Origin of the sequence: Pseudoxanthomonas sp., from assembly GCF_036845285.1 — a bacterium.
Taxonomy (GTDB): Bacteria; Pseudomonadota; Gammaproteobacteria; order Xanthomonadales; family Xanthomonadaceae; genus Pseudoxanthomonas_A.
This window is the reverse complement of record NZ_DAIUEE010000014.1, coordinates 1-57,671: the sequence shown is the minus strand read 5'-3', so window position 1 is coordinate 57,671 and position 57,671 is coordinate 1. Positions and strand designations below refer to the sequence as shown.

Annotated in this window: 45 protein-coding genes and 1 tRNA gene (1 of these 46 running past the window's edge); 30 read left to right on the top strand and 16 right to left on the bottom strand. The window is 64.0% G+C overall.

Annotated elements, in window-relative coordinates:
- Nucleotides 1–6,543 carry the 5' portion of an ESPR-type extended signal peptide-containing protein gene (locus V7060_RS15530; RefSeq protein WP_334180150.1) on the bottom strand. It extends 243 nt beyond the left edge of the window, so the window shows 6,543 of its 6,786 coding nt (coding positions 1–6,543); it begins with the start codon at nucleotides 6,541–6,543; its stop codon lies beyond the left edge, outside the window.
- 598 nt (nucleotides 6,544–7,141) lie between these two features.
- Between V7060_RS15530 and V7060_RS15525 the strand changes: the two genes are divergently transcribed.
- The 13 genes from V7060_RS15525 (at nucleotide 7,142) to V7060_RS15465 (ending at nucleotide 19,668) form a co-directional block, all read left to right on the top strand.
- Nucleotides 7,142–8,941, top strand: a complete 1,800-nt coding sequence (locus V7060_RS15525; RefSeq protein ID WP_334180149.1) for a S8 family peptidase — start codon at nucleotides 7,142–7,144, stop codon at nucleotides 8,939–8,941.
- A 133-nt stretch (nucleotides 8,942–9,074) separates the two neighbouring features.
- A complete protein-coding gene (locus V7060_RS15520; RefSeq protein ID WP_334180148.1) occupies nucleotides 9,075–10,289 on the top strand; it encodes a type II secretion system F family protein in 1,215 nt (404 codons plus the stop codon).
- 31 nt (nucleotides 10,290–10,320) lie between these two features.
- Nucleotides 10,321–10,746, top strand: coding sequence for a type II secretion system major pseudopilin GspG (gene gspG / locus V7060_RS15515; RefSeq protein ID WP_334180207.1), 426 nt, complete (start codon nucleotides 10,321–10,323; stop codon nucleotides 10,744–10,746).
- A gap of 110 nt (nucleotides 10,747–10,856) precedes the next feature.
- Entirely contained in the window at nucleotides 10,857–11,267 is a 411-nt protein-coding gene (locus tag V7060_RS15510; RefSeq protein WP_334180206.1) for a GspH/FimT family pseudopilin, read from the top strand.
- The gene (locus V7060_RS15505; RefSeq protein WP_334180147.1) at nucleotides 11,264–11,695 is read left to right on the top strand and encodes a prepilin-type N-terminal cleavage/methylation domain-containing protein; all 432 of its coding nucleotides are present in this window, start codon (nucleotides 11,264–11,266) and stop codon (nucleotides 11,693–11,695) included. The genes V7060_RS15510 and V7060_RS15505 overlap by 4 nt, the downstream gene beginning before the upstream one ends.
- Nucleotides 11,695–12,357 carry a prepilin-type N-terminal cleavage/methylation domain-containing protein gene (locus tag V7060_RS15500; protein WP_334180205.1) on the top strand — a complete coding sequence of 221 codons (663 nt, stop codon included), beginning with the start codon at nucleotides 11,695–11,697 and terminating at the stop codon, nucleotides 12,355–12,357. The genes V7060_RS15505 and V7060_RS15500 overlap by 1 nt, the downstream gene beginning before the upstream one ends.
- Nucleotides 12,354–13,205, top strand: coding sequence for a type II secretion system minor pseudopilin GspK (locus V7060_RS15495; RefSeq protein WP_334180146.1), 852 nt, complete (start codon nucleotides 12,354–12,356; stop codon nucleotides 13,203–13,205). The genes V7060_RS15500 and V7060_RS15495 overlap by 4 nt, the downstream gene beginning before the upstream one ends.
- A complete protein-coding gene (locus V7060_RS15490) occupies nucleotides 13,202–14,341 on the top strand; it encodes a PilN domain-containing protein (RefSeq protein WP_334180145.1) in 1,140 nt (379 codons plus the stop codon). Before V7060_RS15495 ends, V7060_RS15490 begins: the two co-directional genes overlap by 4 nt.
- On the top strand, nucleotides 14,322–14,942 hold the full coding sequence (gene gspM, locus V7060_RS15485; RefSeq protein ID WP_334180144.1) for a type II secretion system protein GspM: 621 nt from the start codon (nucleotides 14,322–14,324) through the stop codon (nucleotides 14,940–14,942). Before V7060_RS15490 ends, gspM begins: the two co-directional genes overlap by 20 nt.
- The gene (locus tag V7060_RS15480) at nucleotides 14,932–15,759 is read left to right on the top strand and encodes a hypothetical protein (protein ID WP_334180143.1); all 828 of its coding nucleotides are present in this window, start codon (nucleotides 14,932–14,934) and stop codon (nucleotides 15,757–15,759) included. The genes gspM and V7060_RS15480 overlap by 11 nt, the downstream gene beginning before the upstream one ends.
- 9 nt (nucleotides 15,760–15,768) lie before the next feature.
- Nucleotides 15,769–17,982 carry a type II secretion system secretin GspD gene (gene gspD, locus V7060_RS15475; protein WP_334180142.1) on the top strand — a complete coding sequence of 738 codons (2,214 nt, stop codon included), beginning with the start codon at nucleotides 15,769–15,771 and terminating at the stop codon, nucleotides 17,980–17,982.
- Nucleotides 17,979–18,827, top strand: coding sequence for a glycosyltransferase (locus V7060_RS15470; RefSeq protein WP_334180141.1), 849 nt, complete (start codon nucleotides 17,979–17,981; stop codon nucleotides 18,825–18,827). The genes gspD and V7060_RS15470 overlap by 4 nt, the downstream gene beginning before the upstream one ends.
- 1 nt (nucleotide 18,828) lies before the next feature.
- Nucleotides 18,829–19,668 (top strand): glycosyltransferase family 2 protein, encoded by an 840-nt coding sequence (locus V7060_RS15465; RefSeq protein ID WP_334180204.1) that lies wholly within the window; start codon nucleotides 18,829–18,831, stop codon nucleotides 19,666–19,668.
- Nucleotides 19,669–19,674: 6 nt separating this feature from the next.
- On the opposite strand, the gene V7060_RS15460 is transcribed toward V7060_RS15465, so the two are convergent.
- The 5 genes from V7060_RS15460 to thiS all read right to left on the bottom strand — a co-directional run bounded on the left by V7060_RS15460 (nucleotide 19,675) and on the right by thiS (nucleotide 23,879).
- Nucleotides 19,675–20,067 carry an ACT domain-containing protein gene (locus V7060_RS15460; protein WP_334180140.1) on the bottom strand — a complete coding sequence of 131 codons (393 nt, stop codon included), beginning with the start codon at nucleotides 20,065–20,067 and terminating at the stop codon, nucleotides 19,675–19,677.
- Complete coding sequence (locus V7060_RS15455; RefSeq protein ID WP_334180139.1) at nucleotides 20,064–21,932, bottom strand: SLC13 family permease; 1,869 nt, start codon at nucleotides 21,930–21,932, stop codon at nucleotides 20,064–20,066. The genes V7060_RS15460 and V7060_RS15455 overlap by 4 nt, the downstream gene beginning before the upstream one ends.
- Before the next feature lie 161 nt (nucleotides 21,933–22,093).
- Nucleotides 22,094–22,828, bottom strand: a complete 735-nt coding sequence (gene trmB, locus V7060_RS15450; RefSeq protein WP_334180138.1) for a tRNA (guanosine(46)-N7)-methyltransferase TrmB — start codon at nucleotides 22,826–22,828, stop codon at nucleotides 22,094–22,096.
- On the bottom strand, nucleotides 22,828–23,622 hold the full coding sequence (locus tag V7060_RS15445; RefSeq protein WP_334180137.1) for a thiazole synthase: 795 nt from the start codon (nucleotides 23,620–23,622) through the stop codon (nucleotides 22,828–22,830). The genes trmB and V7060_RS15445 overlap by 1 nt, the downstream gene beginning before the upstream one ends.
- Nucleotides 23,623–23,678: 56 nt before the next feature.
- A complete protein-coding gene (thiS, locus tag V7060_RS15440) occupies nucleotides 23,679–23,879 on the bottom strand; it encodes a sulfur carrier protein ThiS (RefSeq protein ID WP_334180136.1) in 201 nt (66 codons plus the stop codon).
- A 173-nt stretch (nucleotides 23,880–24,052) separates the two neighbouring features.
- Here thiS and V7060_RS15435 point away from each other — a divergent pair, with 173 nt between their 5' ends.
- The 7 genes from V7060_RS15435 to qatD all read left to right on the top strand — a co-directional run bounded on the left by V7060_RS15435 (nucleotide 24,053) and on the right by qatD (nucleotide 32,678).
- Entirely contained in the window at nucleotides 24,053–25,852 is a 1,800-nt protein-coding gene (locus tag V7060_RS15435) for an autotransporter domain-containing protein (protein WP_334180203.1), read from the top strand.
- Between the two features lie 79 nt (nucleotides 25,853–25,931).
- Nucleotides 25,932–26,005 (top strand) — tRNA-Gly (locus V7060_RS15430).
- A gap of 104 nt (nucleotides 26,006–26,109) precedes the next feature.
- Entirely contained in the window at nucleotides 26,110–27,651 is a 1,542-nt protein-coding gene (locus tag V7060_RS15425) for a site-specific integrase (protein ID WP_334180135.1), read from the top strand.
- Nucleotides 27,652–28,109: 458 nt separating this feature from the next.
- Nucleotides 28,110–29,879: a P-loop NTPase fold protein gene (locus V7060_RS15420; RefSeq protein WP_334180134.1), complete on the top strand. Its 1,770-nt coding sequence runs from the start codon at nucleotides 28,110–28,112 to the stop codon at nucleotides 29,877–29,879.
- Between the two features lie 260 nt (nucleotides 29,880–30,139).
- Nucleotides 30,140–30,631 (top strand): hypothetical protein, encoded by a 492-nt coding sequence (locus tag V7060_RS15415; protein WP_334180133.1) that lies wholly within the window; start codon nucleotides 30,140–30,142, stop codon nucleotides 30,629–30,631.
- The gene (gene qatC, locus V7060_RS15410) at nucleotides 30,631–31,938 is read left to right on the top strand and encodes a Qat anti-phage system QueC-like protein QatC (protein ID WP_334180132.1); all 1,308 of its coding nucleotides are present in this window, start codon (nucleotides 30,631–30,633) and stop codon (nucleotides 31,936–31,938) included. The genes V7060_RS15415 and qatC overlap by 1 nt, the downstream gene beginning before the upstream one ends.
- 20 nt (nucleotides 31,939–31,958) lie before the next feature.
- On the top strand, nucleotides 31,959–32,678 hold the full coding sequence (gene qatD, locus V7060_RS15405) for a Qat anti-phage system TatD family nuclease QatD (protein ID WP_334180131.1): 720 nt from the start codon (nucleotides 31,959–31,961) through the stop codon (nucleotides 32,676–32,678).
- A 44-nt stretch (nucleotides 32,679–32,722) separates the two neighbouring features.
- Here qatD and V7060_RS15400 read toward each other — a convergent pair whose 3' ends face one another.
- Both V7060_RS15400 and V7060_RS15395 read right to left on the bottom strand, forming a co-directional pair.
- Nucleotides 32,723–33,193 carry a hypothetical protein gene (locus V7060_RS15400; protein ID WP_334180130.1) on the bottom strand — a complete coding sequence of 157 codons (471 nt, stop codon included), beginning with the start codon at nucleotides 33,191–33,193 and terminating at the stop codon, nucleotides 32,723–32,725.
- A 1-nt stretch (nucleotide 33,194) separates the two neighbouring features.
- On the bottom strand, nucleotides 33,195–33,554 hold the full coding sequence (locus V7060_RS15395; RefSeq protein WP_334180129.1) for a hypothetical protein: 360 nt from the start codon (nucleotides 33,552–33,554) through the stop codon (nucleotides 33,195–33,197).
- A 116-nt stretch (nucleotides 33,555–33,670) separates the two neighbouring features.
- On the opposite strand from V7060_RS15395, the gene V7060_RS15390 reads away from it, so the two are divergent.
- The 4 genes from V7060_RS15390 (at nucleotide 33,671) to V7060_RS15375 (ending at nucleotide 44,457) form a co-directional block, all read left to right on the top strand.
- A complete protein-coding gene (locus tag V7060_RS15390; RefSeq protein ID WP_334180128.1) occupies nucleotides 33,671–34,081 on the top strand; it encodes a helix-turn-helix transcriptional regulator in 411 nt (136 codons plus the stop codon).
- A 488-nt stretch (nucleotides 34,082–34,569) separates the two neighbouring features.
- Complete coding sequence (locus tag V7060_RS15385; RefSeq protein WP_334180127.1) at nucleotides 34,570–42,012, top strand: FG-GAP-like repeat-containing protein; 7,443 nt, start codon at nucleotides 34,570–34,572, stop codon at nucleotides 42,010–42,012.
- A 1-nt stretch (nucleotide 42,013) separates the two neighbouring features.
- The gene (locus V7060_RS15380; RefSeq protein WP_334180126.1) at nucleotides 42,014–42,601 is read left to right on the top strand and encodes a hypothetical protein; all 588 of its coding nucleotides are present in this window, start codon (nucleotides 42,014–42,016) and stop codon (nucleotides 42,599–42,601) included.
- Nucleotides 42,602–43,059: 458 nt separating this feature from the next.
- Entirely contained in the window at nucleotides 43,060–44,457 is a 1,398-nt protein-coding gene (locus V7060_RS15375) for a site-specific integrase (RefSeq protein WP_334180125.1), read from the top strand.
- Nucleotides 44,458–44,581: 124 nt separating this feature from the next.
- Here the strand turns inward: V7060_RS15375 and V7060_RS15370 are convergent, their stop codons facing one another.
- Entirely contained in the window at nucleotides 44,582–44,893 is a 312-nt protein-coding gene (locus V7060_RS15370; RefSeq protein ID WP_334180124.1) for a hypothetical protein, read from the bottom strand.
- A 202-nt stretch (nucleotides 44,894–45,095) separates the two neighbouring features.
- Between V7060_RS15370 and V7060_RS15365 the strand changes: the two genes are divergently transcribed.
- A complete protein-coding gene (locus V7060_RS15365) occupies nucleotides 45,096–46,808 on the top strand; it encodes a MobA/MobL family protein (protein ID WP_334180123.1) in 1,713 nt (570 codons plus the stop codon).
- Between the two features lie 46 nt (nucleotides 46,809–46,854).
- Here V7060_RS15365 and V7060_RS15360 read toward each other — a convergent pair whose 3' ends face one another.
- From V7060_RS15360 to V7060_RS15345, 4 genes are read right to left on the bottom strand one after another with little or no spacing between them, the layout of a single operon-like run.
- Complete coding sequence (locus V7060_RS15360; protein ID WP_334180122.1) at nucleotides 46,855–47,397, bottom strand: hypothetical protein; 543 nt, start codon at nucleotides 47,395–47,397, stop codon at nucleotides 46,855–46,857.
- Nucleotides 47,394–48,584 (bottom strand): ImmA/IrrE family metallo-endopeptidase, encoded by a 1,191-nt coding sequence (locus V7060_RS15355; protein ID WP_334180121.1) that lies wholly within the window; start codon nucleotides 48,582–48,584, stop codon nucleotides 47,394–47,396. The genes V7060_RS15360 and V7060_RS15355 overlap by 4 nt, the downstream gene beginning before the upstream one ends.
- A 33-nt stretch (nucleotides 48,585–48,617) precedes the next feature.
- On the bottom strand, nucleotides 48,618–49,940 hold the full coding sequence (locus tag V7060_RS15350; protein ID WP_334180120.1) for a 7-cyano-7-deazaguanine synthase: 1,323 nt from the start codon (nucleotides 49,938–49,940) through the stop codon (nucleotides 48,618–48,620).
- Nucleotides 49,930–50,529 (bottom strand): hypothetical protein, encoded by a 600-nt coding sequence (locus V7060_RS15345; RefSeq protein WP_334180119.1) that lies wholly within the window; start codon nucleotides 50,527–50,529, stop codon nucleotides 49,930–49,932. The genes V7060_RS15350 and V7060_RS15345 overlap by 11 nt, the downstream gene beginning before the upstream one ends.
- Nucleotides 50,530–50,859: 330 nt before the next feature.
- Here V7060_RS15345 and rimK point away from each other — a divergent pair, with 330 nt between their 5' ends.
- The 4 genes from rimK (at nucleotide 50,860) to V7060_RS15325 (ending at nucleotide 54,557) form a co-directional block, all read left to right on the top strand.
- Nucleotides 50,860–51,735, top strand: a complete 876-nt coding sequence (rimK, locus tag V7060_RS15340; protein WP_334180118.1) for a 30S ribosomal protein S6--L-glutamate ligase — start codon at nucleotides 50,860–50,862, stop codon at nucleotides 51,733–51,735.
- Between the two features lie 290 nt (nucleotides 51,736–52,025).
- The gene (locus V7060_RS15335) at nucleotides 52,026–52,505 is read left to right on the top strand and encodes a hypothetical protein (protein ID WP_334180117.1); all 480 of its coding nucleotides are present in this window, start codon (nucleotides 52,026–52,028) and stop codon (nucleotides 52,503–52,505) included.
- A gap of 5 nt (nucleotides 52,506–52,510) precedes the next feature.
- Nucleotides 52,511–53,194 (top strand): response regulator transcription factor, encoded by a 684-nt coding sequence (locus tag V7060_RS15330; protein ID WP_055936695.1) that lies wholly within the window; start codon nucleotides 52,511–52,513, stop codon nucleotides 53,192–53,194.
- Nucleotides 53,181–54,557: a HAMP domain-containing sensor histidine kinase gene (locus V7060_RS15325; RefSeq protein WP_334180116.1), complete on the top strand. Its 1,377-nt coding sequence runs from the start codon at nucleotides 53,181–53,183 to the stop codon at nucleotides 54,555–54,557. The genes V7060_RS15330 and V7060_RS15325 overlap by 14 nt, the downstream gene beginning before the upstream one ends.
- Nucleotides 54,558–54,571: 14 nt before the next feature.
- Here V7060_RS15325 and V7060_RS15320 read toward each other — a convergent pair whose 3' ends face one another.
- Together V7060_RS15320 and metF are read right to left on the bottom strand one after the other, a co-directional pair.
- Entirely contained in the window at nucleotides 54,572–55,165 is a 594-nt protein-coding gene (locus tag V7060_RS15320; RefSeq protein ID WP_334180115.1) for a hypothetical protein, read from the bottom strand.
- A gap of 95 nt (nucleotides 55,166–55,260) precedes the next feature.
- On the bottom strand, nucleotides 55,261–56,094 hold the full coding sequence (gene metF / locus V7060_RS15315) for a methylenetetrahydrofolate reductase [NAD(P)H] (protein WP_334180114.1): 834 nt from the start codon (nucleotides 56,092–56,094) through the stop codon (nucleotides 55,261–55,263).
- Nucleotides 56,095–56,245: 151 nt separating this feature from the next.
- Between metF and V7060_RS15310 the strand changes: the two genes are divergently transcribed.
- A complete protein-coding gene (locus tag V7060_RS15310; protein ID WP_334180113.1) occupies nucleotides 56,246–56,803 on the top strand; it encodes a DUF3228 family protein in 558 nt (185 codons plus the stop codon).
- 172 nt (nucleotides 56,804–56,975) lie between these two features.
- Here V7060_RS15310 and V7060_RS15305 read toward each other — a convergent pair.
- Nucleotides 56,976–57,671, bottom strand: a 696-nt coding sequence (locus V7060_RS15305; protein WP_334180112.1) for an adenosylhomocysteinase, incomplete at its 5' end; no start/stop codon positions are given.

The window sequence follows — 57,671 nt, the reverse complement described above, 5'->3', positions numbered from 1 at the left end:
CTCGGAGAAGCGGCGGTCCACGTCGCCCCGGAAGGCGTTGAAGTCGTCCTCCAGTGCCTTGACCTGGAAGTCGGCATAGGCCTTGGCGCTGGACAGCGTGCTTGCCGAGGATTGGTCGGTGTAGGACTGCGCGCTGCTGAGCGTGTTGGCGTCGCCCGCATCGGCGTAGGACGCGGCCGTGGCGGGCACGTCGGTTGCCGCGGTGGCATCGGCCGGTGTCGCGACCGCCGGTTGGCCACTGGCGACGGCGCCGCCGCCGGAGGCATCCGTGGTCGTCGCCGTGCCGCGTGCAGGCGACGATGCGCCGCCGCCGTTGCCCGGCGCGGACGCCGTCTCGCCCGCCACGTGGCCCTGGCTCGCCTGCGTGGGCGGTGCGGTGCCGGCAGAAGCCGTCGACGTCGTCGTGCCGCTGCCCGATCCGTTGTACATGCCGTACAACTCGTTGAGCTTGGCATCGACGGCGGTGAACGCCGCGCCCACGTTGTTGTACGACGTGCCCTGGATCGTGTAGCTCGGCGCGATGAACACGCCGCCCGAGAAGCCGGCACCCCCGCCCAGCGCGCTGGCCACGAAGCTCAGCTGCGACAGGTTCACCGCATCGGTGGCCTGGGTGCCGGCCGCGACGTTGGTGACCTGCCGTTCGCCGCCGACCCTGCCGACGGACACGGTGTCCTCGCGATCCGCCACCGAGTCGCCGCCGATCGCCACGCTGTTGTCGGCTTCGGCGGTGGCCAGGTTGCCCAGCGCGACGGCATTGACACCGGGGGTGTAGGCACCGCCACCGACGGCGACCGAGTAGTCACCGGAGGCTTCGGTCGGGAGGAAGCCGGAGAACGCACCACCGACAGCGACGCTGTTGTCGCCACTGGCGACAGCGTTGGAACCCAGCGCGGTGCTGTCGTAGTTGCTCGCCACCGCGCCGAAGCCCAATGCGGTCGCGCTTTCCTGCGACGCTTGCGCACCGTAGCCGAAGGCCGATGCGGCGAAGGCGGATGCGCTGCTGTAGCTGCCGATGGCGGCCGAGCCGTCACCCGAGGCATCGCTGCGGAAGCCGTTCGCGGTGGCCTGGAGGCCCGACGCCGCGCTTTCCGCACCGGTCGCCGTGGCGTAGGCGCCCGACGCCGTGGCGCCCGCACCGGTCGCGGTCGCGCCGGTGTCGCTGGCCACGGCACCTGCACCCACTGCCGTCGCATCATCCGCGGTCGCTTCGGTGCTGGCGTAGACGGGATTGCCGTCGGCATCCAGGATCGGATCGCCGTTTTCGTCGAACAGTTGGCGTTGTCCGCCGATCGCGACGGAACCCGCGCCTGCCGCTTGCGCACCGGCACCGTTGGCGACGCTGTTCGCACCGGTGGCGGTGGCATTGAAGCCGGTGGCGGTCGCGCCATCGGCCAATGCGAACGCACCGGAACCGCTCGCCGTCGCGCCGAAGCCATCGGCCAGCGCCGCGGAGCCGGACGCCGTGGCGTAGTCGCCGTTGGCCGTGGCGTCGTCGCTGCCGTCGCCCGCACCGTTCGCCTTGAAGTAGCGGGTGGCGTTTTCCGAGGCGTTGGCGATGGCGTTCAACTGGTCCAGGTTCACCGCGTCGGTGCCTTCCGTGCCGGCCGCGACGTTGGTGATCTGCCGTTCCGCACCGACATCGCCGACCGAGACGGTGTCGTCGCGGTCGTTCCACGAATTGGCGCCGATCGCGACGCTGTTCGTCGCCTCTGCCACCGAATTCACGCCCAAGGCCACGCTGTCGTCGCCATCGGCGTAACTGTTGTGGCCGAGCGCGGTGCTGTACTCGCCGGTGGCCCAGGCGCCGTTGCCGAACGCCGAACTGCCGGTGCCGCTGGCACGCGTATTGATCAGGCCGAAGAACGTGGTGCCGCCGACGGCGGTGCTTTCATCGCCGCCCGCACTCGCGCTTTCGCCCACGGCGGTCGCGCCGCTGCCGCCCGCGGCCGCGCCGTAACCGAATGCCGAGGCGAAATCGCCGCCCGCGCTGCTGTAGCCGCCGACCGTGGTGGAGGCCAGGCCATCCGCACTGCTGCGGAAGCCGACGGCCGTGGACTGTGTTGCCGATGCCGAGGCTTCGGTACCCAACGCGGTGGCGTAGGCGCCGGACGCGTCCGCGCCCGCACCGACGGCACTCGCGCCGACCTCGCCGGCGAGGGCGCCGGCACCGATCGCCGTCGCATCGTCTGCGGTGGCTCCAGTGCTCGCGTAGACCGGATTGCCATCGGCGTCCAGGATGGGATCGCCGTTTTCGTCGAACAACTGGCGTTGTCCGCCGAGCGCCACGGAACCCGCGCCGATGGCTTGCGCACCGGCACCGTTGGCGACGCTGTTCGCACCGGTGGCGGTGGCGTTGAAGCCGGTCGCCGTGGCGCCGTCGGCCAGCGCGAACGCACCGGACCCGGTCGCCGTCGCACCGATGCCATCGGCCAGCGCCGCCGAGCCGGAGGCCGTGGCGTAGTCGCCATTGGCGGTGGCGTCATCGCTTCCATCACCGGTGCCGTTCGCCTTGAAGTAGCGCGTGGCGTTCTCCGAGGCATCGGCTACGGCGTTCAACTGGTCCAGGTTCACTGCGTCGGTGCCTTCCGTGCCGGCCGCGACGTTGGTGATCTGGCGTTCGCTGCCCGCACTGCCGACCGACACCGTGTCCTCACGGTCAGCGACCGAATCGCCACCGATGGCGACGCTGTTGTCGGCTTCGGCGGTTGCCAGGTTGCCCAGCGCCACCGAATTGAAGCCTGGCGTATACGCACCGCCACCCACGGCAACGGAGTAGTTGCCCGAGGCTTCCGTCGGGATGAAGCCGAAGAACGCGCCACCGACCGCCACGCTGTTGTTGCCGCTGGCAATCGCGTTCGAACCCAGCGCGGTGCTGTCCAAGTTGCTGGCGACCGCACCGAAGCCGAGCGCCGTGGCGCTGTTTCCGCTGGCGTCGGCGCCATAGCCGAAGGCCGACGCGCCGAAGCTGGAGGCGCTGCTGTAGCCACCGATGGCGGTGGCGGCATCGTCGGACGCATCGCTGCGGAAGCCGATGGCCGTCGCCTGCGTGCCCGAGGCGCCGGCCTCGGTACCGACGGCAGAGGCGTAGGCGCCGGACGCATTCGCGCCCGCACCTGTCGCGGTAGCGCCGATCTCGCTGGCGACCGCGCCTGCGCCAAGGGCCGTTGCATCGTCTGCCGTTGCCTCCGTGCTGGCGTAGACCGGATTGCCATCGGCATCCAGGATCGGATTGCCGTTCCCGTCGAGCAGTTGCCGCTGTCCGCCGACCGCAACCGCGCCAGCTCCCGATGCTTGTGCACCCGCACCGTTGGCCACGCTGTTGCTGCCCGTCGCCGTGGCGTTGAAGCCGGTCGCGGTCGCACCGTTGGCCAGTGCGAACGCACCGGAACCGGTCGCCGTCGCGCCGACGCCGTCGGCCAATGCCGCGGAACCTGACGCGGTGGCGTAATCGCCATTCGCCACGGCATCGTCCGTGCCGTCGTTCGCGCCATTCGCCTTGAAGTAGCGGGTCGCGCCCGCGGAGGCCTCAGCGACCGCATTGAGCTGGTCCAGGTTCACCGCATCGGTGCCTTCGGTGCCCGCAGCGACGTTGGTGATCTGGCGCTCTGTACCCACGTCGCCGACCGACACCGTGTTGTCGCGGTCGGCGGTCGAGTTCGCGCCGAGCGCCACGCTGTTGTCGCCCAGCGCCGTGCTGTAGAAGCCGACCGCCGTGCTGTTGTCGCCGCTGGCCCAGGATTCCGCACCCAGTGCGGTGGCGTAGTCGCCCGGCGCGTAGGAGAAGAAGCCGGCGGCAGTGCTTTCGATGCCCGATGCTTCCGACAGGCTGCCGGCCGCGAGGCTGTAGTCGCCCGCCGCGATCGCGCCGGCACCGAATGCCGCCGCGCTGAATCCGCTGGCCTGCGTGTAGACGAGCAGGCCGAAGCCGGGGATCAGGTCGGCCGGTCCACCGACCGCCACGCTGTAGTCGCCGGTGGCGCCGCTGGCATGGCCGAAGCTCGATGCGTACGACCCGGTGGCCGTGCTGCCGTAGCCGAATGCGGAACTCGCTTCACCGCTGGCCTCGCTGAGTACGCCGAAGGACGAACTGCCAAGGCCTGACGCCAGGCTGCCGGAACCGACCGCCGTGGCACCGAGGCCGGAGGCGACGGTGTTGACGGTGATCGGATTGCCATTCGCATCGAAGGCATCCACCGAGCCGCCGATGGCGATGCTGGAGTCGCCACTGGCCTCCGCACTGCTGCCGTTGGCGACGCTGTTCGCGCCGGTAGCGGTGGCGTTGAAGCCGGTTGCCGTGGCGCCGTCGGCCAGGGCGAAGGCGCCGGAACCGGTGGCGGTGGCGCCGACGCCATCGGCGAAGGCCGCGGAGCCGGATGCGGTCGCATAGTCGCCGTTCGCCACGGCATCATCGGTGCCGTCTTCTTCGCCATTGGCCTTGAAGTAGCGTGTCGCGTTTTCCGACGCTTCCGCCACTTCGTTCAACTGGGCCAGGTTCACCGCATCGGTATCCTCGGTGCCCGCCGCGACGTTGGTGATCTGCCGCTCACTGCCCGCACTGCCGACGGAGACAGTGTCTTCGCGATCGGCAACGGAATCACCGCCGATGGCGACGCTGTTGTCGGCTTCGGCGGTTGCCAGGTTGCCGAGGGCGACCGAGTTGAAGCCCGGCGTATACGCGCCACCACCGACGGCGACGGAGTAGTTGCCCGACGCTTCGGTCGGAATGAAGCCGAAGAACGCACCACCGACGGCGACGCTGTTGTTGCCGCTGGCGATGGCGTTGGAGCCGAGCGCGGTGCTGTCGGAGTTGCTGGCGACCGCGCCGAAGCCTAACGCCGTGGCGCTGTTGCCGCTGGCCTCGGCACCGTAGCCGAAGGCCGAGGCGCCGAAGTTCGATGCGCTGCTGTAGCCACCGATGGCGGTGGCTGCATCATCCGACGCATCGCTGCGGAAGCCGACCGCCGTGGCCTGGATGCCGGACGCCGCAGCCTCGGTACCCACCGCCGACGAATAAGCGCCGGATGCATTCGCACCTGCGCCTACCGCGCTTGCGCCGGTATCGCTGGCAACCGCGCCAGCACCCACCGCAGTGGCATCGTCTGCCGTCGCCTCCGTACTCGCGTAGACCGGATTGCCATCGGCATCGAGGATCGGGTCACCATTCTCGTCGAGCAGCTGGCGCTGACCGCCGACCGCAACCGCGCCTGCGCCCGATGCCTGTGCGCCGGCACCATTGGCGACGCTGTTCGCACCGGTCGCCGTCGCGTTGAAGCCGGAGGCGGTCGCACCGTTGGCGAGCGCGAACGCACCGGAACCAGTGGCCGTCGCACCGACGCCATCTGCAAGCGCCGCAGAACCGGAGGCCGTGGCGTAGTCGCCATTGGCGACCGCGTCATCCGTGCCGTCGTTGGCACCATTTGCCTTGAAGTAACGCGTGGCATTACCCGAGGCTTCGGCGACCGCGTTGAGCTGGTCGAGGTTCACCGCGTCCGTTCCCTCAGTGCCCGCGGCCACGTTGGTGATCTGCCGTTCGCTGCCGGCGCGACCGACGGAGACACTGTCCTCCCGGTCGGCGACCGAGTCGCCGCCGAGCGCGACGCTGTTGTCGGCGCTGGCCGACGCGAGGTTGCCGATCGCCGTGGCATTGGTGCCCGGCGCCCAGGCGCCGCCACCTACCGCCGTCGAAAAATCACCGGAGGCTTCGGTCGGCAGGAAGCCGAGCAGCGAACCGCCCACGGCGACGCTGTTGTAGCCCGTCGCGAGGGAGCCGGAACCCAGTGCCGTGCTGTCGCCGCCACTGGCATCCGCGCCGTAGCCGACGGCCGTGTCGAAGCTGCCCGACGCGTTGGCGAATCCACCGAGCGCAACGGTGGCGACGCCGGTCGCCGTGCTCGTGTGGCCGGCGGCCAATGCCTGCGTGCCCGAGGCGGTGGACGAACTGCCGAACGCACCGGCGTACGCGCCCGTGGCGCGGCTGCCCGTGCCCACCGCACTCGCACCGGCGCCCGTCGCGTTCGCCAGCGTGCCGACCGCGGTCGCATTCGCGCCGGTCGCATTGCTCTGGCTACCCAGCGCCGTCGCGCCCTGCGCGGTCGCGCTGCTGTCGTAGCCCACGGCCGTGGCATTCACGCCCTTGGCTTCCGCATAGCCGCCGATGGCCGTGGCGCCCGCCTTGTTGGCGATGCTCTTGTAGCCGACCGCGACGGCATGGCGACCGGACGCGTCGACGTCGTCGCCGCAGGACACGGCGTTCTCGCCAGGGCGTCCGTCGATGATGGGCTTGCCACGCGCATCCACGCAGAAGGCAGGACCCGTCCCGATCTGCGGCTTGTCGTTCTGCGGCTGGCCTTTCTGTTTGTCATGGGCCAATGCCGCGCCGAACGGCGCACCGGCAAGCAGGGCCGAGACCAGCAGCGTCACGCCAAGCCGCGCGCGCACCCGCGCGCCGGACGACATCACGCCGTGCGCGCGACGCGCGAACTCCGAGGCCACCACCAGCATGCCAAGGGAAGGGTTCCACACCTTGCTGTAAATCCTGTTCATGGATCACGTCCTTCATTCTGTGTTTTCGGGGGAATACGACAGCGCCCGGACCATGCGGCACGGGAATCGAGGCGGACTGCGTCAGGCAAACAGACAGCGCGGCATGCGACAGGGGAGACGCATGGCCGGGTCGCACGAAGCAACGGAAACGGAGACGGAAGTGCAGGGATCGTGCGGAAGACGCGTGACGGGTCGCCGCTGGCGTGCGCAACGCGACGCGGAGGCGTCACGAAAAAACAGGCGTGCACATGGATCTTCGAAACGAAATGCCGCGTCGAAAAACGATTCCCTCATTCCCCATCCCCTCATCCCGAGATGATGCAAAACAACTCCGTGTGATCGAACACTACATCCGCGTTGTGCAATTTGCGAGAGATTTGCTACGTTCGGCGCAACGCGAGAAAACTGCTTGAAACAAGGCGTTAACGTCGTGTGTAGAGCGCGTGCAAAGCATGTAGTCATCGCGTGAAGAGTGCCGTGGCAGGTAAACAGGGGTACATGCACGGTCCGCTTGAAAAGGAAGTCGCAAGTCGTTGAGTAAGCACGTCGTAAACGGGTTACCCAGTTCGTTCATCCTTGTAGACATGGAGCAGGTCAAGTGAATTCATATCCCTCTTTCCACAGTTCGCGTCGTCGTCCTCTCGTTGCTGCGCTCGCCGCAATCGTCACATTCGGAGCCTTCGCGGCGTCCGCCTCGGCGGGCGATGTCAGCACCGCCGGTCTGCGCGACGGCGAAACCTACGACCGGTTCATCGTGAAGTACCGCGATGGCAGCACGGCGCGCACCAGCAGCGCCACGCTGCAGCGTTCGCTGCTTGGCGCGGTGACGCGCTCGGCGCTGGGCGCATCGAACGGCAAGGCCGTCAGCGCATCGAAGCTGCGCAGCCTCGGTATCGGCGCAGAACTCGTGCGGACGTCGCGCAAGCTGGATCGCGTGGAGGCCGAAAGCCTGCTGCGCCAGTTGGCGGCCGACGCCGACGTGGAGTTCGTCGAAGTGGATGCGCGGCGTTACGCGCGCCTGGTACCCAACGACACCTACTACAACCAGTACCAGTGGCATTTCAAGGATCCGGTCGGCGGCATCAACCTGCCGGCCGCGTGGGACAACGCGACCGGTGCGGGCGTCGTCGTCGCGGTGCTGGACACCGGCATCACCGCGCACAGCGACATGGATGCCAACATCCTGCCGGGCTACGACTTCATCAGCGACACGTTCGTCTCGCGCGACGGTGACGGGCGAGACGCGAATCCGCGCGACGAGGGCGACTGGAATCCCGTCGCGGGCGAGTGCTACGCAGGCTCGCCGGTGCAGGACAGCAGCTGGCACGGCACGCATGTCGCCGGCACCGTCGCCGAAGTGAGCAACAACGCGAAGGGCATGGCCGGCGGCGCGTTCAATGCGAAGGTGGTCCCGGCACGTGTGCTCGGCCGCTGCGGCGGTTACACCTCCGACATCTCCGATGCGGTGATCTGGGCATCCGGCGGCACCGTCGCCGGCGTGCCGGCCAATGCCAATCCCGCGGAGGTGATCAACCTCAGCCTCGGTGGTTCTGGCGCCTGCAGTGCGGTCGAACAGAACGCGTTCAACATCGCCATCGCCAACGGCAGCACGGTGGTGGTGGCGGCCGGCAACGATGCGAGCAACGTCAACGGGTTTTCGCCCGGCAACTGCGCCGGCGTGATCACCGTCGGCGCGACGCGCATCACCGGCGGCATCGCGTCCTATTCCAACTTCGGAACGCGCATCGACATCTCCGCGCCCGGTGGTGGCGGCAGCGTGGACGGCAATCCGGGCGGCTACGTCTGGTCGGCCGGCAACGCTGGCACCACGGTCCCCACCACCGAGACCTACTTCGGCATGGGCGGCACGTCGATGGCGGCGCCGCACGTGGCGGCCGTCGTCGCGCTGATGCAGAGCGTGGCGGAAACGCCGCTGACGCCGGCGCAGGTGCTGGCGGTCCTCAAGTCCACCGCACGACCGTTCCCGGTGGCGCCGCCGGCGAACCGTCCGATCGGGGCGGGCATCGTCGATGCCGCCGCTGCCGTGCAGGCGGTGATGGGCGGCGGCGAGCCGCCGACCGCCACGCCGCTGGTCAACAACGTCGCCGTCGGTGGCAACGCCGGCACCAAGGATGCGGTGGTGCAGTACGCACTGGTCGTGCCGGCGGGGGCCAAGAACCTGTCGTTCATCAGCTTCGGTGGCAGCGGCAATGCCGATGTCTACGTGAAGTTCGGCAGTGCGGCCACGGCGACGGCCTACGACCTGCGTTCGGTGCGGCCGGGCAACAACGAGGTGATCAACATCGCGAATCCGCAGGCGGGCACCTACTACGTGTCGCTGGTGGGCAAGACGGCGTTCGCCAACGTCAGCGTGCGCGGTACGTTCACCGCGCCCTGAACCACGCGGGTGATGCCGCAGCACGATGGCCCCGGGAGACCGGGGCCGTCGTGTCGTGTGGTGCGTGACGGCCGCGCATGACGGTGGACGGGGGAATACGGTAAGTTGGCGCATTCCCCCATCCGCTGCCGGCATGCCGCTCTACCGCTACAAGGCCCTCAACGCGCACGGTGAAATGCTGGACGGCCAGATGGAAGCCGCCAGCGATGCCGATGTCGTCGCACGCCTGCAGGAGCAGGGGCATCTGCCGGTCGAGGCGGCCTTGGCCGTGGCCGGCAGCGGCGGCAGTTGGCGGCAGCTGTGGCGGCCGAATGCCTTCGCCGGGGACCGGCTGGTGCAGTTCACCCAGCAATTGGCCACGCTGCTCGGCGCGGGCCAGCCGCTGGACCGTGCGCTCGGCATCCTGCTGGAGTTGCCGGAAGACGAGAAGGCGCGTCGCGTCATCACCGACATCCGTGACGCGGTGCGTGGCGGCGCACCGCTGTCGACGGCGCTGGACCGGCAGCACGGCCTGTTTTCGCGGCTGTACATCAACATGGTGCGTGCCGGCGAAGCCGGCGGCAGCCTGCACGACACCCTGCAGCGCTTGGGCGATTACCTGGAGCGCAGTCGCGCGCTGAAGGGGCGCGTCGTCAACGCGCTGGTGTATCCCGCCATCCTGCTGGTCGTGGTGGGTTTCGCGCTGCTGTTCCTGCTGGGCTACGTGGTGCCGCAGTTCGCGGTGATGTACGAAAGCCTGGACGTGGCGCTGCCGTGGTTCACGCGCGGCGTATTGTGGGTGGGTGCCTTCGTGCGTGATTTCTGGTACGTGCTGATCGCGGTGCCAGCCGTCGCACTGCTGTGGTTCGGCCGCCGCCTCCGCGACGTCGCATTCCGCAACCGGCTGGATGCCTGGCTGCTCGGTCGTCCGCTGGTCGGCCCCTTGCTGGCGCGCCTGGAAACCGCCCGGCTGGCGCGCACGCTGGGTACGCTGCTGAAGAACGGCGTGCCATTGCTCACCGCGTTGGGGATCGCCCGCAACGTGCTCGGCAACCGTGCACTGGTGGCCGACGTGGAGGCCGCCGCCGAGGACGTCAAGAACGGCCATGGACTGTCCGCATCGCTGGGCAAGGGCAAACGGTTTCCGCGGCTGGCGCTGCAGATGATCCAGGTGGGCGAGGAGTCGGGCGCCCTCGACGGCATGCTGCTGAAGACGGCGGAAACCTTCGAGCAGGAAACCGCTCAGGTGCTGGACCGTATGCTGGCCGCCCTCGTTCCCGCCATCACGCTGGTCCTGGCCGCGGTGGTCGGCGTGGTCATCATCGCCGTGCTGGTCCCGCTGTACGATCTGACCGGCGCCATCAACTGAGCATCACTGGAGAGTCCGTCCCATGTCCCGCATGCGTCCGATCAATGCGTTCCGCTCCCCGCGCTCCCAGCAGGGTTTCAGCCTGCTCGAGATCATCATCGTGCTGGTGCTGATCGGCGGCATCCTGGTGCTGGTCGGCAGCCGCGTGATGGGTGGTGCGGACAGCGGCAAGGTGAAGCTGGCGCAATCCCAGTTGCAGACCCTCGCCGGCAAGGTCGAAACCTACCAGCTGGACACGGGCCGTTACCCGACGCAGCTCACCGACCTGGTGACCAATCCGGGCAATGCCACCGGTTGGCTGGGGCCGTATGCGAAGGAAAGCGAATTGCAGGATCCCTGGAAGAATCCGATCGGATACCGCATCCCCGGTGAAGCGCAGCGCTTCGACCTGATCAGCCTCGGCGCCGACGGCAAGGTCGGTGGCGACAGCGTCAACGCGGACATCAAGAACGAGTAAGCACGGCGTCCACTGCCGTGGCATTCCGCGCCGCCCCCGTACACGTGCTCCCTTCCGGGGCGGTCGCCGCGCGCGCCGGCGGTTTCACGCTGCTGGAAACGCTGCTGGTCATGACGCTGATGGCGGCGGCGGCGATCCTCGCGGCGATGGTGTTCACCGGTGGCATGGAGGGCATGCGGCTGCGTTCGGAGTCGAAGGAAGTCGCCGCGCAGCTGCGCTACACACGGGCGCGGGCCATCGCGACGGGACAGCCGCAGGTCTTCCGGATCGATCCGCGCGCGCATGCCTGGGAAGCCGCCGGCGATCGTCGAGGCCACATCGATGCATCGCTGTCCGTCGTCTTCACCGGCGCTCGCCAGGCGCAGGTGCGGGCCGGCGAGGGCGCGATCCTGTTTTTCCCGGATGGCGGCTCCACGGGTGGTCGGGTCACGCTGTCCGCCGGGACGGCGGCCTGGAGCGCGGACGTGGCCTGGCTGACCGGCGAGACGCGATTGCTGCGCGACGAGGTGCGGGCGCCATGACGCCGCCAACGCGCCGCCGGCAGCACGGCTTCAGCCTGCTCGAAGTGATCGTCGCCTTCGCCCTGCTCGCGCTGGCGTTGACCTTGCTGCTCGGGTCGCTGTCCAGCGCAAGCCGGCAGGTGCGCGACTCGGCGGACAGCAGTCGCGCCACCCTGCATGCGCAGTCGCTGCTGGCGCAGCTGGGTGCGGGCGAGGTGCTGCAGCCAGGCCGGCAGGAAGGCACGTTCGAAGGCGACCGCTACCACTGGCAGCTCGACGTCGTACCGTTCGCCGATCCGCTCGCGGCGCGCGCCCAGCTCGATCCGGGCGGCCCGCAATTGCTCGACGTGCGGCTGGCGGTGCGCTGGGGCAGCGAGCGTGGACAGGCGATGCAGTGGCGCACGCTGCGGTTGGCGCCGCGCGACATCAACCAGGCGGTGTCGCCGTGATGCGCGCGCGCGGCTTCACGCTGCTCGAAGTGCTGGTGGCGCTGGTGCTGTTGGCCGCCGGGCTGGCGCTGGCGTTCGCAACGCTGCGTTCGTCCATCGCCGTGGTCGCGCGCGGCGAGGACATGGCACAGGCCAGCGAGCGCATGCGCGCGGTGCATGGTTACCTGCGCGCGCGGCTGGCATCGGCGCAACCCATCGTGTTCGCCACCGACCGCGGCACGCTGCGGCAGGCGCGCTTCCTGGGGACGCCGCAGCGCATGCGCTTCGTGTCGGACCTGCCGGACTATCTGGGCTACGGCGGCCCTTACCTGCACGAACTGGTCGCGGACGACGACGGTCGCCTGCAGGTCGCGTTCTCCGTCGCGCGACCGGATGCGTCGCTGGAGGAGGTCGATCTCGCGATGCGTGGACAGCGCGCGGAGCGACTCGCCGACGGCCTGCGCGTGGTGCGCTTCCGCTATCGCGGCCTGGATGCCGAAAACCGGCTCGGGCCATGGCAGGACCGCTGGGAAACGTCGGAGATGCTGCCGCTGCAGGTGAAGGTGGAAGTGGAGGCCGTGCAGGGCGGACGCTGGCCGGACCTGGTGGTCACGCTGGCGCGCAGCGAAGGCGGCGCGGGTGGTGGCCTGTTGCCGGGCGGCGCGAATCCGGTGCTGCCATGAACCACGCGCGCGGTGCGGCCCTGTTGCTCGTGCTGTGGCTGGTGGCATTGCTCACCGCGCTGGTCGGCGCCTATGCGCTGACCGCACGGATGGAGGCCCTGCAGGGACGGGTCGGCAGCCGCGGTGCGCTGGCGCAGGAGATCGCGCGTGCCGGCATGGAGTACGCCCTGGTACGCGTGGCCGACCGCAATCCGGACACGCACTGGCAGCCCAATGGCCGGGCGTATGCGTGGCGCTTCGACGGCCAGGAGGTGCAGGTGCGCATCGTCGACGAGACCGGCAAGGTCGATATCAACCAGGCCGATATCGCGTTGCTGTCCCGCCTGATGCAGGCGCTCGGGCAGCCGCCGGAGGTCAGCGACGCATTGGCGGGCGCGATCGTCGACTGGCGCGATGCCGACAACCTCAGCCAGCCGGTGGGTGGCGCGGAGGACGGCGACTACGCAGCGGCGGGGCGTGACTACGGCGCGAAGGACGCGCCGTTCGAGACCATTGCGGAAATCGAGCAGGTGCTCGGCATGACGCCGGACCTGTACGCGCGGATGGCGCCGTTCCTGACGCTGTACTCGGGTCGGGGACAACCCGATGCGACCTATGCGCAGGGACCGGTGCTGGAAGCGATGGGCATGGATGCGACGGCATGGCTGGCGCAGCGCAATGCCGTGGGCGCCGCCGGCAATCCGCAACTCGTCGGCACCGGCAGTGGCACGTATAGTATCGAGAGCCGTGCGCGGCTGGCCGATGGTCGCGAAGCGACGCTGCGGACAGTGGTGCGTGCGAGTGCCAACGCGATACCGGGTTCGGCCTATACGTTGTTGCGCTGGGAGGAGGGCGCGTCACCACAATGAGCGGCGTACGCGACACCTTGCAGCGATTCCGGGCACGCCTCGGACCCGGACCCCGCAGTTTCCTGGCGTGGTGGGGACAGGCGCTGGCGACCTGGTTGCCAGCGCGCTGGCGGGTGCTGCTCGGCCTGACCGGCGACCGCCTGCTGTTCCAGCGGCAGGACGAGGAAATCGAGATGTCGTGGCTGGAGGGAGCACAGCGGCATCCGCTCGCGCGACTGCCGGCCACGGTGACGTCCGACGCGTTGCGCGCCCTGCTCGGCAGCCGGCTGGCCGACCTGCCGCGCTGGTGGCTGATGCCACACGGCATGGCGCTGCGCCGTCGCCTGCTGCTGCCTGCGGCTGCGGCGGACCGGCTGCATGACGTACTGAGGTTCGAACTCGACCGGCAGACCCCTTTCGCTGCCAACGAGGCCTGCTTCGATGCCCGCGTACTCGGCGTGCGCGAAGACGGCCAGCTGGATGTCGAACTGGCGGTGGTGCCGACGGCGGCGTTCGCCACGGGCCTGGCGCGGCTGGGAGATCTGGCCGGCGGCATGGCGGGTGCGGATGTGGAAGATGCCGACGGCATGCCGCTCGGCGTGAACCTGCTGCCCGAACCGGCGCGGGCGACGCGGCAGGCGCCGCGCCGTGGCCTGCACCTGGTGCTGGTGGCGGTGGCGGTGATCGCGCTCGCCTTCGCGGCCTGGGCGGTGCTGGACAACCGGCGGGCCGCGGCCGACGCGTTTGCCGCGCAGGTCGACAGCCGCGCCGATGCGGCGCGCGAGGTGGCGGCGCAACGGCAGCAGCTCGTCGACCTGGTCGCAGGAACCACCACCTTGAACCAGACCAGTGCGCGGCGTCCGACCGCGCTGGAAGTGATGGACGACGTGACCCGCCGGCTGCCCGACAACACCTATCTGGAAAAATTCGCCATCGAAGGCGACCGCCTGACCCTGATCGGTTTCAGTCCCGAAGCCTCCGGGCTGGTGGCGCGGCTGCAGGGATCGCCGCTGTGGCGGAACCCTGCCCTGAGCGGCGCCCTGCAACCGGATCCACGCACCCGGATGGACCGCTTCACCCTGACCGCCGAACTGCTGGGCAAGCAGGATCCGGCCGCCGCCGCCCCGGGAGGCGCCAATGCCGCTGGCCGTGACTGACCGCGACCGCTGGCTGGCGTTGGTGCTGCTGCTGGCGGCGCTGCTGCTGGGCTATTTCGTGCTGGTGCACCCCTGGTGGACCGTGCCGATGCAGGAGGTGGGCGCCCGCGTGGACGAATTGCGCGAACGCGAGCTGCGCATCCGGACCCAGTTGCAGCAGGCGCCGCAGGTAAGGCGGGAGCTGGACGCCGCACTGGCGCAGCAGGCACAGCGCCCGGGCTTCCTGCCGGAAGCGACGGTGGAACTGGCCACCGCCGGCCTCGTGCAGAAGCTCGAAGCCGTGGTCAAGCAGGCCAGTCCAGGCAACCGCAGCTGCGCCATCGCCAACCAGTCGCCACTGGCGGTCGCCGGTCGCGAGGTCTATCCGCGCGTGGTCGTGCAGGTGCGGCTGCGCTGCGGCGCGCCCGAACTGGCGTCGGTACTGCACCAGATCGAATCCGGCAGCCCGCGGCTGTTCGTCGAGAACCTCAACATCCTCGCGCAGCGTTATGCCTTCCAGGCCAATGAAAGCGGTGCCGGCGGCCTGGACGTGAATTTCGACCTGTACGGATACCTGAAGCCGTCGCCGTCCGTGAGCCAGGAGTCCGCCGGTGCGCGCTGACGCCTGGAGCCTGCGTACCTGGCTGCTCGCCGTCGTGGCGGGCTGGGCGGTGTTGCTGGCATTGCTGGCGCTGTTCGGACTGGGCAGCCGCATCACGCCGCTGCCGGCCGATCCCGGCCTGGTGCAGGCCTTGCCGCGCCTGCCGCCCAGCCCGCCCGAGCGGCTGGGCGAGCTGAGCCGGTACGCGGACGTGGGCGCGCGACCACTGTTTTCCGAGGACCGTCGGCCGAAGCCGTTTTTCCTTTCCGGCCAGGAAGCGGCGGCGCCCGCCTTCGACCTGGTGCTGACCAGCGTGCTGATCACGCCATCGCTGGAACTGGCGATCATGCAGCCCACCCAGGGCGGCGAGGGCTTGCGGGTGAAGGTGGGAGAGTCGCCGGCCGGCTTTCCGGGCTGGCAGCTGACCGAACTGGGCGCGCGCCGGGCGGTATTCGACGGACCCGACGGCCGTCGGGAGCTGGAACTGCGCGTCTTCGACGGCGCGGGCGGACAGCCGCCGACGCAGGTGATCGGCAATCCGCCGACGGTGCCGCCCGCGGCTGCGGTCATGCCGCCCGCCGCGCCGGGAGCGCGCACCACGGCGGGCAACAGTGCCCCCATCGCCATGCCGACCGTGGCGACGCCTCCCTCACCCGGACAGGTCAACTCGCCGGCCGCCATGCCCTCATCGCAGGCCGGTTCCCCGTCGACGCCCACCGCGACCACCGACGACCAGATGGAAGCGATCCGCCAGCGCATCGAGCAGCGCCGCGCGCAGCTGCGACAGCAGCAGGCGCAACCCACCACGCCGCCGGCAACGCCCGGCAAGACACAGTAGAGTGCCGGCATGACGTTACGTGTGATCCTGTTTTCCCTCTGCCTGGGCCTGCTGGCCGGGTGCGCCAGCGCGCCGTTGCCCGACGTGCGCCGCACGGCAGGAGGCTCGTCCGGCGACGTGGCGTCCGGCAGTGTGCAGACCACGCCGCTGAAGGACGGCGAGTCGCCCGTGGCCGGTCCGCAGGCGCAGATCCGCCGCGGCAACGGGCAGATGATCAACCGCAGTGCCGCTGCCGCGCCGCTGCCGTCGTTGGGTGGCGCCAGCAGCGGGTCGGCCACCTTCAACTTCGAAGGCGAGTCCGTCCACGCCGTGGTCAAGGCCATCCTCGGCGACATGCTGGGACAGAACTACGTCATCGCGCCCGGCGTGCAGGGCACGGTCACGCTGGGCACGCCGAAGCCGGTATCGCCGGCCGAGGCCCTCAACCTGCTGGAAATGGTGCTGGGCTGGAACAACGCGCGACTGGTCTACAGCGGTGGTCGCTACAACATCATCGCCGCCGACCAGGCGTTGGCCGGCAGTGTCGCCCCGCGTACCGGGCCGGCATCCAGTGCGCGCGGCTACGAAGTGCGCGTGGTGCCCCTGCGCTTCATCTCCGCCAGCGAGATGAAGAAGGTGCTGGAACCGTATGCGCGGCCCAACGCCATCGTCAACGTCGACGGCACCCGCAACGTCATCACGCTGGCCGGTACGCGCACCGAACTGGAGAACTACCTGCGCACCGTCGAGATCTTCGACGTCGACTGGCTGTCCGGCATGTCGGTGGGCGTGTTCCCGCTGCAGTCCGGCCGCGCCACGCGCGTGGTGGCCGACCTGGAGAAGGTGTTCGGCAACGACAGCAAGACGCCCAGCGCCGGCATGTTCCGCTTCATGCCGCTGGAGGGTGCAAACGCGGTGCTGGTGATCACGCCGCAGGCCGCGTACCTGGACCAGATCCAGCAGTGGCTGGAACGCATCGATGGCGCAGGCGAGGGCAGCCGGCTGTTCTCGTACGAACTGAAGTACGTCAAGGCGCGCGAACTGGCGCAGCGGCTCGCGGAAGTGTTCGGCTCGTCCGGCGGCAGTTCCGGCAGCGACGGCCGTTCCACCGGTGGCGCGGGCAACGTCTCGCTGATGCCGGGAACCGATCCCGTGCAGATCAACGACGGCGGCATGAACGGCAGCGGCGGCAGCGTCGACTTCGGCAGCAGTGGTGGCTCGGGCGGTGGCGGCCTGGGCAGCGGGACGCTCTCGCTGAACCAGCGCGATGGCGGCAACGGCGCGGTGACGCTGGAAGTCGATGGCAATCGCGTCGGCGTGGCCGCAGTGGAGGAGACGAATACCCTGCTGGTGCGCGCCAGCCCCAGCGCCTGGCAGTCGATCCGCGAAGTGGTCGACAAGCTCGACGTGATGCCGATGCAGGTGCACATCGAGGCGCAGGTAGCCGAGGTTTCGCTGACCGGGGAACTGAGCTACGGCGTCAGCTGGTTCCTCGAGCGCGCGATGAGCGACAACGGCCTGGGTCCCTTCAACCCGCCGGGTGGCGCGCCCGGCGTGGGCGGACCCAGCAAGTGGAGCACGCTTGCCGGCAGCATCGGTGGCGTGGGCGGTGCGGGCGCGGTCTGGACGCTGGTCAAGAACGATGCCGCCGCCGTCATTACCGCGCTGGATGAAGTCAGCGACGTACGCCTGCTGCAGACGCCGTCGATCTTCGTGCGCAACAACGCCGAGGCCACGCTCAACGTGGGCAGCCGCATCCCGATCTCGTCGGTGACGGTCAATCCGGGCCTGGGCGGCGACAGCACTTTCAGCCAGGTGCAGTACCTGGATACCGGCATCATCCTCAAGGTGCGTCCGCGCGTGACCAAGGACGGCATCGTGTTCATGGAGATCGTGCAGGAAGTCAGCACGCCCGGCGACGTGCCGGACGAAAACGGCAACGTGCGCATCAACAACCGCCGCTTCAAGACCGAGGCCGCCGTGCAGGCGGGCAATACGGTCATGCTGGCCGGCCTCATCAGCGACACCGCGACCAACGGGTCGGCCGGCATTCCCGGGCTGAGCCGCATTCCGATCATCGGCGGCCTGTTCGGCAAGAAGACCACCAGCTCCGAGCGCAGCGAGGTGATCGTGCTGCTGACGCCGACGATCGTCCGCAATCCGCAGGAGGCGAACGACCTGACGGACGAGTACGGCAAACGCTTCCGCGCGCTGGAGCCGTTGCAGGCACCGCGTTCCAAGTGACGCCACCGGCCGCATCGCCGCTGCCCATCGTCCTGTTGCCGATCGGCAGCGACGACGACGCACTCGATGCCTGCCTGGGCGCACTCGATGCGGGTACGCCCGCCGGCACGCGCCTGTGGCTGGCCGACGACGCGCAGGCCGGTCCGCGCGGACTGGCCATCATCGAACGCTGGCTGGCGCGGACGCCGCTGCAGGCCGATTACACGCGGCGTCCGCGCATGCTGGGCGAAGTCGCGCACATGGACCAGATGCTCGCCGCCTGCGGCGATGCCGACGTGGTGGTGCTGGCGCCCGACGCACGGCCGCTGCCGGGCTGGCTGCAACAACTGGCGGCCTGCTTCGCGCGCGACGCCGCCATCGCCACCGCCACGCCCTGGTGCAACGCCGGTGAGGCCGCGGCGTGGCCGCGCCTGGGCGAAGTGAGTCCGCCGCCTTTCGACATGGAGCGCACCGCGCATGCCTGTGCGGCGATGTCGCCGCTGCATCCGGAACTGCCGGCTGCGGTCGCGCATGCCGTGGCACTGCGGGGCAATGCGCGCAAACGCGTCGGTGGCCTGGACGCGGCGAGCTATGGTTCGTGGTACGCCGCGCTCGTCGACCTGTCGCTTCGCCTTGCGGGGCTGGGTTGGCGCAACGTGCTGTGCGAAACCGCCTTCGTCGCACGCGGCGGCGAGGGCGGTCCCGCCGATGGCGACATGGATGCCTTGAATGCGCGCTGGCCGACCTTTACGCCGCGGCTGGCGACCTTCCTGATGGAAGACCCGCTGCGCCTGCCACGCGAATGGTTGCATGCGTTGTATGCCGACGCGGGATCGCCGGAGCGCCAGCGTGACCTCTTCGGTTGAGATGTCCGGCATCGCGGCGGTGGTGGTGACGCACGAGAGCGCGTCCAGCATCGACGATTGCCTGATGCGCCTGCGCGTGGCGCATGGCGTGCACGAGATCCGCGTGGTCGACAACGCGTCGGCCGACGACACCATGGAGATCGTGCAGCGGCACGCGCTGCAGGATGCGCGCGTGCGTTTCATCGCCAATCCCGACAATCCCGGCTTCGCCGTAGGCTGCAACCAGGGCGCGCGCGACACGCAGGCGCCGTGGCTGGCCTTCGTCAATCCCGACCTGATGGTCGAGGCCGACACGCTGTCCCGGCTGCGCGCACACGCGTTCGGTGTCGCGGGCAACGTGCTGCTCGGCGTCGATCTGGTGGATGAAGAGGGGGCACGAGACGCCGCCGCGAGGCGACGCGAGCCGGTGTTCGCCGCGATGCTGCACGCGCCTGGCGCGGCGTCGAAGCTGGGCGTGCCGATCGACGACAGCCTGGCACTGCAGCCGGTGGACGTCATCTCGGGCGCATTGATGCTGCTGTCCCGCGCGTTGTTCGACGGCATCGGGGGGTTCGACGAGAAGTACCGCCTGCATGCCGAGGACATGGACCTGTGCCGCCGCGCCCGCGACGCCGGTGCGCTGGTCGTCGTCGCCAACGACATCCGCGTGCTGCATATCCGGGGCGTGTCCAGCCGCGCGCGTCCGGTATTCGTGGAGTGGCACAAGCACCGCGGCCTGTGGCGCTATTTCCGCAAGTTCGAGGCGGCGCAGCGCGGCGTGCTCACGCAGCTGGGCGTGTTCGGCGCGATCTGGCTGCATTTCGGCGCGGTGCTGGCGCGGGTCGTGCTCCGTCGCGCCTGATCCGGATCAATCGCCCGCCACGCGGTGGCCATGTCCGCGCAACGCACGCAGGGCCGGGACCAGCTGGGGTTCCTGCACCAGCACGTAGTCGGTATCGAAGGTGGAGATCGCGAAGATACCGACGCCGGCCGCCGCCAGCGGATCCAGTACCGCCTTCAGGATGCCCGTCAGCGCGAAATCGAACGGCCCCTGCAGCTTGAACATGCGCCAGCCGCGCTGGCAGCGCACATCGTCGGGTACGTGCGTCTCTTCGCAGACCAGCGACAGCTCATCGTCGGTCCAGCCAGCATGGCGCATGCCAGTGGCCGGCCACCACGCCGGGAGCGGCGACGTGGTCGCGAGTTGGGCGACGGCATAGCGCTCGGGCAGCAGCGCGAGCGCCAGCGAGGGCGTCGTCATCCTGCGCGCCCGTTCCACCAGAACAGCGCGTTGACGGTGGTCACGACGACGACGGTATAGACGAGCGACAGCGGCCCGCCGACGCGCCACAGTTGGCGCGAGGTGTAGTTGGCGGGGCCGACGATCATCGAGATCACCGGGTTCGATGCCGTCATCAGGTTGTTGGACGCCGACAGCGCGACGATCAGTGCGAACGCGGTGGGATTGCCGCCCGCCGCCAGGGCCAGGTTGATCGCCATCGGCACCATCACGATGGTCGCGCCGACATGGCTGATGACCAGCGAGAATGCGGTGGTCAGCAGCGCGATGGCGATCTCCAGCACCCACACCGGAATGCCCTCGGGCAACCGTTCGACGGTATGGCCGGCGACCCAGGCGGCTGCGCCGCTGCTGTCCATCGCCCAGCCGAGCGGGATCAGTCCGGCCATCAGGAACACGGTCTTCCAGTTGATCGCGCCGTAGGCCTCGTCCATGCGCAGTACGCCGGTCAGCAGCATGCCGGCCACGCCGGTCATCAGCGTCAGCGCGACCGGCAGCTTGGACGTCAGCGCGATGATGATGGTGATGGCGAAGATGGTCATCGCGATCTTGAACTTGTGCGGCCGCTGCTCGCCCTTCGGGTAGTCGGTCACCACCACGAAGTCGCGGCTCTCCGCAGCCAGGCCCAGGTCCTGCCAGATGCTGTGGAACACCAGCATGTCGCCGGCACGCAGCTTCTCGTCGCGCACGTTCTCGCGAATGACCTTCTTGTCGCGGTTGATCGCCAGCAGGCTGATGCCGTTCTGCTTGCGCAGGCGGAGTTCGCGCGCGGTCTTGCCGATGAACTTCGACGTCGGCGGCACCACGGCCTCGGAGATGCCGGCGCGGCTGGGATTGAACAGGTCGCCGAAGTGGCGCAGGCGCGAGGACATGCGCAGGAACTGGTTCTGCGCGAAATCGTTGATCTCCTGACGCGGCCCCATCACGCCGAGCACGCTGCCGACCCAGATGCGCATGTCCGCCGGTGGCGACAGGCGCGTGTCGTTGCCGGTCTGCAGCGCCAGCATCAACGGCGCATCGTGCAGGGCTTCCGCCTCGCCCAGCGACATGCCCACCAGCGGGCTTTCCGCACTGACCACCAGTTCGAACACATCGCCTTCGATTCCGTAGGTGTTGGCGAAGTAGCTCTCGGTGCGCGCAGGCGTCACAGGGCCGTCGCTGTCCTGCGTCTCGTACTTCAGCTTGCGGTCGCCATAGAAGCGGAAATACAGCAGCGAGGCGATCACCAGTGCCAGGCCGATCGGCCACGGCGCGAACATGCGCAGCGGCTCCAGCGTGGCCATGCCGGAAGGCAGGTTGTTGTTGGCCGATACCAGCAGGTCATTGAGCAGGATCAGCGGCGAATTGCCGACCATGGTGAACGCGCCGCCCATGACGATGGCGGCCGCGATCGGCAGCAGCAACCGCTGCATCGATAAGCCGGTGCGCGAGGACAGGCGCGAGGCGACCGGCATGAACAGCGCCATCACCGACGGGTTCTGCATGAAGGACGAATTGAGGCTAGCGATGGCGGTGGTCATCAGCAGCAGCCGCTGCTCGATGCCGTGGCCGCGCCGCAGCAGCCAGGAGGCCAGCCGGTTCAGGGCGCCGGTGCGGTCCAGGCCGGCGCCGAGGATCATCGTGGCGATGATGCTCATCACCGCGTTGCCGGAGAAGCCGCCGAAGATTTCCTCCGGCGCGATCAGTCCGGTGATGCCCAGCACCACCAGTACCACCAGCGCCACCAGGTCGGCGCGGATGCGTTCGAACAGGAACATCGCCATCGTGAAGCCGACCAGCCCGAGGACGAGCTTCATGTCGTTGGTCAGCGTCAGGGCGTTGTCCATCAGGGCCGTGATTCGTGATTCGTGATTCGTGATTCGTAAAAGCATCCGCCACGGTTTTCCCCCGCAGCGAAAACGGAACTGACATACGCAAAGCTGGAGTGGTTAACGTTCAATCCTGATCACCAATCACCAATCACCAATCACCAATCACCAATCACCAATCACGGCTTGTCGTACAGAAGGTCCCACACCCCGTGCCCGAGCTTCTGGCCGCGGGTCTCGAAATGCGTTTGCGGCCGCCAGTCGGGGCGCGGCACGCTGCCGCGCGGGCCGGCGCGGTTGGCCAGGCCTGGCGTTGCATCCAGCACGTCCCACATGTGCTCGGCGTAGGCCTCCCAGTCCGTCGCGCAGTGCAGGCGACCCCCCGGACGCAGCTTGCGTGCGACCAGCGCGGCGAACTCCGGCTGCACCAGGCGACGCTTGTTGTGGCGCTTCTTGTGCCAGGGGTCGGGAAAGTAGATGCGGACCTCGTCCAGCGATCCGTCGGCGACTTCGTGCTGCAGCACTTCCACCGCATCGTGGTGGTAGATGCGCACGTGGTCGCTGCCATCCTCGGCCAGTGCGTTCAGCAGACGGCCGACGCCGGGTGCGTGCACTTCCAGGCCGATGTAGTCGCGGGCCGTGTCGCTCGCGGCGGCGAAGCGCAGCGCCTCGCCGTTGCCGAAGCCGATCTCCAGCACGCGCGGCGCCGTGCGGCCGAACGCGGCGTCGTAGTCGCGCGGTTCCCCGGTGTAATCCAGCCCGAAGCGCGGCCACTGCGTATCGAAGGCGCGCTGCTGCGCCTCGGTGAAGCGGCCCTGCCGCAGCACGAAACTGCGGACTTCGCGGCGGCCTTCGTTGACCGTGAACGGCTTCGGCGGCGTCTTCGCGCCAGGGCTGGAGAACGGATCCGTCATCAGCCGATCAGGCCGTCGATCGGGCTGGATGCGGAGGCATTGCGCTTGCGCGGGATGCGGCCGGCCAGGAAGGCTTCGCGGCCCGCTTCGACGGCCTTCTTCATGGCGCTGGCCATCAGCACGGGATGTTTCGCGCCGGCGATGGCGGTGTTCATCAGCACGCCGTCGCAGCCGAGTTCCATCGCGATGGCGGCATCGGAGGCCGTCCCGACGCCGGCATCGACCAGCACGGGTACCTTGGCGTTCTCGATGATTTCCAGCAGGTTGTACTTGTTCTGCACACCCAGGCCGGAACCGATCGGCGCGGCCAGCGGCATGACCGCCACGCAGCCGATCTCTTCCAAGCGGCGCGCCAGGATCGGATCGTCACTGGTGTAGACCATCACCTGGAAGCCGTCGGCCACCAGCGTCTCGGCGGCGGCCAGCGTCTGCACGACGTCGGGATAGAGCGTCTTCTGGTCGCCCAGCACTTCCAGTTTGACCAGCGTGTGGCCATCGAGCAGCTCGCGGGCCAGCCGGCAGGTGCGAACGGCATCGGCGGCGGTATAGCAGCCGGCGGTATTGGGCAGGATGGTGTACCGGTCCGGCGGCAGCACATCGAGCAGGTTCGGCTCGTTGGGCGACTGGCCCAGGTTGGTGCGGCGGATGGCGACGGTGACGATCTCGGCGCCCGCGGCCTCGGTGGCCAGGCGGGTCTCCTCGAAATCCTTGAACTTGCCGGTGCCGGTCAGTAAACGGGAACGGTAGGTCTTGCCCGCGATCACCAGCGGGTCATGGGAGGCAGTGTTCGACATGCGCCGATTATCGCCCATGTCGCGCCGGTGCGTCCGGCCGACGGCAGCGTTGGCGGTCAGCCGCCGCCGAGCGCGTGCACGATCTCCACGCGGTCGTCGGCCTGCAGCACATGCCGTGCGTGCTGCCCGCGCGGAATGATCTCGCCATTGACCTCGATGGCCACGCGGCGGTCGGCCAGGCCCTGCGACTGGAGAAGGGTGGCGACCGTGCTCTGGTCGGGCAGGGCGAGCGCCTGCCCATTCAACTGGATGTCCATGCCGGCATTGTCGCCGATGGTGCAGCGGCTTGCCGCATTGCAGCGTGTGCCACGACGGGCTTGGTGGAACGATGCGCGCCATGCGCAGCCGTACGGCAGAGCCGGCGCGCAGCCCCTCATCACCTTGCCCCGGAGACTCCATGAAGCGTTCCCTCTCGCCCGTCCGCTCCCTGCTGGCCGTCGCGCTCGCAGTGGCGGCCAGCCCCGTCCTGGCCGGCGACGGCCCGTACTCCCAGACCGTGTTCTTCGGCGACAGCCTGACCGATTCCGGGCACTTCCGCCCGGCGCTGATCCAGGCGGTGGGTCCCAACGGCGCCATCCTCGGCCGCTTCACGACCAACCCGGGCCTGGTCTGGTCCGAGTACCTGGCCGAGTACTACGGCACCGGCGCCGGCAGCGCCAACCAGGGTGGCACCAACTACGCCGTCGGCGGCGCGCGCGTGGGTACCAACACCGCGGGTGCGCTGGGGCCGATCCCCTCGATGACCACGCAGCTGACCAGCTACCTGTCCGCCAATGGCGGTCGCGCCGATCCGAAGGCGCTGTATACCGTCTGGGGCGGCGCCAACGACCTGTTCGCCGTCGTCGGAGGCGCGCCGGCCCAGGCCACCATCGGCGGTGCGGTCACCGCACAGGTCGGCATCATCGGCACCCTGCAGAACGCTGGCGCCCGCTACATCCTGGTGCCGACGATCCCCGACCTCGGTGTGACGCCGCAGTTCCGTGCGGGCGGGGCGGTGGCGCAGGCCACCGGCACGCAGTTGGCCACCACCTACAACACGGCGCTGTTCGGCGCCCTCAACACGGCCGGCCTGCGCGTCATTCCGCTGGACACCTTCACGCTGCTGCGTGAGATCGTTGCCAGCCCGGCCGAGTACGGTTTCGGCAACGTCACGGGCACCGCCTGCAATCCGCAGATCACGGCGTCCTCGGTGACCTGCAGCCCGCTCAACTATGCGACGCCCAATGCTGCGGACACCTATGCGTTCGCCGATGGCGTGCATCCCTCGTCGAAGGCCCACGGCATCCTGTCGCAGTACGCGGTGTCGGTGCTGGAAGGCCCGCGCCAGATCGCGCTGTTGCCGTACACCGCGTCGGTGCACGGTCGTGCGCGCGCCGATCGCGTGGCATCCCATGTTGCCGGAAAGCCGGAAGCCGACGGCATGCGCTGGTGGGGCGATGTGCGTGGCGATTTCCTGCGCTACGACGATGGCAACCTGTACGACGGCGCCGGTCCCATGGGCACGTTCGGCGTGGATTGGTCGCACGGCTCATGGGTCTACGGCGGCTTCGCGGGCTACGGGCGCGCGAAGTACGACTTCGGCCTGCGCCGCGGCAGCTTCGACGAATCCGATGCGACGCTGGGCGGCTTCGCCGGCTGGTACGGCGACCACCTGTGGGCGAATGCGCAGGTCAGCTACAGCTGGCTTTCCTACGACATCGACCGCGAGGTGCAGCTCGGCGGGGTGACGCGTCGCCACAGCGGTTCGCCGGATGGCACCAACCTGACCGTCGGTGCGAGCGCCGGCTACGAGTTCGGCGATGGCGCGTTCCGTCATGGTCCGGTGGTGAGCGTGGTGTCGCAGACCATCAAGATGGACGGCTACAGCGAAAGCAACGTCAACTCCACCGCGCTCGCCTATCCGGACCAGGACTTCGATTCGCTGATCGGCAGCGCCGGCTGGCAGGTCAGCTACGCGATCAACGATCACCTGGCGCCGTATGCCCGCCTGACGGTCGACCGCGAGTTCGAGGATCCGGCGGCAGAAGTGTTCGCCCAGTCGTTGTCGATGCCGGGCACGGCGCCTTATGCGGTGCCGGGCCTGGATACCGACGACAGCTACGGCACGCTGCTGCTGGGTGCGCGCACGAAGCTGCTGGGCTTCGACGCCAACCTGGGCGTGAACACCACCGTCAACCAGGGCGGCGGCACCAACACCACCGCCTTCATGACCCTGAGCGGCAGCTTCTGATGCACCACGCGCAATGCGGTGCCGCACGCCGGCACCGCATTGCCTTGCTCCGCGCCGCGGCATAGACTCGCGCCATCGTGCGGGTGTAGTTCAATGGTAGAACTGCAGCTTCCCAAGCTGCTAGCGTGGGTTCGATTCCCATCACCCGCTCCAGATTTGGCCAAAACACGCGCAAGTGGTTGAACGCGAACGTGTTTTGACTGGCGAAACGATCCTTCAAGCGACCTCCCCGAGGTATCGTTTGAGGTATTGTTTTCATGCCCAAGCCCTATTTTCTGGCGCGCCGAAGTGGTCTGTATGTCCGCTTCCTGGTGCCGCTGGATCTGCGAGATGTGGTTGGCTCTCGCTTCCTTATTCGAACGCTCAGATCGGCCCGCGGCGACCGTGCACGGTTCGTCGCAGCGACGCTGGGTGTGGCACTCTCTGAGGCGTTCGCTCGGATGCGAACGGGGGTGGGGATGGTCGATGTCAAAAAGCTCCTGGAAAGTGCCCAACGGGCCGCGGAGTCAGGCGAGGATCGGCCCTGGACGGCCTCCAATGTCCGGGTAGGCGGTGTCGACTTCGGCAACGTGCAGACGAACGGCCGGGAGGACACCCTGGACTTCATCGAGGCGATGAAGGCGGCCGATCAGATGGTGGCCAAGGCTTGGGCTGCGACCAGTGCCCCGCCTTCGCCCGCAGACGCAACGCCGCTGCTCTCGGTCGAGATCGAGCGTCATATCAACGTGCTCAAACGGCGCAAGGTCTGCACGAAGACCATCACCGAAAGCAAGCACAGCCTGCGCCTTCTTATTGGAATCGTGGGGAACCTGCCAGTCGGCTCGATCAAGCGCGATGAGATCGCAGCATTTTGGGAGGGAGTTCGATGGTGGCCCGCCAATGCAACCGTCAAACCGCAATACCGGGGTCTGTCGGTGCGGGAGATCATTGCCAAGGGACAAGCCGAGGGCGTTAAGCCCCCTGGCGACTACACATACGTCAAGCACAGTCAGCGCTTGGGTCTGTTCTTCAACTGCCTCGTTGAAGATGACGTCTTGGTCAAGGCGCCGCATCTTGGCAAGCAGGCTGATCCCGACCGCTCGACGGATCCGAACACGGGTCGGCCTTTCACTGATGCAGAGCTGGCCGAGATCTTCGATCCCCAGCACTTCGTGCCGTGGGCGTCAAAGTATCCACATCGGTGGTGGGGTCCGATCCTGGGTCTTTACACAGGTGCCAGGGTCAACGAGATCGCCCAGCTCTATATCGACGACGTCAAGCAAATCGATGGCGTCTGGGGACTGTTCTTCTGGAAGCAGCATCGCGCGCAGAAGATCAAGACGAAGTCCTCCATCAGGTTCGTCCCTCTGGCAAAACCTGTGCTCGACGCGGGCTTTCTTCAATTCGTCGAGGACATGAAGGCCACGGGACACCCAAGACTCTTCCCGCATCTGCCTGCGGGCACGGGCAAAGATGGCGAACCCAATGGGCTTGGGTATGGACGGCAACTCAGCCGGCAATTCGCGGCGTATCTCAAACAGTTCCAGATCGAGAAGGGCACGGCGTTCCACGCTTTTCGCCATACCTTGTCAACGAAGCTTGCCGAAGCAATGGTGCCGACGACGACGATCGCACTCATCACCGGACATGCGCGTAGGCAAGAGGTTCCAACGCTCGAAAAGCACTACATCCATATCGCGGATGTCAAAACGTTGCCGGAGCGCGTAGCTGCGCTGGACCACTTCCAACCGCCAGTGGGGATGCCATATCTCGCAAAACATATGTTCGCAGCTATCGACCTCAATTCACTCCACCCATAGGGACAGTCAATGCATGAGTATTTAGAGCACTTAGGCAAATTTCTCTGGCTCATACCGGCCTTGTTGGCTTGCATATGCGCGATCCGGTTGTTACTACTTAGGCGAGAGCATGCTGGAAAACCACCGGCAAGTGCTAGTTCATCACTCCAGTGGCAGTTCCGGTTCTGGCTCCTCTTTACGCTCGCTACCGTTCTTTTCCCGTATCTCATTCGACGAGCAGCTGAATGAGCAAGAAAGCCGAATAGAGCGCGAATGGTGTAAGAATGATCGCGCTGATCCATAGCATCACAAAATATGCGCGATCAGAGATCTCTCTCCATCTTTTGATCTTGGCTGCGCTAGCGGTTACCTGCGTATCTGACATGTCCGCAACGTAGGGGAAATATCAGTTCTGTCAACTCAGAAGTCAGGCCAGCCGAAACACTTAAAAATCTGGACCAAGAATTTTAGGGGCGGGTATGTGGTCAGATATCGAGACTAGAATCGATTACCTCAACTATCTGGAACTCGCGGAGGTAGTCTCAGAAATCCTACTAGACCGTCGAATGCGACCGGTTTCAGTTGGCGTATTCGGCACTTGGGGCACCGGCAAGTCGAGCCTCCTAAACCTGATTGAAAGCCAGATCTGTCGCGAGGCGAGCGAGAAGGTAATCGTTATTAGGTTCGATGCGTGGCTCTATCAGGGCTACGACGACGCTCGCGCGGCGCTTATGGAAGTTATTGCCCGAACGCTCTACGAGGCGGTCAAGGACGACGAAAGCCTACTTGACCTTGCGAAGCGACTCCTTGCGCGCGTCAACACACTCCGAACGCTTGGGCTTGGTATCGAACTCGTGGCGGCGTTCCACGGACTTCCACTTCTAGGTGCCGCCTCACGTGCAGTCGAAGGCGTGCGAAATATCGTGAAGGGGGATCCATCACCGAAAGACACGCAGGCAGTTGCGGATGGATCGAAAGAAGCTCTCAAACTGATCGATCCAGCTAATGCGCAAACACCGCCCAAGGAGATCGACGCATTTCGGCAGGAATTCGGCGAGCTTCTCGAAAAGCTTGGCAAGACCTTGGTGGTATTCGTTGACAACCTTGATCGCTGTCTCCCCACGCAGGCGATCCACACGCTTGAAGCACTCCGGCTGTTCCTCTTCATGGAAGAGTCCGCGTTCGTGGTCGCCGCAGACGAAGAAATGGTGCGCGACTCAGTGCGTAAGCACTTCGAGGGTGCAAGCGAGCGCCACATCACTGATTACCTTGACAAGCTGATTCAGGTTCCGGTGCGTGTGCCCAAGCTCGGTATCACCGAAATTCGAGCCTATCTATTCATGCTCTTCGCCGAGGCATCCAACATAGATTTGGGGAAGCTGGACAAGCTGAGGGTCGCGCTGGAAAACAATCTTCGCCGTAGCTGGACCGATGCACCGGTCAAGCTGGAAGATGTGGCAGGCATTACGGGTGCCAACGATAGCCTCCTCGCAAGTTTCGACACGGCAGACCGTATGGCGTCTATGCTTGCCACTTCGGGTGCCGTCCTCGGTAATCCGCGGATCATCAAGCGCCTGCTCAACATCGTGCGTCTCAGGGTCCGCATCGCTAATCGTCGCGAAATGCCCATCAACGAGGGCATGATTGCGAAGTTCGCGATCCTCGAGCGCTGCGTAGATGCGGACGCGATTGGAAAGCTTTACGGACTGGTCAACGAAGCATCAGCGGGCAAGCCTCCGCTGATTGTTAAGCTCGAATCGATTGCAGATGACCCCGAGAAATTTGAGGCAGCATTGCCGAGTGAGTGGAAGGCGCAAGGCCCATTTCTGCGCGATTGGATGCAGTTGAAGCCCGCTTTGGGTGGAATTGATCTCCGACCACTGGTTTACCTGAGCAAAGAGACGACAGTGCTTCGATCCGTCGGAAGCGGCTTGTCGCAGGCCGCAGCGGAGGCAGTTCGCATCCTTGCAGGCGCCAAGACGCTGTCTTCGCCCGCGGCCACCCAGGCAATCGCTGCCGTTCCGCCTAGCGAACTTGGCGCGGTGATGCGTGAGTTGGTGGCAGTGCTGGGAGAGCAAACGGATTGGTCCAAGCGGCCAGATGCCTTTAATGGCTCGGTGATCTTGGCCGATGCGCACCCAGAAGTAGCAGGCCCACTTGTTGCGCTGATCAAAGCGATACCGGGCAAGAAGGCGCTGTGGCTGACGACACTGCTAAAAGATCGAGCTTGGGCAAAGGGGGTCGCCTGATGGGAACGTCAACTTCAAGTCGTGGTGCGAATGATCGCAGTCCATTAGTGCCGCCATGGGCAGATGTCGATGGCGCTGGACCCGGTCCGGAGCCAGACGAACAACGCTTTCGCGCGTTTCGGACTCATCTTGGTAAGTTTGTCGCAAACGGGGATGGAGATCAGCTCCGTAAGGCGCTGCGAAGTTATGCCAGCTCTTCGACTGGTGGCTCGACGGTGGGGCCGAGGCGCTTCGGTGCGGTCGCGCAGTCAGGCGCCGCCATGTTTGGAGCCCTTAATGACCTTCGGACAGGTTCGCCCAATGCGCCGGCCAATCTTCGAGCACTCGCTGGTCGGCCCACCCGAGAGGTCATCGATGCGCTCGTCGATGCATTCGTGCCGGAGAACGGGGATGCTGATCGCATCCGGGCGGCGCTGAATGATGCGCTATCGGAGTGTTTGGAGGGTGTCGACGAGTTCGACTTCGGTAGCATCACCGATGAGGTTCTTGTAAATCTCATGGTGACCTACGTCTCGCTGTCTGTCTTCCAAGCGATTGTGCTCGATTCGGATCGAGCCTTCGGCAAAGGCGCGACGCCGGCGGCTGTCGAGAACGCTGAGCAGCAGTTGATGGAGCTTGTCAAAGTAGTAAGTGAGAAACACATGGCGCCGCTCCTCGCAGGAAACGTCGGCGCGATTTCGCCAGCCCAGATGCAAACAGCGCAGATCGCCGCAATCCGGGAAGTCTGGAAGGAGTGGGAGGGCTACGAGTGATGAGCACTGTCTATGTCCATCCAGAGCTGGACCAGCTACCTGGGGCAACCGATGCGCTTATCCCCATCCACCTCTACGGCAGCCGGCCCGATCAGGCGGGCCGGGCGGCACTGGGATGGAGCATCTACGATGAGCTAACGAGGGTCTGCGCCTCTCTGAATCCAGTTGCCTTCGACCTTCTGTCGATCTCGCTAGCTGTGATTGCTGCTGACACTTTTGTCAGTCGCGATGATGCTGCCGACGGTTGGGCGCGCGAGATCAACCTGGTTGTTGCGTTGGACAACCCCGGAACTTGGGCGCCTGTGCTGCCCAAGCTCACGCGTGCACTGAATTTCCTAAGCGGCGACGTGTGGACTCTTAGGGTCGAGGGCGGTGGTGATGCGCCTCCCGCTTTCAACCGGCGCGTCAGTCGCAATATTGATCCGCGAGCATGCGATAGCGCCTGTCTGTTTTCCGGCGGGCTTGATAGCGCGATTGGCGCACTCGACTTGCGCGCAGGTGGTCGCAACCCGTTTCTTGTAAGCCATGCCTACACCCACGATGCTGCCAAGCAAGAGGCAATTCTTCCGCGGTTAGGCGCGGGTGCAGTGCGGTTTGGAGCACAGGCGAGCCCGGTGGGCTGGCTCGATCACGGCAACGACGTGCAGATGCGAACCCGCAGCTTTAACTTCCTGGCCATGGGCGTGCTCATGGCGGCATCGCTCCTTCGGCCTGGTGTAGCCCGCACGACCCTGTTCGTGCCCGAGAATGGCCTTATCGCGCTCAACCCACCACTGACCCGTCGACGGATAGGCGCTTTGAGCACCCGCACGACTCATCCCTATTACTTGCACCTGATCGGGGAAGTGCTGGCCGAAGTGGGCCTGCCAATCGATCTGATGAATCCCTACGCACACAAGACTAAGGGGGAGATGATGGCCGAGTGCCGCGACCAAGCTCGTCTCGCGGCGATAGCGAATGGAACGGTATCGTGCGGTAAGTGGAAGCGAACGGGTGAGCAGTGTGGGCGCTGCGTGCCTTGTCTGATCCGCCGTGCTGCGTTTCATCGCGCGGGCATGGCCGACGGCACGCCCTATCAGGCAAAAGGGATCGATCTGCACCAGTTCTTCGAGCATGACGAAGATCCTGACGATCTGATGGCCATGCTCTTGGCCGCGCGACGGCTGGATGCCATGGATGTCGACCGTTGGATCGCGATGACGGGGCCGATGCCATTGGTCGCCGCGGACCGAGCGGGGAGGGTGAACGCTGCCCGCCGTGGCATGATGGAGGTGCGCGACTTCCTGCGCTCCGAAGCTCTTCTCTAATGTCGGTCCCCGCTGTTGACATGCACTGCCACCTCGACCTCTATCCAGAGCCGAGGCAGCAAGCCGAAGCAATCGGCAAGAGTGGCTCGTATGTGCTTTCCGTAACGACTACGCCATCGGCGTGGCTCCAAACTCAGGCGCTGTCGGCGGACCACCCACGGATCAAGACAGCGCTTGGACTCCATCCGCAGCTCGCGGCAGAGCGGGTTGGAGAACTCTCGCTATTCGATCGACTGCTTCCCCAGGCGCGCTATGTCGGAGAGGTTGGGCTTGACGGCTCCACCGAGTGCAAGCCCTTCTGGGGTGAGCAGGTGCGCGTATTCGACCATGTGCTTGCGTCCTGTGCCCTGGCTGGTGGGCGTGTCCTCACCATCCATAGCCGAAATGCTGCGACTCAGGTGCTGGATGCATTGCAGCGCCATGGAGGCTACGGTGTCGCCATCCTGCACTGGTTTTCCGGGACCAAGAAGGAGTTGCTGCGGGCTATCGATATGGACTGCTGGTTCTCTGTTGGCGATGCTATGACGCGAAGCAAGAAGGGGCGTGAACTAATGGCGATGATGCCTCCCAATCGAGTGCTTACCGAGACGGATGGACCTTTCGTAAGTCATCGTGGTTCCCCAATCACGCCAGGCCACTGCGATCATGTGATTTCGTTCTTGTCCCAGCAGTGGGGGCTCGATGAGCGATCTACGCGCACTCTCGTCGTGAGTAATTTTCGTCAAGTGGTATCGCTTTGACTGCGCGAGCAGAGATTTCTCTACGGCCGTCGGTGTAGTTGAAGCTAATCCTCAGAATAGACTCCGTCGCGGAGATAGTCCGGCAAGCGAACTCCCAACGCTTTTTCAGCGCAGGCGAGCGGGCAGTCCCCATACTCTGTTGTCGTCTCGATCCGCACGGTGGTGGGGTCGATGACGTAGTAGTTCGAAGGCGGGCATTGCCGCCCGTCGCAGAAAGCGAGGAACAAGAGCTTGGGGCCACTTTTCGACTCAACACAGGCCACCACGTTCCTGTCCTCCATGAAGGCGTGAGGCTCGGAGCCGACAAGCAGTGAGCCGGTCTTGCCTTTGATCTCGACGCTTCCGCTCGGCGAGATCCACTCTCCGTCGATCCCGGACACTTTGATGGATGCGCCACCACAGGTGCCGGTTGCCGTCTGGCCTGCCAGCTTGCGGCCTTCCAACCGCACTGCTTCGCTGGCCACTGCGCTATGGGCCAGACTGGCCAAGACAACCCCAAGGATAAGCGCGCGCATCTCAGTAGCTCTCCTTCGCTGGACCACCGAGCTCGCGGTGCTTCTTGATCTTGCTGGCATTTTTCTTGTAGAGCCAGATTGTCAGCAGGAGGTAGGGCGCGCTCAGGATCAGGAAGGGCGGGGTGCCCAATGCCGTGCCGATCGTGAGCAAGACTGCAGGAGCGATCAACAACACGATGATCCACGCGCGCACTCCCACATGAAAGCCGTGGGGGTCGCGCTTGTGCCAAGCGATGGCCGCGCTGAGAAGACCGAACATCATCCCAGCGAACACCAGGGACACGGCGGCACCGCTCAGTTTGAAGAACCCGACGAACACGGCCAGCGGCAGACCCCAGCGAAGAAGCTCACTTCCTTTCATAAGACCCCCTTTTGAGACCGGCCCACCGCCGGATGGTCTGAAAACTACTTCGGGAGTAGTATCGCACCCGTGGGGCGGGTTGGCATCATTTGGAAGTCGCTTGATTCCATTTGTTCATGCCCGAAAAGCTCCCCATCCAAGTCGTCTTGGCTGCCCGTATGAAGGCGGCCCGGAAGGCGCTTGGCTTGTCGCAAGCCGGAGTAGGGGTGAGCATGGGATTTCCGGAAGACACCAGTTCCGCTCGGGTCAACCGGTGGGAGCTGGGCATCAATAAGACCAGCTTGGAGCATGCCGAGCAGCTCGCTGAGGTCTTGGACATCCCCTTTCCCGCCCTGGTCAGCAGGGATGACCGCTTGGCCGCGGTCATCACCGGCTTCACCATGTTGTCCAAGGCGCGTCAGGAAGAAGTGTGGGAGTTGATTGAGCGGTCCTTGGGTGCCGAACGGGCCGAGGAAGTGCACGAGCGACTGGGGAAGGCGACGCCGAAGGCAAAGCGTAAAAAGGATTCAGCCAAGAACAGGCTTTGAGGCCAGCTTTGGGACCGCGCAGGAAGGCTTTCACGTGGTTGCGTGTTCCAGGTAACTGGGACTGATCCTCAGTGATCTGCGCCGAAACAGGCGTGCGTGATTTCGGTTCTTGCGCAGATCTTGCAGTTTCCCTAGGGTGCTGAGCGCTCTTGCAGAGCGGCTACAGAAAGCTAACGTGCTGATTTTATTGCTTCGCAGATACGTAAGTTTTCGCAAACTACCCCCAAAGTAGATTTTAGTTGCAAGGCCGTTGAATCGGGCGCGATACTTTCTGAGCAGAAGGCATACAGGGGGCTTTCGGCTAGTAGATCTGCATTCCGGTGGGGGCCGGCAGTTCGACCTTTCGCATGCGGAATGTGGAGCTTTCTTCCACGACACATCGCGTTTTCACTGTGAAGGTGGGCGCGGAAAGGGAATTCCATATGCCCTGCGCAAACTCTTCGCGCCTGTCGTCCTCAGCGCTCGCACTTTTCCTCTTGGTTTGCTCGATGCTGCTGGTGCCTTTGGGCGCCATCATCAGCACGGTGGTCGCCCAAACAATGGGTGGCAACTTGCCACCGCGGGTATTGGTGAACCCCGATCCGTTGTCCGATGCAGTGGCCGCGACCGGCGCCGAATTCCGCGTAGACGAATCCGGGGCGGCGACTTACTCGATACCCATCTACACGGTGCCTGGCACTGCCGGTGTTGTGCCGAAGATCACGCTTAGCTATTCGAGCCAAGGCAGTGATGGCCCTGTGGGCAAAGGCTGGGCCATTGGTGGTCTCTCATCGATTTCGCGATGCAGGGCTACCCGGGAGGCTGGCGACTTCATCGGCGCAGCCACGCCCGATGGAAACCCGCGGCCAATCAATTTCTCTTCGACGGATCGCTACTGCCTGGATGGGCAGCGCTTGATCCCGTCTAGTGCTTCCTGCCCATCTGCCAGTGGCATGAGCGGTGTCGCCCTCGCGACCGAAGTGGATTCTTTCCAACGGGTATGTGCCTACACCGCCAATGGGTCTGCCAACGGTCCTAGCTTCTTCGCCGTGGATCGAAAGGACGGATCTACGAGCTGGTATGGCGACCGCGACAACAACAATAGCGCGAACCGACCGGATGGCTATTTCGAGACCAATTCACCCCTCAACCCTGCCGCGGCGCTGACGTGGGCTCAAACCCGCTTCCAAGACTCCACCGGCAACTACATCGACTACCTCTACCTGGAAAACCCGGCTGGCACTGATGCGCGCGAGCATCTGATCGGGGAGATCCGCTACACCGGCAAGACAACGCTTCCTGGCCAAGCCGGAAGCTCCCAAGCTCCCTATGCCAGGGTGGTCTTCAACTATGGCGTCCGCCCGGCAGCCAAGTGGAGCAAGGGCTTTGTGTCAGGTGGCACCCTGACTCAATCTCGCCTCCTGTCCAGTATTACATCCTGTGGAACGATCGGCTGTGCGGTAGCCGACCAGGCACGCAACTACCTGCTTACCTACGCGCCAAGCATCTCTGGCAGCAACGTCGATACCTTGGTGGGGTTGCAAGAGTGTCGCGACACGACGGCTTCCGTGTGTGCTTCGCCGACCTCTTTCATTTGGAGCCAAGGTAAGTATGAATTCGCCACGCAGGAAAGCCCGGCAAATCTTTCGCTGGATATCTCGGCGTTCTCTGGGTTCAAGTATGGCGATATCGATGGCGACGGTAGGTCTGATCTCGTCTACCTGAGGAGTGGTAGCGGTAGCTGCACCACCAGCTACATCGTCTCGGCACTCAGTGTCTTGGATGGCAGTGGGCGGCCCGGGTTCTCAACCGGCGGATATCTCTGCCTGCCTGCCGCGATCACCTCACGAGGTCCCGGTTCCTGGCATCTGCTGGACTATAACGGCGATGGTCGAGACGACCTGTTCGTCTCTGGCCCCAACGGTCAAGGCTGGCGCATCTATCCGTCCAACGGCATGGGGTTTGACAGCACCCAGAACCTCATTTCGGGACTGTCTCCCATTGTTCCTTCCAACGCCGCCAAGAACGACCAGATCCAGCTGGCCGATCTCAATGGCGATGGTCTTACCGACATCGTGTATCCCAGCAATGGCGCAATGCGGGTTCGCACCATGGAGCGGCAGGGTGCGACCTTTGGCTGGGGCGCTGAGCGCACCATCGCCATTGACGAGTCCACTATTGGTTGGACCCATCCTCTTTGCACCGAACCTGGCTACTACTGCTCCTACACCATCGCGGGCGCTCCTACTAAGGAAACGGGTTATAACCAGCTGTCCGACTTCAATGGCGACTCGGCGTCGGATCTGCTGATTGATATCTCCGAAGTGCTGAGCTCGCCCATGGCTTGCACGGCAGCCCGTGGAGGCTCAGAAGAAGAGGAAGAACTTCTGGCCTATTCGCGCCCAGGTGCCGATGTTCGCATCACGCCGTTGCTGTCAGATGTTGCCTTGTCCGCATCGCAAATGGCCAAGTCAGAACCGGTTGGATGCGTGATTGCCTACACGCCCAGACTTCATGCTTTCACTATCCAGGCTGCTGATACCAGCACTGTCTTGCTGAAATCCTACGGCAGCATCGGCTCCATCATCGATGGCGTGGATCCTGGCGCCTTGAAGATTGCTGACGCCAACGGAGATGGCTTGACGGATCTGTTCTTCCGTCAGTTCGGTGCCAATACCTGGCGATACAGCCTCAATACCGGGGCAGGGTTCCAGGCACCCATCGACCTGGGCATCAGCACCTTCAAGAACCAGACGAACTTCCAGGACGTCAACGGCGATGGGCGTGCCGATGCATTGGTGCTGACGGACTACGGCAGCTACAAGGCCTATGCAGTGCGCTACGCGCTCAGCGCGGGCGGATACGCAGCCACCGCATCGGCAATGCCAGGCGGGGGCGCACGGCTGTGCTCGGGCAGCTGCAACGCAGACCAATACTCGCCCATGTTCGCTGACTTCGACACCGATGGAAATCTCGATTTCATGGCGTTCAAGTATGAGAACAATCCTGCTCTGTATGTCTCTCGGGCAACGACTCGCTTTGAGCCAAGAGACACCATGGTCAAGGTAGTCAACGGACTTGGTTCCGAGACTGATATCTCCTATGCCAACCTCACGAACAAGGACATCTACCGCAGAGATAGCGGGTCTCGAAATGCACTCAATTACGGCAGAGGATCACCCGTCGTAGATTTCATAGCGTCCAGCTATGTCGTTGCCAGGGTGTCCAGTAGCTCACCTGTTGCCGGCAACCCAGCGGCGAAGGCATCGCTTTACTACCGCTATGCAGGAGGTCGGATGCAAGCGGGTGGGCGAGGCTTCTTGGGCTTCCGGGAGATGATCACCATCGATCCCAATCAGTCCGGGGGCTATGTTGCGACCACCATTTCCTACGCCCAGAATTTCCCGTTTGTGGGCGTCCCGACGCAGACTGTCAAAGCTGCGTTTGGTGGGCAGAGCTACGTAGTTCCTACCTGTCTGACGCAGGCCATAACCAATGGGTGTTTTGCCACCCCTGGCCAAGCATTTCCGGCGATGGGTGGTAGCGCGTTCTCAACGAACAGCCAGATATGGGAAGTAGCGCCGGCATCGCTGGCTAGCCAGGTGCCACTACACGTTCGGACAGCGGGCACCGAGGAGGCTTTACGAGATCCATACACGGGAGCGCAGACCAGCAAGACCGCGACCACCTTCACCTACACCACCAATGGCAATGTCAGCCAAACCATCGTGGACACCTTCAATGGTAGTGAGGGTGCGTGGGCGGTCCGGCTTACCACGGACAACACTTATGCAGATGATGCGGCCAAGTGGCGGCTTGGGCGACTGACCAGCAGCACCATCACGCATCAAAGGCCGGGGCAGACCCCCGTCGTCCGGACGGTGGGTTTCAGCTACGACATGGCTGGTGCGGCTACCGGGCTGTTGAACGAAGAGCGCACCCAAGCAGGTGGTGGCGCTTCGATGGCGCTGACCAAGACCTATACGCTCGATCAATACGGGAACAAGGTTGTCGCGACCACATGTGGCGCGCCTGCCACCTCGTGCAGCACTTCGGGTTTCCAATTCCATCCATCGACCTTGGACGCGGTGAAGCGGTATTCCAGGGTCGAATATGATGCGTCGGGTCGCTTCCCCGTTGCCACCATTGAGCCGTTTTGGACGGATGGAGGTGGAGAAGAGCGTCAGACCTACCGGGTCCTGCAACGCAACGTGTTCGGCGATCCGACCGATGCGATCGACGTCAACAATGTGCGCACCTTCGCCGTCAAAGGCGCCTTGGGTCGGGATTACTTTGGCTGGAAACAAACCAGCCCGAATGCCTCGCCTGGCAATGGAGGCATGACCTCACTCACCACTTACCGGTGGTGCGGTTCGCAGGTGAATTGTCCGATTGGTGCCAGGGTGCGCCAGAAGCTGGCCAGTCCAGGATCTCCCACGCAATGGGTCTACCTGGACGTGCTGGGTCGCACGGTCATGAAGGCCATGGAGAGCTTCAACGCCGGCGTCATTGGTCAGGATGTATCAGCGGCCTGCACCGAATACGACATCACCGGAAAGCCGCGACGGGTCTCCAATCCGTTCTTCTTGGACGGCACGGCCGGGGAAGACGGTCCTACGGGGCTTGATGCCGTTTGCTCATCGGGTTCCAGGCAGTGGACCACGACCAGCTATGACGTCTTGGGTCGGTCGATCCATATCCTTGCTGCCGATGGTAGCCAGGTGTCCAACAGCTACAACGGCTTGGCCACGACCGCGGTTGACCCGCGCGGCAATCCCACGACGCAAACCCGAAATGCCAAGGGCGAGTTGGTTTCCGTGCAAGACGCGGCTGGCCTGATCACCAGCTACACCTACACGGCCGATGGCAACTTGCAGGCCGTGAGCCGAAATGCGGGGGCAGGGGTCATCACGAACTCCTATGTGTATGACGCTTTGGGGCGGAAAACCCAGCAGTCAGATCCAGACTCCGGCACGACGACTTATCAATACAACGCCATGGGCGAGGTTGTTGCCCAGATCGATGGAGCAGGGCAGCGGATCGAGAACGAGATCGATGCCCGTGCGCGCGTATGGCGAAAGACGGTCAAGCTCGCCAATGGCTCGGTAGAGAGTCAGACCACCAATGTTTTCGACACCGCGGTCAACGGCAGTGGATCACTTGCGACCGAAACCACAGCAGGCGTTTACTCCGGTCTTGTCAGTGATCCCAATGGAGCACTGAACATCATCAACCGCCATTTCTACGATGCGTTGGGTCGTAAGGCGGGAACCACTTATCAAATTGACGATCAGTGGTATTCGACGGCCACCGTGTATGACGGTCTTGGCCGGGTGTTCAAGGTCCAAGACGCCAGCATGCTCTGGACCAAGTCGCACTACGGCAACCGAGGGATCATCGCTGTCTGTGAAAGCGATGGATTTGATCTCGATCCAACCTGCGCAACTGGTAGCACGACCTACCATAGGGTCTTGGCTACGGACCCATGGGGCAATGTGGTCAGGGAACGCCGTGGCGACATATCGGCCATGGAGGTCAATCGCACCTACAACGCACTCAACGGACGGATCTCCACGCTGTGCTCCGGCAACACGAACTGCAACCTGACCAATGAGGCCTACGGCTGGGACGCTGCTGGCAACCTGAGTTCGCACCAGAAGGAAGGTCGATACCTGGAAGCCTTCCAATACGATTCGCTCAACCGCCTGATCGAGGCCAAGGTCCTGACCCAAAATGGGCAGGCCACCAACCAGATCACGCTTGCCCAGGGCTACGACCAGCTGGGCAATGTGTGCATGAAGAACGGTCTGGGCTTTGACTACGCCGGGGCGGACGGCTGTGGCGGTGCGGCAGCCCTGTCGGCAACCCCGATTCAGGCCAGCAGGCAGTCCTATGCCTTGGTCCCGAGCTACCAGCGGCCCCAGGTGCCCCAGAACCGCATTCCGGCTGCCTGGCGCGACAGCCGGGCCCACAAGGCCCCAGAAACGCCTACACGGCGATACAGCGATGCTTGGGATGACCGGCCTAGCTGGGAGATGGAAGCAGACGAATGGGGTCGGGAGGAATCCCAGCTGGGCCGGCTCCTGCAGCCGGTCTGGCTCAGGTCCAAACCCAAGCCTGCTCCCGCTCCGGTCGGCCTGGCCTCGAGTAGCCCTCAGGCAGCCCAACCCCCGATGACAATCATGTCGGGTGGGACTGGCGGCCCCCATGCGGTCAGTCAGTCGGGCACCGGAACGAGCGCGACGTTCTACTACTACGACACTCGTGGCAACCAGACCTTGCGGGACGCGCCAGGGACCACCAACGATCGCACCGTCAAATACTCCGTAGACAACAAAGCCTACGAGATCCTGATGGGCAATGGCCTGCGGGTGCGTTTCTGGTATGGCCCAGACGGCAAACGCTACAAGAAGGAAGAAGCTGGCAAGACCACACTGTATATCGACGGTGTGGAGGTGGTCATCCAGGGCAGCGCCACAAGCTTCAAGCGCTACTTGGGAACAGTTGCGATCCAGACTGTGATTGGCGGGGTGATCAACTCAACCAAATATCTTTTCCAAGATCATCTGGGCAGCTTGGTGCGTGTCGCCAATGCTGACGGCACCGTTGCAGAAGGATTGGACTACGCGCCGTTCGGCGGGCGTAGGAGCTATTCGGATCCGATGTCTCCTGGCACAGCTCCTGCCACCACCAACCGTGGGTTCACAGGGCATGAGGGATTGGATGGCACAGGTGTCATCCATATGAACGGCCGCATCTATGATGCGGATGTCGGTAGGTTCATGCAGACCGATCCGTTCGTGCAGGCACCTGACAACACGCAAAGCTGGAATTCGTATTCCTACTGTTTCAACAACCCATTGGCGTATACCGATCCCACCGGCAACCTGACTTTCAGACAGGTGCTTGGTATCGCCATCGCGATCATCGGCACCTACATCACTTGGGGCATGGACGGCGGTTTCTTCGCCAAGCTTGGCGTTGCCATCGCCTTTGGCGCTGCGTCGGGCTATGTGGCCACAGGGACACTGCGAGGAGCAGTAACCGGTGCTCTGACCGCTGGCATCACCATGGGCATAGGACAGCTAGGCCTCGATATCTGGGGTCGAATAGCCTTGCAGGGCATGACGGGCGGCATAGTCGAATCGCTCAATGGCGGCAGCTTTGGCAATGGTTTTGTTGCGGCAGGCCTCACCAGTGCATTCATGCCTCAGCTCAGCGGCATCAACAATGACTTTGGGCGGATTGCCACGGGTGCCCTCCTGGGCGGCACGATCTCTGCCGCCACCGGCGGTAAGTTCGCCAATGGTGCGATCAGCGGTGCGATCCAAGGCGCGATGACCAAGACAAGCCAAGGTGTCAAAACCGCCAGTGGGGAGGGTAGGGCTCCCGAGAATTTGCAGTTGGGAGAAGCAGCAGTGAAAGACGCAGATGCTGCGCTCACGAAGTCTGGCTTCTATGCGCGCGTCGCCGCCAACTACTACACCTCAGAACGGCAGATCGCAGAGGCCTGGGGCGAAGTGGTGTTGCCGATATCCGAACAATACAAGGTCGAAATCGGTGCTTGGATTGCCCAGTCGCCATCTGGCGCGTGGTCTGTCAGCCAACCGTGGAGCAACGGTGCATATGACTGGGTGATGCCCGCCAATGCCAGGCTGCCCCTGTTCTCGCGCACCGCGTGGGTCCATACGCATCCCGCTATTCCGACCGGTAGCCAGCTGTCAGGCCGCTTCAACATCATCAAGAATGTGGGCGGCGAGCTTGTGCCTATCGCCAGAGATGACGCTAGCGACATCATCTTTGCGGTCAAGGAGGGGGTGAATATCTACTCGTATGGCGGTTCACCCACTGCGCTATCCTCATTCAACTACCAAGCCACTTTGCAAGCTACGCCAGTGGGACAGCAGCAGCTGGCCTGCAATGTGATCCAGCCTAAGAACTGTGGGAACTGACATGAAAACAATCGCAATCGCCGCGCTGTGCCTGATGCCTTTGCTCGTTTCGTGTCAAAGCGAAGAGAAAAAGGTTCCCGAGGAAAAGGTGTCCTACTGCGGCATAGCAAAGGCAACCGATTCGGATCCTTGCGAGATTTCCGTTTACACGCTGGCCGCCCATCCCGATTACTTCGATGGGAAAAGCATTCGCATTTCGGGCTTCTACTCGCATGGCCTGGATAAGGTGCTTTTCTTTGACAGGGATTCCTCTGAGAACGTGATCTTCAAGAACTCAGTTGCCCTGACCGATATCCCCGAAGATCAGGTAGGGCGTCTTGACCGGTATTTGAACCGATACGCTGAGTTGCAAGGAACGTTCACGCGAACAACCAATCACCCAGGCGAATTCTCGGGACGTTCTTATGGTCAGTTCTTGGGCACGCTGACAGTGAAGAAGGTAGGCCCGAAATACGATACGTCCACCCCCTATGCGTGTTGGGACCCTTATCGAGACAGAAGCAAGGACCCGCAGACAGTCAGAGCCTTGCTTGGTGATGAGGTGTGCAAGGAGGCGCCACCTGCCGGGCCGGCGCCGAAGGGCAACTAAAAACAGTGTTCCCGGTTCTCGAAAACTTCGTCCAAAGCGCTGCCAAAATAGAAAACATCCTGCATGGCTTCCCCTTGGGGAGTCCTAGGATTTTTAGCCAGTTGCCCAGTGACCGACGTGCATTTGGATTGCACAATCCAGACAGGGCAGACGAGAAGAATGAATGAGAAACCATAACGTTTAGCTGACGTTATGGATTGAGTAACGGGGCAGAACTTACGTCTTTGTAAGAAGCTAAAATTACATCTCCCCTTAGTATAAACACGTATATGGCAACCGCAAACAGCTATAAAACAGCGTCCGCGCGCCATCGTGCTATCACTATCGAGTGAGCGTTTTCTGTAAAAAAATGAGCGTTCCATAATGGATCAGAGATTTGAAATTCTAGCTTCCGCATTGCGTTGACAGGCACTGGTTTCGCCTTACTCCGAGATCTCCATCAACCAAAGGAGGTCGCAGTGTCGTTTCAACCCCACAGTCAGAAAATCTTCAATTCACTATTCACCAACGCGGCCCATCCCGTTGGCTGGGTCGCCAAGCGGATCAAGATAGGCCGCTTCATCCTCGAAGACGTGCATGTGCTCTCCCGAGAGGGCTCGCATGATCTCAACGACACCCTGAGGATGGCCAACGATAAGAGCCGGCGCGTCCGTGGTGCGCAATCCAGATATTCCGAGCCGCTTCCGTCGAGTGCGCCGCCCCGAATTCTTTCGATCGAGTCAGAGGACTACCTAAAAGCCAGTTCGCGGAAGGGCATCACATCCGCCTCGATCGGAGCGAAGCGCCACATGTTCCGACTTTTGAAGCTGGCCAGTGGCGATATCCCTGTTTCAGATATCAGTGCGCGACACATCCTGGACTTCTGGGATGTGCACCGCTGGTGGCCGAAGGACGCACACCTGAGCCATAGGTATCGCGGCCTCACCGACGCGCAGATCCTGGCAGCAGGAAAGAAGGCGAATTCACCACCGCCGAAGAGCGGTAGCGTCAAGTCGATGGAGAGAAACCTGGCAGCGTTCTTCAATCATCTCCTGCGCGTGAGAGTCATCCACCACACGCCGATCGATCCCTTTATGGACGTCAAGTCTGATCTCATGGGTCCGGACGCGCGCCGGCCCTTCTCAGATGAGGAGTTGAAGACGCTGTTCGACCCCAAGACGTTCTTGCCTTGGGCCAAGAAGGCGCCGCACTACTGGTGGGGTCCCATCCTCGGGCTCTACACCGGTGCGCGCGTCAATGAGCTCGCCCAACTCAAAGTCGCCGATATCGTTGAAAAGCACGGCCATTGGGGCATCCACATTCAGAAAACGGTAGACGAGGATCTGACCCATAACACGGGCATGCGCTCGCGTCAGAAACTGAAAGGAAAGTCATCGATCAGATTTCTCCCGCTTGCCCAGCCGCTGCTGGATGCGGGCTTCCTCGATTTCGTAGCGGATATCCGAGCCACCAAGCATCCGAGGCTGTTCCCGCATCTGTCGTGTGGTGTGAACCAAAAGACAGGTCAACTCAATGGTTCTGGCTATGGTCGCGGCCTCAGTGAGCGCTTCTCCAAGCACTTGCATAGCGTGCTCGATCTACCCAAAGGATTCTCGTTCCATCTGTTCCGCCATACGCTCGCGTCCGCTTTGGATGACAACGGATTTGAGAAGGAGCTCATCGCCACCATCACTGGACACGAAATCAAGAAGGTGGTCCCCGTGTTGCAGGAGAGCTATCTGAAAGGGCAGCCGATGCTGCTAATTCACAAGCAGCTCCAAGCGCTGGCTTCCTTCCATCCTCCTGTGGTTCTGCCTCGCTATGAAAGAGGGCAGTTCCGTAAGCAGCTGAGCAGGCGCGACAAGTTCCATCCCTAAGCACTGGTCGCGGAAGATAGACAGGCGAGCGTCGAAAGGCCTCGCTTGTCTGCCATGGCTATGCCCTGCCTACTGATCGGAAGCCTTGGTGATCGACATGCATCTGTCCCTATTCGAAATTGAATTAGTGAAGCGTCCTGCTTATGCGCTCCACGTTCTGATGGTGGTCCAGTGATCCGATCTGCGACAAAAGCCGTTGGTGATCTGTAATGATCTGAGCGATCAGCGCAGCGCTTTCCTGTGCGTCCCGCACGGGAAGCTGTGTTGGAGGGGAGGGTGCTCCTGCCTGAGTCGATAGGGATGTGTTGGCAAGCAGCCTGTCTGCTAGGTGGAGCGCTTGCTTAGCGAAGGCGTCAGGGCTTTCGATAACGCTGTCCTGATAGACGAGTAGCAAGCCATGGAACATGTGGGTGGCTACGTTGATCAGGTTGTGCATATCGAAATCCTTATCTAGGTGGGAAGTGGCCGGCGATCCAAACAGAAGTTGACCAGTTGGCAAGGGCTGGTGGACTCACATTTCAATCAACTGTGATCGCGTAGCACGTATTACTGTGATGCGATATCTTCGGGTGTCTAGATGTTCGCGCGATAGTTTTCTGCTGCCTTGATCTCGTGCATGAAGTTGATGAAAAAATGTCATGAGCAAGAGCGCACTTATGATTGTCCATTGTCATGGAAATCGTGCGGCCGCGGCGCTTTACAAGCCTGAAAGCAAGCCTCTATTGAGGTCTTCATCACTTGGAGATCTCATGGCTATCTATCACGCAAGCGTAAAATCTTTCTCACGTGGCAAGGGCGAAAGCTCTATCGCCGCAGCGGCGTATCGTGCGGGTCTCGACCTGGTCGACACGAAAACCCGTGGTGTTCATCGCTTCTCTTCCCGGAAAGGTGTCGCAGCCCACTTCATGCTCGCACCTGCTGGCGCGCCGAGCTGGTGCAGCGATGCACGCGTGTTCTGGGACGCGAATGAAGCGTGGGAGAGCAGGCAGAACGCTCGGGTAGCTCGCGAACTTGAAGTGAGCTTGCCTAGCGAGCTGGGCCCGGATCGACGTCAGGCGCTTGCGTTGGAGCTAGGTCAACTGCTCGTTGACCGCTACAAGGCGGTGGTCCTCGTTGCTATCCATCAGCCGAGTGAGAAGGGGGACCAGCGCAACCACCATGTCCACCTCCTTATGTCAGCGCGTGAGATCGGTCCCGAAGGTTTCGGCGTGCGGGCCGGCGCGGAATTCGATGCCCGGGGTGGTCGCGGCGCCGAAGAGGTTCGGGCCATCCGCGCACTGGTGAGTGAAACTATCAATGCCAGTCTGGCCTCTGCTGGGATTGACGATCGTGTAGATCACCGCAGCCTGAAAGACCAGGCCAGGGCTGCAGAGGCCGTTGGGGATTTCGACAAAGCCGCTGAGCTTTCTCGTCCACCTACCAAGCACGTCGGCAAGGCCGTCACGGCTGCATTGAGACGTGAGGGCTCGGATCTTTTGCTGGGCGGGACTGGAATTGTTCAAAGCCCCTCCCAGAGATCCATGGCCGAGGCCGTGGAGCGCTTCCGCCAAAAAGGCCGGTTGGCGGCCACGTCGATTGCCCATGGTCCGAGCTCGGCCCGGGAAGAGCGTGCCAGGGAGCAAGCCAAGTCGGGAGTGCAAGAGATCCGGTTCCAGGCTCCAAGGGCCGGCGCCAGGCCGGCAGCCCACACGCCCAGCGCCAAGGCCTTGCAGCTAAGCCGTCTGGCTCGGATCAGCAAATCGTCTGGCAATGACGCCGAACTCCTAAACGAGCAAGCACACCTGGTGGAAGAATGGCTGGCCTCCCAAAACGAACTGGCCAGGAGCGCCTTGGAAAGCTTGGAGGCCATCCCGGGGCTGCAGGTCGAGCAGGCCATGAGGGACGCGATGGAGACAGCGCTTACGCGGCGAGTAGGCGTCTACGCTTCAAAGCCATTTTTCTTCGAAGGCTCCGAGGCCCTCACCGCCGCCATCGTGGAATACGCCGCGGCGATCCGCCATCCGCATGAAATGCGAGAGCGCGTCGAACGAGCGCGAGCGCAATTGTCGGAGCGAGAAACGGAACGCAAGGGTCCGACGGATCCGCGCTTGGCCAGGGCAAAGCAGATCCTGTGGAAAGCAAAAGCTGGCGTGGCCATGGGGGCGAGGATCCAAGCGGAGCGTCGGATCAATGAAGCCAGGAATGCCATGACGGTGGCTAGGGACGCCATGGAGCGCGACTACTACATCACGCCGCTGCATCGGGTCGAAACGAGTCCCCCGCTTTCCTATACAGCGGGCGCGGGAGGAGGGGAGCGCAAGAGCGAGTCGAACCAGCGGCAGTTGAAGCCCAACTCGCGTCCACGTGTCTAGAACAAGAATTGCCACCGCAGCATAATTTGTCAGCGGGGGCTTGCATCTAAGTTTGGGAAGGATCGCAGGCCCTAGTCCACCAACGCAGCTCCGGATTGGAAGGCGACGGAACATGTCTGGCGAGGGCTGAGATTCGTCCCGCGATGTCAGGCATCTGCAGCATCCGGGTTGAATCCAGCTCGACCCAACTACGAAGAATGCTTACGAAGGTAATGGTCTCGATCCCCTCGGCTTCGGCGAGCCGAATGGCTGGAAGATCATCTGAAACGAAGACCAACTCTCGATGCTTGGCGAGAGCAAGACACTCTGCCTCGCCATCGTCCACGCTTGCGGCCAGCCGCATCGCCGTATCCATCTCTTCGTCGGTAGCCGCATGAACCACCAATGGAGAACCTCGGAAGAACTCAGCAGATTCGATATCTCGCGTGATAATGGAGCCGTCATCGTGGAATTCACGAATCCTCCGACACTCGCGCGCCGCCGCATCCGACGTCGACCAGGTGCCGCCCAGCACGTGTAGCTCCTGGACGCCGCCCCAGCCGCAATGCAAATTGATGAGCGAGCAGGCGTCCAGGCAGTAATGCGTCATGCGCGAGATCGCTCCTTGTGGACCAAGGAGTCCGCTAGGCTCAGACCAATCACCACCTGACTGTGGTCCATAGTTTCGGTCATCCGCTGTCCGAAGTCGCGTGCCTGAACAATATCGCGCCGGATAAGTTTTGCAAACTGTGAGGTCGTGATGCTACCTGAGGTCCAAGCTTGGACTGCGAGAATCAGGTAGCGCTCAGGGAACGTCTCAGCACTGTCGCCAGCATCGGCCTCCTCGATCCCGGCGGCTGCACGAAGGGCGCCAACACGCACGCCGGAATCAGCTATCTCTTTCCAAGTATTCCGCCTAACCAAGCTAAGATCTTCGAGTCTGAGCACCATCGCCATGAGCGAGACGCCGTAATAGTCGGCGATCCGACAAACGTCCCCTACGTTGACGTCGCCAGTTTTCTGATAAGTGTCCTGAAAACGTCGGCGCACACCTTCCCCCGGCATGAGGAAGTGCTTGGCAAACGCGTCCGCGAAACGCTCGTTCTCGGGTCTGCGCTGCATGGGCGTAGCGTAGTCGACGCCGCGGCGATCGCGATCGAACAGGAAATGTCCATACTCATGAGCGATGGTCCACCGTCTGCGCGGAGGTGGGTGCTTGCGATTTACGAGAATGCAGTATCCGAAATTCTCGATGAAGGCGTAGAGGCCGGCAAGCTTCGAGTCCAGGCTGTCGATAAAGACGTGGACGCCGCGCTCATCTAAAGTCTTGCGAAGTGAGCTAATAGGCTCGCTGTCGCCAAAGCCAAGCTGACGTCGCTCATCAGTTGCGCACTGCTCAGCAAACTTCTCGGCGGATATGGGTGAGCGCACTGGCTGCGGTGGAGGGACAGGTAGTGCATGTCCTTCGACCTTGTCGCGCAGAAAAATGTAGTCGTCAACAAACTCACTGAGCTTTGCAACGGCCGCATCGAGTCCCGCGTCTTGGCCTTCCTGCTCAATCGCTGCGCGGAGGTGCGGTGAAATGTCAGTAGGAGGTGCGCTCTGGCGCATTAGGCGATTGAGCGAGGTGCGATAAAGTGATGCGAGCAAAACCAGCTCATCAGGTTTGACCTCGCGCACCCCCCTCTCCATTGCGATGAACGTGGGTCGGCTCATCTTCAAGTGCTTAGCGGCGGCTGCCTGAGAAATTCCAGCAGCCTTACGCGCAGAGATTAGGCGCTGAATAAGTGGATTCATAGCGAGCCCCGAGTCATTGGTTGACGGTATGGGTTAGGCGGCGTCGCGGATTTGAAACTTCCCGTAGGTGAGAAGTGATTCGTGGGCGTGTCGGATAAGCAACTGTTCAAGACTTTCAATTGATAGATGGGTGATGTCGCTGAGTATCTGGAAGCGTGCGAGGCGGTCGCGGAGTCGCTCATCTCCGGTCGACCAGCGTCGCGCATTATCGATGTAGGTGAGCAGGTATTGCAGTTCCTTGGGCTGGCCACTCGAAAGAAGATCAACCTGATAAGTGCCTACGTTGTCTTCCATGTCGCCGCGCTGGAACGCTTGACGTCGCTCAATGCAGGCAGCGCAGTGCCCGCAGTGGCGCTTACCGCGCTCGCGAAGCGAAGTATGGATGCAAGAAGACGACTGATGTAGCCATTCCTCGATCCTTGGCGTTTCTGCCAGGCTCTTGATCATTTCTGCCTTGGTATGCCAGAAGAAGGGCAAGTTATATCGGATTGGCTGGTCTAGCACTTCGCTAACGAACAAGCCCATTTTTCTCAAAAAGCCTGGGTGTGCTCCGCGAGTCGAGAGCCCGTCGCTCATGCTGCCTTCCGTGAGGGGAAGGTTCAGGGCGCCAATGCCGTTCTCGAAAAGATCAATGTCCTCGATCTTGCAGGCCGCAGCCAATATCGCTGCAGCTGCGCAGAAGAGAAAGCCTCGCGCGCGCTGAGTCGTCTCTTGGCGCTTCAACCTGCCGGCGACACCACCATCGAAGTGGACCATAAAGGCCGCGTGGTTCAACACCGAGCCGGGTCTAATTCGACGCAATCCATCTACCTGCCATTTCGACCGGCGCCTTACCGAAGCGTGGTGCCCGACCGTCAGCAGCATGTAGCTGTCTTCACCGGCGACGAGCTTATTGGCGAGACCCGCCGCGGAATCGAGACCGCCGCTGAACAGACCCAAGCGGGTGGGTAGCGTTTCGTTGAGTGCGAGCTTGCGTTGAGGCATCCCTCCGTGCGGCTCATTTCGCTGGACAAAAGATACGAACCAGATGTCACCGGTCAGAAAGCGAAGGATCTCAATAAGTTGCTCGGTAACGCGTGGCCGAGTCCAGAATTTGAGGTCGACTACCTCGAATTCCACGCTATGAGTTCGAACGCCGCATTCGTTTTTGCTGTTTGCCTTGCGCTTGCAAACCCGGTCGATCGCGTAGACACCAGTTGCGATGGCGATCAAATCGATCGAACGCTGGCTGGTCCCTTCGAGGAGGCTGCTCAGCATGAGTTCGGCGGTGATCACGGCGTCCTGCCTTGCCCCGCCGCTGAGTGAAACACGGCCCGCGTTGTAGTGCACATGGATGGGGAGGGCATCAGTGCGCACGCGGTTGCTCCGGTCGCGCAATGCCAAGGAGCGAGCGATGCACCATGTCCTGTGCTCGCGGCCTTGGTGGCGCTTTTGGCAAGCGCGCTCGGCGTATCGTCTCACCCACTAACGATGCTCCGATCATCGTGGCTAGCATCGGCACGTGTTTGGCGAACTTGCTCGCAAGTCCTTCGCGCATCTCGGTCTGCTCGATGGGGGAGCAGAACCTGCCTTCCCTAAGGGAGCGAGTGGTGATCTGGTCGGCCATTATGTCGAGCATGCGAACTGCCGCAGCCTGCGCCAGCGCGAGTTCCGTGGCGCGAGGGTTGCATTTGGCAACATCCATCACGACGGTGGCGAGCCGCTTCTCCGTAAAAGCCGAGATAGCTTCTTGCTGTTCCATCACCGATCCCGATAGGGCTCGCATGAGGTTGAGAAAGGGGGGCGCTTTTCGAAGCGCGGCGCTGAGCTTCCTGACCGCCTTCTCGCAGTCGGCGTCGGCCGTCTCCACTAAGTCATGGACGGTGCTTGCTGGGTCTTTGAGGACATTGCGGCTCGCGCGCCACCTGGTCGCATGCCCAAAGTCCAAAAATTCGTTCTCTGCCATGACAAGCCTCCTGATGACGTGAGCCTACGCCTGTTGAATCTGCCATGTCAAATAACCAATATGCCTAATAAGTAAAGTTGTAAAAGTCGGGATTGGACTCTGCTGGACGTTGTCAGACTGACCGGCGCTCGTTTAGAGTGCCGAGGTATCGTTTGAGGTATCGTTGTTCATCATTGGACTGAAGGTTAAATTCTTTCGATTCAATAATTTAGAGCGGCGGGGTTCGATTCCCATCACCCGCTCCATCTTTCCTCGTTCCCCGACGTGTCATCGTCCCCGCTTCCGTGCATGGCACGCCATGCGGTGCCCGCCTCCCGTGACCGACTCCCCATGAAGCTCGCCATCCTGTCGCGCAACGGCAAGCTGTATTCGACGCGCCGCCTGGTCGAGGCGGCACGCCAGCGCGGCCACACGGTCCGCGTGCTGGATCCGCTGCGCTGCTACATGCGCATCTCGTCCATCGGGTTCCAACTGCACTACAAAGGCCGGTCACTTGCCGGCTACGACGCAGTCATCCCGCGCATCGGCGCATCGATCACGCGGTATGGCACCGCCGTGCTGCGGCAGTTCGAACTGATGGGGACGTACAGTCCCAACCCGTCGGATGCCATCCTGCGTGCGCGCGACAAACTGCGTGCGCACCAGTTGCTGGCGGCGCAGGGCATCGACCTGCCGGTGACCGTCTTCGGCGACAACCCGGACGACACCGGCGATCTGTTGTCGATGCTGGGTCCTCCCCCGCATGTCATCAAGTTGAACGAGGGCGCACAGGGTGCCGGGGTGATGCTGACGGAGAAGCCGTCCGCCTCGCGCAGCGTTGTCGAGGCACTGCGTGGCCTGTACGCCAGCTTCGTGGTGCAGGAGTTCATCGGTGAGGCAGAAGGTGCCGACCTGCGCTGTTTCGTGGTGGGCGACGAGGTGGTGGCATCGATGCGCCGGCAGGCCCCGGAAGGGGATTTCCGCTCCAACCTGCATCGCGGCGGGATGGCGATGCATGCCGTGGCAACGGAAGAGGAGCGAGCCGTGGCGATCCGGGCGGCCCGCGTGCTGGGGCTGGGCGTGGCGGGCGTCGACCTGATCCGGGCCCAGCGCGGCCCGCTGGTGCTGGAGGTCAACTCGACCCCGGGGCTGGAGGGCATCGAGGGCGTCTGCGGTGTAGACGTTGCCGGGCGGATCGTGGAGCACCTGTCGGGCCGGGCTGAATAGGCCCCCCCCAGGGAGGATTGCGGCCCTACCGTGCGATTTCACGCAGATTTAACGCGATCTTTAACGGTCGTTTAATCGAAAACCGCGTAGCCTTGGCCGGACCGCAGCTCTGCGTTCCTCCCGGTGGTTGCATCTGGAAAGCACAGGATTACGGTAATCGGGGCATTAGTTTGGCCCAGGCGGGCGACCACCCGCCTGGGCCTTGTTTTGTCAGGCCCCATCAAGCGCACGCCACTTGCCGCCCCGTGCCTCGCTGGATAAATTCGGTAACCCTCACTACGTAAGGACGCATGATGCGCCGCTCGATTCTCGCCGCCTTGGTGGCACTGGCCTTTGTCGCCGCCGCCGATGCCGCACCCCGCGACAAATCCCAGAAGGCGCAGGCGCTCGATCTCAACAAGCCATTGCCTGAGCAGGTGGAGCTGATCCAGAAGCAGCTCGACGATGGCGAGACCTATGCCGAGATTGCCGGAGCAGACCGTGCCAGTGTCAAGGAATCGCTCGCCAGGCTGGCCGCGATCGTCAACGAGAACGGCGGCTCGCTGAATCCGCAGCAGAAGACCCAACTGTTGAACGAGCAGAACACGGTCAACCAGATCCTGTCGCAGGCGGCGGCCGACAGCCGCCTCGTGTGCCGTCGCGAAGCGCAGATCGGCTCGCTGCGTACCACCACGCAGTGCAAGACCGTCGCCGAGCGTCGCCGCGACGCCCAGGAGGCGCAGGAAACCATGCGCCGCAATCCGTCGGGCACATACAACAAGGGGAGCTGAGGCCGGTGCGCATCCTCGTCATCGAAGACAACAGCGATATCGCCGCCAACCTCGGCGACTACTTGGAAGAGCGCGGCCACACCGTCGACTTTGCGGCCGACGGCGTGACCGGCCTGCACCTGGCGGTGGTGCATGAGTTCGATGCGATCGTCCTCGACCTCAACCTGCCCGGCATGGACGGGCTGGAAGTCTGCCGCAAGCTTCGCAACGAGGCGCGCAAGCAGACGCCGGTGTTGATGCTCACGGCGCGTGATTCGCTGGACAACAAGCTGGCCGGGTTCGACTCCGGTGCCGACGACTACCTGATCAAGCCGTTCGCGTTGCAGGAAGTCGAAGTCCGCCTCAATGCCCTGTCGCGTCGCGGCAAGGGTGTGCAGACGCGCGTGCTGGAGGTCGGCGAACTCGAGTACAACCTGGACACCCTGGAAGTCCGTCGCCAGGGCAAGTTGCTGCAGTTGAATCCCACCGCGCTGAAGATCCTGCAAGCCTTGATGGAGGCTTCGCCAGCCGTGGTGACGCGCCAGGAACTGGAAACGCGCGTCTGGGGCGAAGAACTGCCGGATTCCGATTCCCTGCGCGTGCACATCCATGGCCTGCGCGCCGTGGTGGACAAGCCGTTCGACTCGCCCTACATCCAGACGCGCCACGGCATCGGATACCGCATCGCCGCGCCCGATGCCAGCAGCTGAGTCGCCGACACCCCGCCGCCACCGCCGCTTCCGGCGGCGGCTGCGCACCCGCATCATCCTGTCGTTCGTGCTGTTGGGGTTCGGCCTGACGGTCCTGTTTGCCTACGCCACGATCGTCGCGCGCCAGCGCGTCGAGGACCAACTGGTCGAAGACGTGATGAATCGCAATCTGGACGAATCGTGGCGGCGATTCATCCAGACCGACGGTCGGGTCGTCGGTGCTCCCATCGAGCAGATAAAGGCGTTCTACTACCTGCCGGACAAGTTCGAGAGTGTCCGTATCAATCGTCCCGAATGGTATGAGCTGCCAGACGGTATCCATAGCATTACCGCGCAGGGAGACGACGGCAGGCCGTCTCTCTACAAACTTGGGGTACGCAAGACGCCGCAGGTCTGGTTCTTCATCGCTTACGACATGAGCCAGACGGCACGTGCGGAAGTGCAGTTCAAGCGGACGGTTTACGGCTCCATTCTGGTCTTCACGGCTTTTTCGCTGGTGGTGGGCTGGTGGTCCGCCTCTCGCGTGATGAGTCCCGTCTCCGAACTGGCGGCGCGTTTGCGTGCCTATCGCGGCAGCAGCAATCCGCGACCACTCGCGCCGCATTTCCCGGAGGACGAAGTCGGTGAACTGGCCAAGGCATTGGACGACTATTCCGGGCGCCTCACCGAAGTGGTCGAGCGCGATCGCGAGTTCAACGCCGACGTCAGCCATGAGCTGCGTACGCCGCTGGCCATCATCCGGGGCTCGGTCGAGCTGATGCTGTCGCGGCCCGACATGGACGAGAAGACGCGGACCCGCATCCAGCGCATCCAGCGTGCCGAGCAGCAGTGCACGGACCTGATCAGTGCGCTGCTCCTGTTGTCGCGCAACGAGCGGGGCCACGGCAATACCGACGTCGCCCGCGTGGTCGACCAGTTGCTGGATGCGCACCGCGCCACGCTGGGTGGCAAGCCGCTGGTGCTGCGTGTCGAAGGCGAGGGCGGCGTGACCGTGGATTCCCCCGAGGCCGCGCTGTCGGTCGCACTGGGCAACCTGATCGGCAACGCGGTGAAGTACACCAAGGAAGGCGAAGTGGTCGTGCGCCTGTTGCCGGATGCGGTGGAAGTGATCGACTCCGGGCCGGGCCTGAGCAAGGAGGATGCGGCACGCCTGTTCGAACGTGGCTACCGAGGCACCCATGCCGGCCATTCCCAGGGCGGCGGCATCGGCCTGTCGATCGTCAGTCGCCTGTGCGCGCTGTACGGCTGGCAGGTGGGCGTGCGTCCCGGCGAGCCGAAGGGCGTGGTGGCCACGCTGCGCTTCTCCCCGGAGCGCGGCCAGGTACCGGATGCGTTGGTCAGTGGCGCGCAACAGGACGCCTGAGCGCGGATCGCGCCTTACAGGGTGATCCAGAAACAGTTGTAGGCACGACGGAAGCCGAAGATCGTGTCGGCGGGCGTCGCGCTGTTCTTCAATGTCTGCACCACGCGCAGTCCGACGGGACGCTGCCGTTGGCTGGCGGTCTGCGGGTAGTAGCCGTCCTGATTTGCATCGACGACCTGTCCCTGGGCATCAAGCAGCGGTGCGGGTGCCGGGCGGATGGGCACGATGTCGACGAGCGGGCGCTGCACCACTACGTCCAGCCGGTCGAGGATGCGCAGCGCGCCGGCGTCCGACGTGCCCGTCCAATGGTAGACACCGGCGAGGCGGTTCACGTCCTGCGCCTGGATCGCGGACGACACCTGCATCACCAGGTCGCTGAGCGTGCGTGAGCAGCCGCCGCGGTACAGCGCGCCGGTGGCGGCCGTCGTGGTGGTCGAGGGCAGGCGGTCCATCGCGCCGACGTCCTCGCAACGCTTGTCGGTATAGACCGTTTCGCCGGACATCGTGGTGCAACGCTGCACGCCTTGCTGCTGGGCTCGCGCCACGGGCGCCTGCAGGCAGAGCGAAGCGAGCAGGCAGGCGCTGGCGATGAGGGAAAGGGCACGCATGGTGGTCAGCCTAATGCGACAGGCCCTGTCCGGTCATGGCTCGTGCGCACGGAACCGCGTCGTCGTTCACCTGCGGGACGACGGCGCGGCAAGCCTCAGCGGGCCAACCCGAGGCGCGAGAGTACCGTCTGGGTCGGCTTGGCCAGGTTGAGCGTGTAGAAGTGGAGCGAGGGCGCCCCGCCCGCGATGAGGCGTTCGCACAGGTTGGCCACCACGTCGGCACCGAAATCGCGGATCGCCTCGGCGTCGTCGCCCAGCGCCTGCATGCGCTTGCCGATCCAGCGCGGGATCTCCGCGCCGCACGCTTCGGAAAACCGGCGCAGCTGCGAGAAGTTGGAGATCGGCATGATGCCCGGGATGATCGGGATCTCCACGCCCAGCCTGCGTACCGCGTCGACGAAGTGGAAATACGCATCCGCGTTGTAGAAGTACTGCGTGATCGCCCCGTCCGCGCCGGCATCGACCTTGGCCTTGAAGTGGCGCAGGTCGGTCAGCGCGTCCTCGGCCTGCGGGTGCGTCTCGGGATACGCCCCGACTTCGATATGGAACGTGTCGCCGTGTTCGGCGCGGATGAAGTCGATCAGTTCCGACGCATAGCGCAGGTCGCCCGGATGGCCCATGCCGGAGGGCAGGTCGCCACGCAGCGCGACGATGCGCTTGCAGCCGAGCGCGCGGTACAGGCGCAGCAGTTCGCGGATCTCCTCACGGCTTCCGCCCACGCAGGACAGGTGCGGCGCGGCGTCGAAACCGTGGTGCTGGTTGAGATGGCGGACCGTCTCGGAGGTGTAGCTGAGCGTGGAGCCGCCGGCGCCGAATGTGCAGGAGACGTACTCGGGCGCATGCGCCTTCAGCTTGTCCGCGGTGCGGTCGAGCTGCGCGCGCTGCTCATCGGTCTTGGGCGGGTAGAACTCGAAACTCAGGGAGGGCATGGGCTGCGCCGTTCGGATCGAGCCGGGAGTATATCGCTTCATCCGGATGGATGTTAATTACGGTGCGTGTGCCGTCGCATCGCGCCTCCTCCACTCGCACCCCGGGAGACCCGCGAAGGTACGCTGTCGTTATCTCTTCCAAGGCCATCGCATGACGATCGTCCTCACCCCGTTCGCCCGCACTCGCCTGTTTCCCGCCGACAGGCGCCGCAACGCCATCCAGGACTGCACGCCGCAGGCGTTCGAACAGCGCCTCAACGAGGAGGCGCCGCTGGCGATCCTCGACGGCTATGCGCCGTTCTGCCGCCTGCACGTGCACCGCAACTGGACATCGACCCGCTGCCTGACCGTACCGATCACCGACGACAATCGGCACCTGCTCCGTTCGTCCTACGAGACGCGTTCCTCGGCCGAACTGCCGGTGCTGGTGCGCTGGTTCGAAGGCGTCGAGCCGCCGGTGGCCGATTACCTGGTCGTGATCCTCTACAGCGCGGCGCAGCTCGCCAGGGAAGATGCACCGATCCAGGGCGACTGGGGCATCGTCGGTTGCCTGTACACGCAGGCGCCCGAGGAGATACCGATGGCCCCCATCACGATGATGCGCAATGCGCTGGGCGTCGAGGAAGGTGGATCGGGCGTGCCGATCGATCGCGAGGCCTACCGGCGCAGCGTCGCGTTCTGGGAGCGCAACGCCAACTGGCGCCCCTAGGCCACGCCGTCCCCGTTCATGGCGCCGCCAGCGCGGTGCCGACGGCGGCTGGCGCGCCGAGAAGTTGGCCGGGTGCAGATTGAAGCCGACTTCGTACTCGCGATGATCACGCAACGCAGAACGGGCGCCGTGAGGCGCCCGTTCCGGGAGTGACGCAAGACCGCCGGTGCGATCAGTAGCGGTAGTGCTCCGGCTTGTACGGGCCGGCGACCGACACGCCGAGGTAGTCGGCCTGGTCCTTGGTCAGCTTGGTCAGCTTCACGCCGATCTTCTCCAGGTGCAGGCGCGCGACTTCCTCGTCGAGCTGCTTGGGCAGGATGTAGACCTTCGACTCGTACGTATCCTTGTTCGCCCACAGATCGATCTGCGCGAGCGTCTGGTTGGAGAACGAGTTCGACATCACGAAGCTCGGGTGGCCGGTGGCGCAGCCGAGGTTCACCAAGCGGCCTTCGGCGAGCAGGAAGATCGCATTGCCGTTGCCAAAGGTGAACTTGTCGACCTGCGGCTTGATGTTGGTGCGCGTGGCGCCCGACGCGTACAGCGCATCGACCTGGATCTCGTTGTCGAAGTGGCCGATGTTGCAGACGATGGCCTGGTCCTTCATCGCCTTCATGTGGTCGAGGGTGATGATGTCCTTGTTGCCGGTGGTGGTGACATAGATGTCGGCGCGGCCGAGGGTGTCCTCGACGGTCGTGACTTCATAGCCTTCCATCGCGGCCTGCAATGCGCAGATCGGGTCGATCTCGGTGACGATGACGCGGGCACCGTAGGCACGCAACGAGGCTGCCGAACCCTTGCCGACGTCGCCATAACCGCAGACCACCGCCACCTTGCCGGCCAGCATCACGTCGAGCGCGCGCTTCAGGCC

Excerpts from the sequence above, each read along its gene's own strand:
- V7060_RS15425 (WP_334180135.1), top strand. The coding sequence starts at position 26,110 with ATGCCCAAGCCCTATTTTCTGGCGCGCCGAAGTGGTCTGTATGTCCGC.
- V7060_RS15505 (WP_334180147.1), top strand. The coding sequence starts at position 11,264 with ATGACGCCGCCAACGCGCCGCCGGCAGCACGGCTTCAGCCTGCTCGAA.
- rimK (WP_334180118.1), top strand. The coding sequence starts at position 50,860 with ATGAAGCTCGCCATCCTGTCGCGCAACGGCAAGCTGTATTCGACGCGC.
- V7060_RS15395 (WP_334180129.1), bottom strand. The coding sequence starts at position 33,554 with ATGAAAGGAAGTGAGCTTCTTCGCTGGGGTCTGCCGCTGGCCGTGTTC.
- thiS (WP_334180136.1), bottom strand. The coding sequence starts at position 23,879 with ATGGACATCCAGTTGAATGGGCAGGCGCTCGCCCTGCCCGACCAGAGC.
- V7060_RS15510 (WP_334180206.1), top strand. The coding sequence starts at position 10,857 with ATGACGCTGATGGCGGCGGCGGCGATCCTCGCGGCGATGGTGTTCACC.
- V7060_RS15320 (WP_334180115.1), bottom strand. The coding sequence starts at position 55,165 with ATGCGTGCCCTTTCCCTCATCGCCAGCGCCTGCCTGCTCGCTTCGCTC.
- V7060_RS15335 (WP_334180117.1), top strand. The coding sequence starts at position 52,026 with ATGATGCGCCGCTCGATTCTCGCCGCCTTGGTGGCACTGGCCTTTGTC.
- metF (WP_334180114.1), bottom strand. The coding sequence starts at position 56,094 with ATGCCCTCCCTGAGTTTCGAGTTCTACCCGCCCAAGACCGATGAGCAG.
- V7060_RS15355 (WP_334180121.1), bottom strand. The coding sequence starts at position 48,584 with ATGAATCCACTTATTCAGCGCCTAATCTCTGCGCGTAAGGCTGCTGGA.
- V7060_RS15325 (WP_334180116.1), top strand. The coding sequence starts at position 53,181 with ATGCCAGCAGCTGAGTCGCCGACACCCCGCCGCCACCGCCGCTTCCGG.
- gspM (WP_334180144.1), top strand. The coding sequence starts at position 14,322 with ATGCCGCTGGCCGTGACTGACCGCGACCGCTGGCTGGCGTTGGTGCTG.
- V7060_RS15420 (WP_334180134.1), top strand. The coding sequence starts at position 28,110 with ATGTGGTCAGATATCGAGACTAGAATCGATTACCTCAACTATCTGGAA.
- V7060_RS15380 (WP_334180126.1), top strand. The coding sequence starts at position 42,014 with ATGAAAACAATCGCAATCGCCGCGCTGTGCCTGATGCCTTTGCTCGTT.
- V7060_RS15460 (WP_334180140.1), bottom strand. The coding sequence starts at position 20,067 with ATGACGACGCCCTCGCTGGCGCTCGCGCTGCTGCCCGAGCGCTATGCC.
- V7060_RS15360 (WP_334180122.1), bottom strand. The coding sequence starts at position 47,397 with ATGACGCATTACTGCCTGGACGCCTGCTCGCTCATCAATTTGCATTGC.
- V7060_RS15465 (WP_334180204.1), top strand. The coding sequence starts at position 18,829 with ATGTCCGGCATCGCGGCGGTGGTGGTGACGCACGAGAGCGCGTCCAGC.
- V7060_RS15370 (WP_334180124.1), bottom strand. The coding sequence starts at position 44,893 with ATGCACAACCTGATCAACGTAGCCACCCACATGTTCCATGGCTTGCTA.
- V7060_RS15345 (WP_334180119.1), bottom strand. The coding sequence starts at position 50,529 with ATGGCAGAGAACGAATTTTTGGACTTTGGGCATGCGACCAGGTGGCGC.
- qatD (WP_334180131.1), top strand. The coding sequence starts at position 31,959 with ATGCACTGCCACCTCGACCTCTATCCAGAGCCGAGGCAGCAAGCCGAA.
- V7060_RS15390 (WP_334180128.1), top strand. The coding sequence starts at position 33,671 with ATGCCCGAAAAGCTCCCCATCCAAGTCGTCTTGGCTGCCCGTATGAAG.
- V7060_RS15385 (WP_334180127.1), top strand. The coding sequence starts at position 34,570 with ATGCTGCTGGTGCCTTTGGGCGCCATCATCAGCACGGTGGTCGCCCAA.
- V7060_RS15490 (WP_334180145.1), top strand. The coding sequence starts at position 13,202 with ATGAGCGGCGTACGCGACACCTTGCAGCGATTCCGGGCACGCCTCGGA.
- gspG (WP_334180207.1), top strand. The coding sequence starts at position 10,321 with ATGCGTCCGATCAATGCGTTCCGCTCCCCGCGCTCCCAGCAGGGTTTC.
- V7060_RS15500 (WP_334180205.1), top strand. The coding sequence starts at position 11,695 with ATGCGCGCGCGCGGCTTCACGCTGCTCGAAGTGCTGGTGGCGCTGGTG.
- V7060_RS15520 (WP_334180148.1), top strand. The coding sequence starts at position 9,075 with ATGCCGCTCTACCGCTACAAGGCCCTCAACGCGCACGGTGAAATGCTG.
- V7060_RS15445 (WP_334180137.1), bottom strand. The coding sequence starts at position 23,622 with ATGTCGAACACTGCCTCCCATGACCCGCTGGTGATCGCGGGCAAGACC.
- gspD (WP_334180142.1), top strand. The coding sequence starts at position 15,769 with ATGACGTTACGTGTGATCCTGTTTTCCCTCTGCCTGGGCCTGCTGGCC.
- V7060_RS15455 (WP_334180139.1), bottom strand. The coding sequence starts at position 21,932 with ATGGACAACGCCCTGACGCTGACCAACGACATGAAGCTCGTCCTCGGG.
- V7060_RS15365 (WP_334180123.1), top strand. The coding sequence starts at position 45,096 with ATGAGCAAGAGCGCACTTATGATTGTCCATTGTCATGGAAATCGTGCG.
- V7060_RS15495 (WP_334180146.1), top strand. The coding sequence starts at position 12,354 with ATGAACCACGCGCGCGGTGCGGCCCTGTTGCTCGTGCTGTGGCTGGTG.
- trmB (WP_334180138.1), bottom strand. The coding sequence starts at position 22,828 with ATGACGGATCCGTTCTCCAGCCCTGGCGCGAAGACGCCGCCGAAGCCG.
- V7060_RS15310 (WP_334180113.1), top strand. The coding sequence starts at position 56,246 with ATGACGATCGTCCTCACCCCGTTCGCCCGCACTCGCCTGTTTCCCGCC.
- V7060_RS15415 (WP_334180133.1), top strand. The coding sequence starts at position 30,140 with ATGTTTGGAGCCCTTAATGACCTTCGGACAGGTTCGCCCAATGCGCCG.
- qatC (WP_334180132.1), top strand. The coding sequence starts at position 30,631 with ATGAGCACTGTCTATGTCCATCCAGAGCTGGACCAGCTACCTGGGGCA.
- V7060_RS15400 (WP_334180130.1), bottom strand. The coding sequence starts at position 33,193 with ATGCGCGCGCTTATCCTTGGGGTTGTCTTGGCCAGTCTGGCCCATAGC.